Source organism: Photorhabdus hindustanensis, assembly GCF_002968995.1.
Taxonomy (GTDB): Bacteria; Pseudomonadota; Gammaproteobacteria; order Enterobacterales; family Enterobacteriaceae; genus Photorhabdus; species Photorhabdus akhurstii.
In genome coordinates, this window is sequence record NZ_PUWT01000025.1 from 1 (window position 1) to 47,436 (window position 47,436).

Consider the following 47,436-nt stretch of genomic DNA (forward strand, 5'->3'; position numbering starts at 1 on the left):
GGTATATGAACGAATGGTAGCCAGTGGTGTATCTCAGGAGATTATTAATGAGTTTACCCGAATATCACCAATAGCCTGGAGCCACATGCTGCTTACTGGTCGCTACAACTTCAGGAAAAGTAACGGGGAACTTGATGTTGACGCCATATCGTTGATGCTGGAGGCACACGTGAAACAACATTTCTGGCACGATAACAGATAAGTGATCCCGTACTCGTCATTTTCGGGGGTTCTTCCACTGGACCCCGTATTGACGGGATAAAAACCTGAAATTAACCTATCCTCTGTCCTCTGTCTTATCTTTCCCGTAATCGACGAATAACACAGCTAAGGTCCAGCTCTTGATCCTGTAGTAGAACCATTAGGTGATACATCAGATCTGCTGCTTCATTCGTTAGCTCTTCTCTGTTATTAACTACCGCTGCCAAAGCAGTTTCTACTCCTTCTTCACCCACTTTCTGAGCGATTCGTTTCGTACCGCTGGCATATAATTTTGCGGTGTATGAGTGGTCAGGGTCGGCTGTTTTGCGACTTGCCAGCAATTTTTCAAGCTGATAAAGAAATCCCCATTCAGTTTGTGCCGGAGCAAAGCAACTGCATGTACCAAAGTGGCAGGTAGGGCCGATTGGGTCTGCAAGTGCCAACAGAGCATCATTGTCACAATCAGGATAGATATTGACTAAATTAAGAAAATGGCCGGAGCTTTCACCTTTGGTCCATAGACGTTGTTTACTGCGGGAAAAGAAAGTGATTTTGCCTGAACTGATAGTGGTATTCAGTGCTTCTTTATTCATGTAACCCATCATTAGGACATCGCCGGATATAGCATGTTGCACAATAACCGGCATCATATAAGCGACTTTTTCCCAATCCAGTTTTTCGATTTGTTGTGCGGTCAGCAAGTTCTTATCTCCACGCCTTGTTGTGAAAGGTACTGTTTTAATTCACCAATATTAATAATGTGTTTATGAAATACAGATGCTGCTAGTGCTCCATCGACATTTGCCTGTTTAAAGGCATCAAGAAAGTGTTTTGGCGCGCCTGCGCCGCCAGAGGCAATAAGAGGGACATGACAAACCTCGCGCACCTGTTTTAGTTGAGCCAGATCATAGCCATTGCGAACACCATCCTGGTTCATCATATTGAGTACGATTTCACCTGCACCACGGCGTTGCGCTTCTTTTACCCAATCGAGGGTTTGCCATTGAGTAGCCTTTGTGCGTTTTTCGTCACCGGTAAACTGATAAACTTGATAGCCGCCGGTTTTTTCATCAAACCAGGTATCAATCCCTACGACGATGCATTGAACGCCATAACGATCGGCTAAACGGGTAATTAAGGTTGGATCGGCCAGGGCAGGGGAGTTGATGGAGATTTTATCTGCCCCAAATGAGAGGATTTGCCCTGCGTCTTCGACGGTTTTAATCCCACCGGCAACGCAAAAAGGAATATCGATCACTTCCGCAACTTTGGCGACCCAACTTTTATCAACTACCCGTCCATCAGATGAGGCGGTGATATCGTAGAAAACCAGTTCATCTGCCCCTTCCTCCGCATAACGTTGAGCGAGTGGCACAATATCGCCGATAGTTTCGTGATTGCGAAATTGAACACCTTTAACCACTTGTCCATCACGAACATCAAGACAAGGAATTATGCGTTTTGCCAGCATTGAATTGCCTCCGTCAGGGTAAATTTCTCATCAAGTAATGCACGACCAATAATAACCCCGGCTACACCGCTGGCAGGCAGAGAAGCGATATCATTTAATGTGCCGATGCCACCCGAAGCCTGAAACGCGATTTGTGGATAGTATTGGCAAATTGCCCGATATAAGTCGACATTCGAGCCAGTTAGCGTGCCATCGCGAGAAATATCGGTACACAGTACATATTTCAACCCACAAGGCAGATATTGTTCAATAACTTGTTCCAGAGTGATAGCAGAATTCTCCCGCCAGCCATTGATGGCAACCTGTTTCATGCCTGTATCATTGATACGGACATCCAGCGCCAGTACAATATTTTCCGCACCATAACGTTTAAACCATTGGGTAACTAGTGCCGGTTGTTTTATGGCGATAGAGCCAATCACGATCCGGTTGGCACCTGCATCAAGTAATGTTTTCACATCTTCTTCTGTACGGATGCCGCCGCCAACTTGAACAGGTATAGAAACCGCTGCAAGTAATTTGCGCAGTAAAGGGATCTGGCGGGCGGATGGATCTTTAGCACCGGTTAGATCGACCAGATGGAGCAGTTTTGCTCCCTGTTGTTCATATTGTTGAAAATGAGACAGAGGATCGTGCTTATAATCCCGTTGTTGAGCATAGTCCCCCTGATGTAACCGTACTACTTTGCCATCAATCAAATCTAATGCCGGTATAATCATTGTGCTTACATCTCCAGAAAATTCTTTAATAGTCTGGCTCCGGCTGCACCGGAACGTTCAGGGTGAAACTGTACGCCAAAGAAATTATCTTTAGTGATTGCACTGCTGAAAGTGTTGCCATATTCGGTTTGCGCAATGGTGTAAGTATTCACTGGGATCGCGTAGCTATGGACAAAATAAAAATAGGTATTGTCTGCAATACCACGGAATAACGGGTGTCCCGCTTTTGGCAAAACTTGATTCCAGCCCATATGTGGCAATGGAAGCCCATGAGTAGCCATTTTTTGGACGGGGGAATCAATAATTTCGAGTAGGGTGACATTATCTCCTGCAACATTATCGCTTTCTTCGCTGGTGGCAGCGAATAGCTGCATGCCAAGGCAAATACCTAACACAGGTTGGCTAAGTACTTTAATTAACGGTATAAGCTCCCGTTGTGTTAATTGATCCATTGCGGCGCTGGCAGTGCCGACGCCAGGCAAAAGTAATTTATCTGCTGCCAGGATCGTCGCTGCTTCTTGGCTGATTTCAGGTTGATAGCCTAATTTTCGGATGGCATAAGCTACCGATGACAAGTTGGCGCAGCCAGTATTGAGAATGACGATTTTCATCACAGAACCCCTTTGGAACTAGGCAATGTATCGCCTTCTATCCGAATCGCCTGACGTAGTGTGCGGCCAAAGGCTTTAAACAGGCTTTCTGCTCGGTGATGATCGTTGCTGCCTTTCGTTTTCAGATGCAGCGTACAGGCCATTGCATAAGAGAGTGAACGAAAGAAGTGCTCAATCATTTCAGTACTCAGATCACCTACCCGCTGGTGTTTGAATTCAGCTTTATATTCCAGATGAGGGCGACCGGAGATATCGAGAACACAGCGGGCAAGGCATTCATCCATTGGCAACACAAAACCAAAGCGGCAGATGCCTCGTTTATCTCCCAAAGCCAGCTTCAATGCTTCCCCCAATGCCAGACCGGTATCCTCAACGGTATGGTGATCATCAATACAGAGATCGCCTTTAACCTGAACATGCATGCGGAAACCACCGTGGGTAGCAATCTGATCCAACATATGGTCAAAGAATCCGACACCGGTATTGATATTGCTGCCGCCTTCATGATCAAGCCAAATGTCAATATTGATGGATGTCTCTTTCGTGACACGTTGAATATGAGCGTGGCGATCTTTACGGGTCAGTTGTTCACTAATGGCGGACCAGCCAAAGTTTTTCGGATGATAACGTAATCCCTGAATGCCCATATTTTTTGCCAGTTGCAGATCGGTTTCCCGGTCGCCAATCACATAGCTGTTAGCGGTATCCATCAAGCTTTCTGCCAGATATTTTTCTACGAGTTTGATTTTTGGCTTACGGCAATGACAGTTCTCTTCTGGTTTGTGAGGGCAGATTAAAACTTCATCAAAATGGATGCCTTGAGAACTGAAAATCTGCATCATCAGGTTATGTGGCGGTTCAAACTGTTCTAATGGAAAACTGTCTGTGCCAAGACCATCCTGATTGGTGATCATAATTAGCCTGAACCCCGATTTTTGCAGGGCAAGTAGCGCAGGAATAACCTCGGTTTCCAGTGCCAGTTTATCCAGACGGTCAACCTGAAAGTCTGTTGGTGGTTCAGTGATCAGCGTACCATCCCGATCAATAAAAAGGAGTTTCTGGTTCATCAGTTTGTTGTCTCCTTTGGTTGTTCATTTATAGTGGAAAGGGCGCTGATGGCTTCAACCACTCGCTCACACTCTTTACGGCTGCCGATAGTGATCCGCAGGCAACCCTCTAAACCAGGCTGTTTGCGCTGGTCGCGCAGGATAATGCCTTGATGCCATAATGTTTTGAAAACAGTTTCTGCGTCATAGAATTTCACCAATATGTAATTGGTTTCACTGGGAAATACCTTTTCAACGATAGCCAATTTATTCAAGGCTTGTTGCAAATAATCGCGGTTCTTCCTGGTCTCAATGACGCGTTTTTGCATAACGGCGATGCCTTTTGCTGTCAGTGCTTGTGCTGCAATATCCGCAACGGGAGTAGAAAGCGGGTAAGGTGCAATCACTTTTAACAACAGAGTGATGATATCCACAGATGCGAGAGTAAATCCACAGCGCAGACCGGCTAAAGCAAAAGCTTTCGAGAGGGTTCGCAAAATGACTAAATTTGGATAGTTTTTTAGCCAGCTTGCGATACTATTTTCCGGGCAAAATTCAATATATGCTTCATCGATAGTGACAATTGCACGATTGGCGGTCAGTTCCAGAATTTTACGCAATGAACCAGGATTAATTGAGTTTCCTGTTGGATTATTAGGGCTACAGATATAGATCAATTTTACCCGGTCAAGGTTATTTTCGATCGCTTCGATATCCAGTTGCCAATTTTCCAGTGCGGCAATTTTCTTTTGTTCGACACCAAAAGTTTCAGCGCTGACACTGTACATACCATAAGTCGGAGGGCAAAACAGAACCGCGTCTTGTCCGGGTTCACAAAATACGCGGATGAGAAGTTCAATGGATTCATCAGCACCCCGACAGGCTAGCACTTGCTCAGGTTGTAATCCGACATAAGCGGCATAACGACGGATAACCGAGGCTGGCTGGCAGTCAGGATAACGGTTTAATGTTTGCTCAGTGCATTGGAAATCAGGCGCTAGTGGGTACTCGTTGGCATTCAACCAAACATCACCCTTGCCGCCAAGGCGACGGGCAGACATATAAGGTGTTAATTTGCGGATATTTTCTCGTGCCAACAGATTGGCATCAAAAATGTTATTCATATTCACTCCTTATCTGCAATATTCAGTGCAGCTACACGTAAAGTGACGGCGTTTTTATGGGCAGTCAATTGTTCTGCTTGCGCCAGTGTTTCAATGGTCTGAGATAGGTTCAGTAGTCCTTGTGGCGTCAGTTGTTGAATTGTCATGCGCTTTAGGAAATCTGCCAGACCAAGGCTGGAATAGGTTGAGGTGTAGCCATAAGTTGGTAATACGTGATTGGTTCCTGATGCATAATCTCCCGCAGATTCCGGCGACCAGTCACCGAGGAAAATGGAACCGGCGCTAGTGATTTTTTCAATCAGTTGTTCTGGCTGACGGGTTTGGATAATCAGGTGCTCTGGGCCATAGCGGTTGCTGATTTCTACGCACTGTTGCAGGCTTTTTGTCACAATAATCCGGCTGTGCGCTAGTGCTTTGGCGGCAATCTGGTTGCGAGGAAGCAGGGTAAGCTGTTTTTCGATTTCCGCTATCACTTTCCTGGCTAACGTTTCATCAGGTGTAACCAATATCACTTGTGAGTCAGGGCCATGTTCTGCTTGTGAGAGTAAATCGGCAGCCGCAAAAACGGGGTTTGCCCCCGCATCGGCGATAATAAGCAGTTCCGATGGGCCAGCAGGCATATCAATGGCGGCACCATCTACGCGCTGACTAACTTGTCTTTTGGCTTCGGTAACATAAGCGTTACCTGGACCAAAAATCTTATCTACTTTGGGTACGGATTCTGTTCCAAATGCCATAGCGGCAATGGCTTGAGCGCCACCAATCTGGAATATTTCCGTAATTCCACACAGTGTGGCCGCATAGAGAATTTCATTGGCAATCGGTGGTGGGGAACAAAGTACAACTCTATGGCAACCCGCTATTTGAGCAGGTGTTCCGAGCATCAAAACGGTAGAAAGTAATGGTGCAGATCCGCCGGGGATATAAAGCCCGACAGAATCAATAGGTCGTGTTACTTGTTGACAATAGACCCCAGGTTGGGTTTCTACTTCGATCTTTATAGGTTTTTGCGCTTCGTGGAAGACGCGGATATTATTCATTGCCCGTTGCATTGCCTGTTTAATGTCGTCATTCAGGCTGTTTTCCGCGGCGGCGATCTCTTCCGGCGAAATACGGATATTTTCAATAACCATTTTGTCGAAACGGCGGCTGAATTCACGCAGAGTGTGATCGCCATATTCTTTTACCGCATGCAGAATTTGTTCCACTGTACGGGAGATTTCTTCGGAAGCTGAAATAGCAGGGCGTGTCAGTAAAGCGCTTTGCTGTTCATCATGGCATTCCTGCCAATGGATCAGGGTATCGAAACGGCTAGTCATTTTCGTTTACTCCATCATCTTTTCAATTGGTAATACTAAAATGGAGCTGGCGCCAAGGGATTTAAGCTTCTCCATCGTTTCCCAAAACAGTGTTTCACTGCTTACCATGTGCATGGCAACGCGGTTCTGATCCCCCGCCAGCGGTAGAATCGTTGGTCGTTCTGCCCCTGGTAGCAGAGCAATCACTTCTTCCAGCTTTGCACTTGGTGCGTGCAACATGATGTATTTGGATTCACGGGCCTGAATCACCCCTTGAATGCGAGTCAACAGTTTTTCAATCAGTTGCTGTTTATCAGCGGGCATTTCACCATCACGTTGAATAAGACAAGCTTTGGAACGGTAGATAATTTCTACTTCCCGCAGGCCATTCGCTTCCAGTGTTGCGCCAGTTGAAACCAGATCGCAGATAGCGTCTGCTAACCCGGCGCGCGGGGCAACTTCAACTGAGCCATTTAGCAGACAGGATTTAAAGTGGACTTTTTTCTGATCGAGATAACGTTTTAACAGATGAGGATAAGAGGTTGCGATACGGGCATTTTGTAAACATTCGACGCCAGTATAATTGTAGTCTAGAGGTGCGGCTAATGAGAGGCGACAGGTGCCGAAATCAAGACGACGTAAAGTGAAATAACGTGGATCTTCTCCTTGAGCGCGACGGTTTAATAGCTCTTCTTCCAGCACGTTTTCACCGATAATACCCAGATCGACAACGCCATCCATAACCAGCCCTGGAATATCGTCATCACGTACTCGCAAGATATCAATTGGCATATTCTCTGCGAATGCAATTAGGCGCTGTTGTTGCAGATTAATTTTAATACCACAGCGAGCCAGTAATTCTCGTGAATCTTCGCTTAATCGGCCTGATTTCTGCATTGCGATACGTAAACGTGATTTATCTAACATTTTTATCCCCACTTAAAATTGTAAACATAAAAAAACCCCCGGAAGGATTCTTCCGAGGGTTTTCATCGCATTCATGCCACCGGAAGACCCGCTAAACGTCTTCCAGCACACAACCGCCTGAAAGACTAATCAGGATGATGATGGTGGTAATGGCTAAATTGAATGCGGATCATAATGGTTTCTCTTTATTTATTATTGCTATTGGTGACTGTTTGCTGCCAGTTGTTTTTATTCATTGACCAGCAGAGGTTAAATTTTTTGCTTGCCATTCAACCTATACGATTTGATGGCCTAAAAGCAATCTATTTTTTTAACAATAAATTTATATTGTAATAGTGTTTTGTTTTTACTCGAAATATTGCTCTCTATGAGAGAGATACAGTACCAATAATAACAGTGGCTTAATGTTCGAATTATTTGCATAATCAAAATAATATCAGGCATATAAGGAGTGGTGATGAAAAAAGTTTCCATTATCGGTCTGGGGTGGTTGGGGATGCCATTAGCCAAGGCATTGAGTCGCAGTGGTATGCAAGTTGTTGGCAGTAAAACGACGCCAGATGGTGTAGAGGCAGCACGTATGTCTGGTATCGAATGTTATTTGTTACAACTGGAACCTCAGATCAATTGTGCGCTTGATGATTTAGAGCAACTGATGGTAGCCGATGTGATGATCATCACTTTACCGGCAAGCCACACGGCGGGGGGCAGTTATAACTATGTTAAGGCAGTTCAGTTAATTGTCGATACCGCTCTTTCATACTCCGTGCCAAGGATTATTTTCACCAGTTCTACCTCTGTTTATGGTTTTGTTGCTGGCAATCTCAATGAAGATGCGCCTTTTTGCCCTGAAACGCCTTCCGCTCAGGCATTGGTTGAATTAGAGAATTGGTTGCACAAACTACCAAATATTTCCGTTGATATTTTACGTTTAGCCGGTTTGGTAGGCAGTGATCGTCATGCCGGGCGTTTTCTGGCGGGCAAAAAGGACGTTAAAGGGGGGAATCAGCCGGTCAATTTAGTTCATCAGGATGATGTGATTTCAGCCATTAACTTATTAATTCAGAGGAGTAATGGTGGGCATATTTATAATTTATGTGCGCCTGTTCACCCAACCAAAGCTGAATTTTACCCTAAGGCCAGTAATCAGCTTGATTTAGTTCCACCTGAGTTTTCCAGAGAAGAAACTCAGGTGCGCAGCAGAATTGTTGATGGCAGCCGTATTTGCCAGGAGTTAGGATTTAAGTATCAATATCCCGATCCTAGATGGATGCCAATGAGCTGATTTTTCTCAACTTAACTCAATCATGACAATTTCTTTGAACGCTGGTCTTTCTGCCATTAATTGATACCAGCGTTCAATATTTGGCAGAGATGGACGTTTGATTGGGATGTTAAGCCAAGGATAAATCATGGGGCCTAATGCAATATCAGCCATGCCAAATTTATCACCAGAAAGATATTTCTGTGCTGCCAGGGTGTTATTGAGCACTTTCATCAGTTTTTCGATTTCAGTCAGGGTTTGTTCTATTTGTTTTTGATCCCGCTCTGCTTCAGGTGTGCGAATAAAACCTATCACGAGTTGTTTGATATGAGGAAACAGATGTGAACCAACCCAATCCATCCATTTATCGGCATTAGCTCTTTCCTGTAAATCTTGCGGATAAAGCACATCTTTGCCAAATTTCGCTGCAAGATAACGAACGATTGCATTAGATTCCCACAGGACAAAATTATCTTCTTGCAAACAGGGGATTTGCCCATTCGGATTCATTTTCAGATATTGCGGGTCGTCCAGTTTGCCAAATTTACCACCAATATCTACCTGATTATACGGCACATCGAGTTCTTTCAGACACCAGAGCACTTTTTTTTACATTGGAAGAGTTTTTACGGCCCCAAATGGTCAGCATGGGCTTCTCCTTGAATTAGAATAATAATAAAGTCGGTTATTTGCTACCAATATGCTTTATTGGATTACATGAAAACCAATGATCAGCACAATCTTTACACTGTTTATGTTGGTTTCTTATCGTACAACATTTTATATTAATAAGAATTTGACATTTTTTCTTATTAAATAAAGGGGAACGATGATGAAGAAAAGTTTGGCGATGACGATGAAATGTGTTATTGCGGTGCTGACAGTAGCATCAATGGTAGGTGCCAGTGTTTATGCATCGGATGAACCTGTCGTTCCACCAGTGGACGCTAGAGCTTATGTGTTAATGGATTATGACAGCGGTAAAATCCTGGCGGCGGGTAATCCTGATGAGCGGCTCGATCCAGCCAGTCTGACAAAAATTATGACCAGTTATGTTGTCGGTCAGGCGATAAAAGCGGGAAAAATCACGCCGGAAGATATCGTTACTGTGGGAAAGGATGCTTGGGCGACGGGTAATCCCATATTGAAAGGTTCTTCTCTCATGTTTCTTAAACCCGGTGATAGGGTAAAAGTGATCGATTTGAATCGCGGCGTTGTCATTCAGTCTGGCAATGATGCCAGCATTGCTTTAGCTGATTATGTGGCGGGTAGTCAGGATGTATTTGTTAGTCTGATGAATAATTATGCAAAAGCACTTGGGTTGACTAACACCCATTTTCGCACGGTTCATGGATTGGATGCTGAGGGCCAATTCAGCACTGCGCGTGATATGGCGATATTGAGTCAGGCTATGATCCGTGATGTGCCTGATGAGTATGCCCTGCATAAAGAGAAAACATTCACCTTTAATAAAATCCAACAGCCTAACCGTAACCGATTGTTGTCGAATAAGAATATGAATGTTGATGGTGTGAAAACAGGATATACCAGCGGCGCTGGTTATAACCTGGTTGCTTCAGCGACAGAAGGACCTATGCGGTTGATTTCTGTTGTGCTAGGTGCGCCAAGTGATCGGGTTCGTTTCGCCGAAAGTGAAAAATTACTTGCATGGGGACTCCGTTTTTATGAAACAGTGACGCCCATTAAAGCTAACGAACCGTTTGTTTCAGAAAAGGTTTGGTATGGAGATCGTTCAGATGTTGCTCTTGGCGTGGAAAAAGATGCGGCAATCACCATTCCTCGTGGGCAGCTAAAAAACCTGAAAGCCAGTTACACGTTAAATCAGACGCCATTGACAGCGCCTTTGGCGAAAAATCAGTTTGTCGGTGTGATTAATTTCCAATTAGGGGATAAGGTGATTGAACAACGTCCTTTGGTAGTTAAAGAGGCGGTGGAGGAAGGTGGCTTTTTTAGTCGCATTTGGGATTTGATTGTGATGAAGGTGAGTGGTTGGTTTAAGGCGCTTTTTGGTTGATTGACGTCAATGTGTGGTTTATGCGGCGGGTTGGATGGAGTTATATTCTTCCTTGCTTAGGGCGCGGCATTTTGCCGCGCACGTTTTACACTTATTTTTTTTCATCCAGAGAGCAACGTTTGTTGTTTTTTACAGCAGATCCGTTGTGCCGGCCTTTGAATAACAAGACACCATCAGGTTTATCTTGCCAGTAAGCCCATAATTCAACCTCAGTTTTAACATGATGACCAATATTTTCGTAGCGAATATGTGTAGGTGATAAACCTCGATAATTGCGGGTTGATGTTCCTTCATATCGGAGTTCATAGCTATTAGCGAATCCTGTTAAATCGCCACTTCTGAATAGAATACAGGTTGCTACGTCATGAAACTCTACCCATCCATTAAGCGGTTTATTTTCACCTTCAGTTTCTATTTCAAAGACAATGACATTTTTGCCAGTTTCAGTTTTACCAAATACCATCAGTTTTCCATCTTCAATGGGGCGCAATAAGGATATTGAATTTTTTTCTGGATCTATAATCAAACCACCATATTCAACCCCATTGACATTGGCTGTGTAGTTGGGAAAACGACTAACATTGCCTCCGCCGAAAATAACAAGAGGTTCCTGATGATTTGAAACATCAAGTTCACCAGCAAAAGGCCGGACAGCATCACCGTCAGAAAAAATCTTTTCACTTTCTCCAGTGCCAATAGCACCGTATATTTCTATTTTACTGTTCCAGGCAACTTCATCTTTTGCTATGGGAACAACAATGAGATTCTCAGAAACTAAGATCGGTGGAGATTGGTAAGTAATCCCCTCAAAGATAACATCATAAACATCAAAAAATTCAACACTGCCCTCAACAAATTTGACGGCTCTATGCCATGCTCCATCGTAGAAATAATCTGTTGCATAACCTGAGGATGGCTTTTTAATACGTTGGCTTTCTTCTGACATTTTATCACCTATTATGAAGAGAAATGAGTGAGAGAAAAATAGATATTCAAGCATTAAAAATAGTAGTAAGCATTATTGATATTTGTCAAGAAAATGGGTTTTGATTGGGTTTTTATTATTCTATAGGTAATATTAGATAGGAAATTAATTTGTAGAAAATTAAAATATCCATGTTCAGAAATAGATTTAATATAATTGTTTTAATATGTTGTTATTGGGTGTGTTAAATATATGATCAATAAATTTATTAGGGTTAATTTTAGGTCTATTATTGTTTATTTGAAATGATTTTTAAATTCATTGAATATAGATTAATGACACCGAAATAGCATTATTGAAATAAGATATTATTTATTAATTATCGTGAATTCAAAACGGTGTTGTGAGAACAGGCAGAACCTTGTGATTAAGGACCTGCCTGGAGAAGGGAATCTCTGGTAGAAAATACTGTTAGCTTTTACTCAACATCAGCTTTGTTCTACCAGAGAAATACTACACTCAATTTCTATTGTAGCAATAAGGAATTAGGTGCAGCTATTTAGCAATTTATGACTTTATATTAAGAAGCCAACAATGTTGCGTTGTAGATATAATTGTAACCACCAGGAGAAACCGCTGATGAAGAAGTTATATTTACACGTTTGTTATTACTGCAAGCGTTCAGAAGAAGATGATACAGTGCAGCACCTCTGTAGTCCTGCGCATTCCACCATAACAGATAGTTAAATTTGCCGTTAGGGAATTGCATAGTTACAGTCACTTGTAATTGGTTTTGATCAGGTGCAGCCTGAACTGAAGTTACTGTACCAACAGCGAAATAGTAATTAGGAGTTGGAGAAGTGTTTTCAGGTTTATTTTCTGTTACCGCTTCATTAGAAGAAGGATTTGCATAGTTCATCGTGTTAACCTTTTAATTTAATGTAATTGAAAAATAGAATTTTTTTACCAAAATGTGCAGAACAGTAATTTGTCCGCCGAAGAAATATAAGATAATTGGTAATTGTAATCTATACTAAAAGTTTATCTGTGTTATATAATTATTGATGCTGTTAAAATGTTGCCAATAATATATTTCCTCTAAATGGTTATAATAATCAAAGGTATCACTCTAATCAAAAAATAATATTGATATTTATTTCGTGCCGTTGAAATGGAAAAATTAATAATCTGTTCCAATAGGCATTATTTATGCAGGATGTTCTTATAATAGAGTGTGGGTAAGAAATAAGCTGTAGGCATTGAAACGAACAGTCAGTATGTAGTGAATGGTTTAAATTTCTGTTTTCTAGTTAATATTCAGATAAAACATTATGAAATTATTATTATCCTATAATATTTCGCATGGATATATATAACTACAATTTTTGAAATTAATTAATTTGAATCTATTTTAATGTTAATAGTGCCTGGGCATATGATATTTTATTAATAATTATATATTGCGAATGTTATTGATGTAATTACATATGTTGTTAATTGTTCACAGTGTACAATAATGGGATATTGTTATGCCTTGTTTTTTTAAGATTGAGTAGGGGCTGTGTTCTATCCTAAAGGTGGTTTTTATAAGAAATGTTTTCGAACGAAATTAAATTTTTATAATAATATATTGATGTTGTCTGTTTGAAATAGATAACTGGTTAATTAATTATAATTTTTTGGAGTTTTATTTTATATTATTTTTATGCATTTATATTTTTATATTAAATACAACCAGGCAGGCAGAGCGTTAATATTACGCTCTGCCTCAAATAGGGTAAAATGTGCTGTTGTAAAAGTCAGCTTCATTATACCACAGAAATGTTGTGCCAAACTCCTATCACAAAAGTACTGTATGTTGCGATTAATGAAACCGCTTCAATCAGATTGCGTTTCTATTAGGAATCTATTATTTGGCTCAAGCATTTCACAGGCGATTATTTTACATAGAGATTTCTACGCAATTAATATAATCGCAACCGAGAGGACCAACTTTTCCTACGGTTCCTATTTTCACATCTTTCTTCGCGCAAAGTGCTTCCATTAGGACTTTATAAATCGCCATGCCTCTATTATCTAGCAGATTCCATTTTAAAAGCATTTCTTCAGATGTGCCATCAAGCATTAATACAGTCACCATGACTTGCATAACTTTGTCTGGCATAACTTTCATTGCAATGACTTTACAGCTACGTAACATTACGTCGTCTACCATATCTTTGTCTTTGATTAAAGAAGGATGCATGTCGTTAATCATAATATAAACTCCAAAATATAAATTAATTAATAAATGACTTATATTGTCTCTGAATAATTAACGGAAAACCGTTTGTTTGAGAAATATAAGGTGGTTGGTACTTCTACTATAAAAGCAATCTACATAAGAAATTTTTTTCGCACTAAAAATATAGGACAGTTAACATTTTTAATTGGCATATAACATTTTCTCTAACACATATAACTATAGGTGCCATTTATAGGTTGTCAAATAAATTTGAAAAAATAATGTAATTAATTGATAAATAGAGTTATATTGCTAAAAATAGAAAATAAATTGTCAACGGGAGAAATATAAAATAATTGGGATTTTCTATGTTTCATATAATTAGATTAAATTAAAATGTTATTGGTAATTTATTTATTTTGAATGATTAGCTTGGTAATTAAAAATTTAAATTATATTTTTGATTGTTGTAAATAAATATGGTTAATTTATTTGTTTGAAATTTATATAAATATTAATGTAAATGAGATGTTGTGTGTGTTTTTTATAAAAAAAAACTTTTCTTTATGAAGTATTGGTCTATTCTATAAAAAACTCAATAGTAAATAAAATAGCCATGCAAATAACTATTTCAATATTAAGACTAAATTTTTTTGGGGTAATTTTCTATTTATCAATAGAAGAATGTTATTAGAAATAGAATAATTAGAATTCATTATTCTATTGAATATAGATGTAGATTGCTTATTTTGGATAGAGAGTTAATACAGGCATTTAGTGCTTTAGCATTAATACATTTAAGATAATTATGGGGAGGCAGTGATAAACTGACATGACAATATAGTGTTGAACCGTTGTTGGAAAAATAATTATCGTTTTCTAATGGGCGTATAGGCTCATTGTTCTATGATGAAAAGGTGGTTATATGTCATATCTTGATCCGTTGGCGCTTTCTATCCGTTTTGGAAATCGCAATAATTTAGGTGCTGACAAGCGATGGACGGATAAACCTAATCCTCTCCGTATGCTTAATCAGGAGCAATTTACTTACATTTATGAGGATAGTCTGCACTTTCTTTATGGTCGATATAGATTCAACCCAAGTAATGGACACGATAGTATTTTGACCGATATGCAAGTGTCAAAAATCAAGACCGGGAAATATATTGATCAATATGGTCATGATGAACAGTATGAGGTTCTTGGTCTCCTTGGTGGCATGGGAATATTTCCTTTACATTCAATATTTGGTACGTTCAGAACAGAAGAAATCGATCTGATTAGTTACTATTTTTATATTGCAGCTGTATTGACGGAAAATTATTCCGTTCATAATCGTTATTTTTACCAAGGTTATCCAATGGGGCCGAATAACGATGAGGGGTTAGATTATCTTCTTATGTGGAACGCGGTTGATGTCATTCCACCACCATATAAACCGGGTTTACCACGATATTTCCCTCTGATTAACGGCTATATTCTCTTCCCTTCAGCAACCGAGGCTGTAGTTATCTCTAATATTCCTACCGATGCCAGGTTTATCCGTCTGGAAGAGACAGGCTATAGGTTTCCTTTTACCGGGGAGATTGCGACCAAGACGCCTTATATCCTGACAGATAAGTTGCGGCAACAATGGGACGAAGAAGAGGAGCAGGGGGCGCCAATAGATGAACGTGGATATTTTAACGAGGACGATCTGTGGCAATATGATGAACAGCAAGGGGATTGGGTGAAGTGGAGGGAAGCTTAAATTTTTCCACCGGTTAGTTCATGTCATTATTCGGTTGCTGTTCGTTTAAAGAGAACAGCAACCAAGTCATGTTTATCTATGCAAACAGTGAATAGAGGACTGCGGAAATAGCCACCAATCCCATAAAGATGACAAATAGGTTACTTAGCTTGCCGCCATATTTGCGCATTGCAGGCACTTTGCGGATTGCATACATTGGCATAATGAACAGCAGCATTGCGATAACAGGACCGCCCAATCTTTCGATCATTTCCAAAATACTTGGGTTCAGAGTCGCAACAATCCAAGTCGTGACTAACATGAAAATTGACGTGATACGATTCAGCTTTTTAGGCTCAATAGTTTTGCCTTGGTCACGCAATGTCTTAACAACCATACCATTAAAACCTTCACGCGCTCCCAGATAATGACCAAGGAAAGATTTGGTAATGGCGATGAATGCAATAAATGGAGCAATGTAGGCAATCACTGGTGTATTAAAGTGGTTAGCCAGATAAGAGAGGATAGAAATATTTTGTGCTTTGGCTTCCGCTAGATTTTCTGGAGACAGGCTCAATACGCAACTAAATACGAAGAACATCACGGTGACAACCATCATGATATGGGCGTAAGCCAAAATGCGGGAGCATTTTTTCTCAGCATTCTCACCGTACTCTTCACGTTTTGCCACGGCAAACGCCGAGATAATTGGCGAGTGGTTGAAGGAGAATACCATTACCGGGATTGCCAACCATAGCGTAATAAGCAGCCCATGACTTGCACCTGATGCAGAGACGCTGATATTTTCAAAGATTGCGGTGTTCCAGTTAGGGATCAGATAGAACGCCAGCAGCATCAAAACAGCAACAAATGGGAATACCAGCACACTCATCGCCTTAACAATAGCCTGTTCACCGAAACGAACGATGGTCATTATACCAATAATTAGGATCAGAGCCAGCAGGGCGCGAGGAGGTGATGGCAAATGTAATTGGTGAACAATAAAGCTGTCTACGGTGTTGGTAATAGCAACGCTGTAAACCAACAGAATCGGGTAGATAGCGAAGAAGTAGAGCAGGGTGATAAGTTTACCTGCCAGGTTGCCAAAGTGCTCTTCTACGACTTCGGTAATATCTTCACCTGGGTTTTTACCCGATAGAACGAAACGACACATCCCGCGATGGGCGAAAAAAGTCATTGGGAAAGCCAGTAGTGCCATCACCAGAAGAGGCAGCAGGCCGCCAATACCAGCGTTGATAGGTAAGAATAATACACCGGCGCCAATCGCGGTGCCGTATAAGCCAAGCATCCATACTGTATCTGATTTACGCCAGGTTTTATAATCGCTTGGGCTGGTCGCCTGCGATGCGATTGTACCTGTTTGAGTCATATCCATAGTTATCTCCGAGAATAACGCGGTAAATTAAAAAACGAAATTACAATGCCGCAAGTATGCAATAAATGCAAATACATGTGGCCTAACTCTTTCTTTATAAAAAATAAATTCTTTAAATATCTTTGGTGTTTATTTAAACGTTTTTATTACCACATTAACATCTTGGTCGAAAATTGGACTTTGAATTAACAAGCCAAAATTTTCGCTTTACTTTCTTTTTTGAAAGAAAGTCTGGAAATTTTAAGACCAGACTTTTGATAGCGGCAAGATAGCGATTTTTAGTGAATAGTACCGTGATCATAGTCTCAAATGCGGAATATATCTCGAAAAGTCATCATGTTGCGAGATTTAGTGTAATTGTTGCCTAAATATTGCGAATTTTAACGAGGTCAAATTATAACCTCAATTTTCCTATTACTCAACTCTCATTATTATCTTATGTTTTTGTTATTCTCCATCCATTTGTTTATATATTAATGAATAAAAATGGCAAATAGAAGGTATGGTTAATAAATTGATAAATATCAATTTGTTACCGAATTTTAAAAATAGCTATCTCTGATGTCATGTTTGTATTTTTGTGAAAGATATATATAAAACTAGGATAATGGATTAATGGCATCAATAATATGCATGAAAGATGTACTCGCTATCCTTTGATCAAGTTTTAATAATCTCCTTCGTTATATATCTATTTACATAGTGATTTATACAGATTTATTGATTTATATGAAAATCGTTGGACTGAATTTAAGCGCAAATAAATGTTAAAATAGGGTACAGAATATTACCCCGCTGGTTAACTCATGTTCATTTTGGCATGTAAAGTTTAGCCAATGATTTCTAATAAAAAGACCTTGATTGGAATAGGGTTTGTTTATCCCAAGTCACTAAGTTGCATTTATGTTACTAGCTTTTTATCCAGCCTTTACGGATAGGAAAAGCGCAGCAACGTTGGTACAGGCTGTTCAATCTTTTTTGTAAACTTTCACCAGACAGGCTCCATATTATTTGCGCAAAAGCGCATCCCATTAGGCTGACGATAAATGCCCCGACCATATCCATCGGCCAATGAACGCCTAAATAGATTCTGGCCCATGCGATAGCCAGTGCAATTGCCATCATACATAAGCCTGGCCAAATTCTATACCAGAATAGAAAGGATAAAGCGAAAGTGAAGACAGCTGTTCCGTGGTGACTTGGGAATGAGGTTGTTGGTGCGTGAGGCAGAAAGTTATAACCAAAACCTTCTGCGAAAGGGCGGTCGTGAGGGCAGAGTAAACCGATACAGTATGAGGTTAGCATGGCAAAACAGAAGGCAATGGTGGTTTTACTGACGATAACCCGATGATAAGGGAGAGTACGCTCTGAACCCCAGCACCAGAAACTAACCAATGTTAGAGGAAAAATAAGAACCAGATATTTTGCAATGAACACCGCTATTGCAATCATGGCTGGTGATGATTCAGGTGTAGCATTGAAAAAAGTAAACAGATCATGATTTATTTGTTCTAACAAATCGGGCCTCACATATAGTCACTTATGTACATCACGATAGTCGGACGCAAGAGAGTAAAGTTGGCCGACTTGTGAGTAAAGCGTAATTGTTGGTGTTATTTATGTTTGGTTTATATTTCCGTCAAGGAAACATCTGGCGGTTATCATGACAAAAACTAAGTAACTTATTGATATATGTGGTGATAACCTCTGGATTATTGAAGTAATAGTACAAGTGGTTGATAGTTTGAGCATCTGTAGAATCGGTTATATGTTTATGAGAGGCATGTTCTTCAAGCGATAAAAAAACCCGATAGTCTTAAACCAAAATGGATGACTATCGGGTTCCTCAATATTGGGATATCAAAGAAAAGCAGTGGCATTAACTCAGACTACGACTTGGCAAGAAAGTTCTTCGTGATAAGAAAAAAAATCAGATTTTTTTTCAGTTTGATGAAAATAACATTTTTTGCACAAATCAACCGAGTCCACTACGGCTAATAATCAACGGCGATTTTTACCACAACAAAGCAGAGCGGGAAGTCCGATTATTGTAGCAGTTGGTGTTCCTTCACGTATGCTTCGAAGTTTGTGTAGCCGCCAATATGTTGCTCGTCAACGAAAATCTGTGGCACAGTTTTTACGGGTTTGCCAACTGTTTTTTCTAGATCGGCTTTAGTAATACCTTCTGCGTGAATATCAACATAACGGAAGTTAAAGTCATCACGTTGCTCTTTTAGTCGTTCCACCAGCTCTTTCGCGCGGACACAGTATGGGCAGCCAGGATGACCGAAAATCACAGTAAACATATAAACTCCTCTTGGTTATATTAAAATAATGCGGTTTGATGTGTTGTTCATGCTTATTTGATCGCTACTATGCCTGTATAGATCTGTAAAAAAAAGTAGAAATTGCCTTTTGTTTTAATTCAACATACCAATTTTGGTAACAGAGTTTCCGGTAGTATAATGCAGCATCAGATTGTTAAAGAGGATGTGATGAAAAGTCGTCAAGGCAGTATGAGTTCATTGGCAGATATGCCAAAACAGGTTATCCTGCTAGAAATTGTCGGCATTGGCTGCTTGCTCCTGGCATATTTGACTATTAATGATATTGTCGTCTTAACAGATTTACTAATGACGCCAGAAGCACATGTTGTTATGATTTTCACCGGCGTGGGTTGTTTGGTCCCCGCTGCGGTTAATATCATTTGGCGTGCAGTGTGTGGTCTCTCTTTTCTGGGAATTGATCATAAAAAAGAGAGTAAAAATAAGGCAGAAGGTAGTGATAACGGTAGATAAAAATAATTTATCAGTTATTGGTGATAGCGCGATAAAGAATTATTTCGTAAGCTATAGCGCTTTTTCATTTTCCGTTGTATGGGGTTGTTAGATGAGTTCACTTGTCATTCCTGACTTATCGGTATTGCGTGAGTGGTTGGATCAGCTCAAAATTTCTTACTTTGAGTGCGATTCATGCCAAGCGCTGCATCTACCTCATATGCAGAATATTGATGGTTTATTTGATGCTAAAATTGATTTGTTAGACAATGTAATCTTGTTTTCTGCATTGGCAGAAGTTAAACCAACCGCCATTATTCCTCTGATGGCTAATCTAAGCCAGATTAATGCCAGTTCCCTGACAATCAAAGCTTTTCTTGATATTCAGGATGAAAATTTACCGAAATTGGTGGTGTGTCAATCTTTCCTTATTTCAGCCGGGCTGACTTTTTCCCAGTTTTCTCATTTCTTGCAACAAAGCGAAGAGCAGATTGCAGGTGTGATTTTTGAAATTCACAGTAATAACTTGCTGTATATTAATCGTGATATCGAAATTGAGGGTGACATTGAAGAGGAAGAAGAAGCACAAGCTTCTGCTAAAGCGCCGACTTTTACTTTGCACTAATATTTCCAACACGGTTATCCTACAATGCAATGTACGCATTATTCTGCGGGGCATTGTCACTCTTGTCAGTGGCTTGAAAAACCCTATTCTCAGCAGTTAGAAGATAAACAGCAGAATCTAAAACAGTTATTATCTCAAGCCCTTGTGAATCAATGGTTGCCTCCAATCGCCAGCCAATCAGACTCCTTTCGTAACAAAGCCAAAATGGTCGTCAGTGGCAGTGTAGAACGCCCATTACTAGGTATATTGCATCGTGATGGCACGGCGGTTGATCTGTGTAATTGTCCCCTCTATCCAGCGCATTTTCAGCCTGTATTCGATGTTGTTAAATCGTTCATTGCTTATGCCGGGTTGACGCCGTATAACGTTGCTCGTAAGCGGGGTGAACTAAAATATTTGTTGCTGACAGAAAGCCGTCATAGCGGTGAAATGATGTTGCGTTTTGTACTGCGTTCTGAAACGAAGATTGCTCAATTGGAGCGTGCCTTACCTCGGTTGCGTGAGCAATTGCCGCAGCTTACGGTGATCTCTGCTAATATTCAGCCGATCCATATGGCGATCTTAGAGGGAGAAAAAGAGCTCCTATTTACTGAGCAAAAAGCGCTTAAGGAACAGTTCAATGGCATTCCTCTTTACATCCGTCCCCATAGCTTTTTCCAGACTAACCCGAAAATGGCTTCTGAATTGTATGCAACAGCAGGGCGTTGGGTTCGTGAATTGAAAATCAGTAGCATGTGGGATCTATTTTGTGGTGTTGGCGGTTTTGGTCTGCATTGCGCAGATAAAAACACCTGTTTAACCGGAATCGAAATCAGCCCCGAAGCCATTGATTGCGCCCGTGATTCGGCAAAAATACTGGGTTTGGAAAATATCGAGTTTCAAGCTTTGGACTCGACAAATTTCGCCGTGGTGAAAGAGCAAATTCCGCAATTGGTTTTGGTAAACCCACCTCGTCGGGGAATTGGTAAAGCGTTGTGCGATTATCTCAGTAAAATGGCGCCGGATTATATTCTTTACTCAAGCTGTAACGCTCAGACAATGGCGAAAGATATTGCGGCACTAGCCAACTATCGTGTAGAAAAGACACAGTTGTTTGATATGTTCCCCCATACCGAGCATTACGAAGTTTTAACGTTATTGAAATTAAATCGCGATTAAATAATCAAAGAATATGTGGGGAATGGGGGTTCTATAAGAACCGCCCTATCCCGTTTAGTTATGGCGCTCAAAAGCGAGTGCTCGGCGTTCAATTATCCGCATCAGCAAAGTCAGGATGCCGTTAACACATAGATAAATTATCCCTGCGGCGATAAAAGCCATCACATCATAATTACGGCCAAATAGAAGCTGACTGTATCCCATGACTTCCAGCAAAGTAATCGTACTTGCGAGAGAGGTACTCTTGAAAATCAATACAACTTCGTTGGAATAGGAAGATAACGCCCGTTTAAAAGCATAGGGCAGCAGTATTCGCATAGATTGTGCTTTAGACATGCCCAACGCTTGACAGGATTGCCACTGACCGGCAGGAATTGCCTTCACTGCGCCATAGAATAGCAGAGTAGAATATGCCGCACTGTTAAGCGCCAGCGTTACCATTGCGCACAACCAAGGCTCAGACAGTAACTGCCAAAGCCACGGGTACGCTTTTATGGTTGGAAATTGTCCGGGGCCGTAATAAATCAGAAAGAACTGCACCAGCAAAGGCGTACCGGTGAACAGAGTAATGTAGGTTTTTACCAGTTGTGTCAGTACCGGCAATTTCATGGTCAGAACCATAGTGAACAGAACGGACATCATGAAAGCAACAAAAAGCGCTGTAACGGTCAGACTCAGACTGGTTGTCAACCCTGGCAAAATTTGTTGAATATACTCAAGCATCAGGAAACACTCCGATCAAAGCGGGTGGTATGCATCTCAATTTTCTTTAGAATAAATTGACTGAGTAGAGTAATAGCCAGATAGATCAGCGCCACAATCATATACCAGGTAAAAGGCTCCTGAGTGCGTGTGGCAATACTTTTGGTTTGTTGCATCAGATCATTCACACTGATAAGCGATACCAGCGCGGTATCTTTCAACAAAACTAACCACTGGTTGCCTAGCCCTGGTAGAGCATGTCGCCACATTTGGGGCATGATCAGGCGGAAAAATATTTCAGCGCGACCAAGACCTAGTGCTTGACCTGCTTCCCATTGACCGGTAGGAATGGCTTTTATCGCACCACGGAGTGTCTGGGATGCATAGGCAGAGTAGAGCAGGGACAGTGCAATGACGCCACAAAGGAATGGGCTGACATAAAAGTCTTGAATATCTATCTGAATCCTGGGATGCCAGAAGATAAGATAAACATCAAAGCCATCAGCCAGTATCATGAGAAGTTGTGACGCGCCGAAGTAGACGAATAGCACGACCAAAATTTCCGGCAATCCTCTGAACAGAGTGACCCAACAAGTGCCAAGTATGGCAAAGGGTTTCCAACGGGCTGATTCCCAGGCAGCAAATAGCATGGCTAAAATCAGGCCAAGCACTAATGCGGATACGGCAAGGCCGACGGTGATGCCGGCGGCGCTTGTTAGAGATTGGAATTCATTCATGGAGATTTAGCTACTTATTTAAACCATTTTTTATAGATGATGTCATAAGTGCCATCTCGTTTAATGTCAGCGAGAGCTTTATTCAGCTTATCTTGTAGCTCTTTGTTACCCTTACGAACAGCAATACCTAAACCGATACCAAAGTAATTTTTGTCGGTGACTTTGTTACCGATGGTATTTAAATTTTCATTCTTTTTCAGCCACTCGTTAACAACGGCAGTATCACCGAAAACGGCGTCCAGACGGCCGTTTTTTAGATCTAGAATCGCATTTTGATAGCTGTCATAAGGAACGGTTTTAATCTCTTTTCGTTGTTCCATCAGATACTTCTGGTGAGTTGTCCCATTCTGTATACCCACAAGTTTGCCTTTCAGCTCTGCGACGCTGGAGACTTTACCTTTAACGGAAATAAAAACCGCTGAGTTGTCGTAATAAGTGTTAGTAAAATCAACCTGCTTTTGGCGTTCAGGAGTGATGTCAATACCGGCGGCTAAAGCATCGAAGCGACGAAATTTCAGACTGGGGATCAGGCTGTCAAAGGATTGGTTAGTGAAGGTACATGTTGCATTAATTTTCTCACAGAGAGCATTGGCCAGATCGACATCAAAACCCTGAATTTTATTATTTTCATCGATGAACTCAAACGGAGGATAAGTGGCTTCTGTAGCAAAACGAATGGTCTCTTTTTCCGTGGCGGTTGCAGATAAAGTTACTGTGCCTAAGAGGGCTGCAAAAAGTAGTTTTTTCATCGCTATATCCTATTAATAGTTAGTGTGATAGATAATTAGCAAAGGCTTTGGTTTGTGGTTGGGTAAAGTGGCTGGTGTCACCTTGTTCTACAATGCGGCCGTTTTCCATATATACGACACGGCTTGCGGCCTTGCGGGCGATTTCCACTTCATGGGTAACGATAATCTGTGTAATGCCCGTTGCAGATAATTCATGGATGATGTTAACAACTTGTGCTGTGATTTCTGGGTCCAGTGCTGCGGTTGGTTCATCAAATAATAAAACTTGGGGTTCCATCATTAATGCCCGTGCGATAGCAACCCGTTGCTGTTGTCCTCCAGATAAATGTTGTGGGAAGCGGCCGGCAAAATCATCTAAGCGCAAACGGGAAAGGAGCTTATTCGCTTTTTCCTGTGCCTGTTGCTTGGATAAACTTAATACGCGACAAGGTGCTTCGATCAGGTTATCCATAACAGTAAGATGCGGCCATAAGTGATATTGCTGAAAGACCATACCTACATTCTGGCGTAGAGAACGAATCTCCTTTGTTCCTGGCGTTTGCTCGAAATTGAATTGATGATTAGCAATATGTAACTGGCCGGATCGTGGTATTTCCAGCAGGTTTAATACTCGCAACAACGTACTTTTACCCGCGCCACTTGGCCCTAGCAAAACCATCGTTTCCCCTGGAGAACACTCAAGATTAATATCAAACAGTGCTTGATGGGCACCGTAATAACAATCAATGTTTTTTAATTGAATACTCATGCTTTAATTCTGAATAGTCAGTGGTTTAGTCCGATGCTAAACCCACTAGCATAATTATGCAACATCTTATGCACAGAATATTATTAATTTATATTTCAATTACATGCCTGATTAACGCGTTCTATTTTCTCCTTGTGCGATTTTACAACAAAAGCTTATTTATTCTATTACCGTACTGAGGAAAGATGAAGCGTCCGAACCGTTATTTATGACATCAAGTATTAATTGTGGCTCAAATTCTGGTTAAGTAAAGAATGCCATCAGTAAGGGCGCTAGCAAACTCAGCACAAAACCGTGGACTATCGCTGCCGGGACGATACTGACTCCACCACACCGTTGTAATATCGGCAAGGTGAAATCCATAGAAGTCGCACCGCTTAACCCTAGTACGCTTGAGCGATATCGGTCGATAAAAACAGGAATTAGCATAATTACTGCTAGCTCACGCGCCAGGTCATTAAAGAATGCGGCACTGCCGATTACCGGCCCGTAAGCATCAGAAAGTAAGATACCAGACAGGGAATACCAGCCGTAGCCGGAAGCCAATGCTAAACCTGTTTTCACTGGCAGCCCAAGGATAAGTGCCGCAATCGCACCGCCGGCAAGTGCACTGGTCGCGACAATAATTGCAATAATCATACCTCGGCGGTTCAGCAATATTTGTTTCAGGTTCATACCGCTGTTACGTAATTGAATACCGACAAATAATAGTAAAACGACTAAGGCAATTTCACTAGCATGATTGGAGAAGCGTAGCCATGACCAGCCAGTGAGTCCAAATAGGAAACCTAAAATCAGCACGCCACATAATTTCAGTGATTCAAAAATCATATGCAAACGGGAAGGGGGTTTTTCTTGTTTATGTGGACTAATAACCCAAGGATCGCATTTTTCAAGAAGGAATAGTGCTAGCATATTAGCTGTAAAAATACATAAAAAAAAATGTCATCGCGTATTGAAAGATAGAGAAGAGGTTACGGCCTAAATCGTCCAACAAAGCCAGGCTGGTTCCCATTAAAAACAGAATGACATAGACCATCGCGTTAAGAAGGCGATGAATAGAATTTAATAATGCTTTATTATTCAAATGGATAAGATAGCCTAGCGTTAACGGCAAAAGAATGATCAGCAGCCCAGAGTACATAATTAACATCCTGTAAAACAGTTAATGTCTTTTTATCCAAATCTAGCATAAAAATCGGTTGTAAAGACTTTCAAAAATGGTTGTAAAGACTATGAAAATAAAAGATAACAATTTTTTTACATTAAGAGAATAGTCAGGATAGAGAGAAGTATGCTGTTGCTCAAAGAATTTTTTATTCTTAAGGTGAGTGTGTTATTAATGAATCGCAACGGGTATAAAATGTAAAAAGAACGGCATCTATCTGGAATGAGTAGAAATCCTCGGTTTTCAAAGTAAAGTATTGCAAGAAAATCAGTTTTTACCATTTCTCTGAATCCAATGCTTAATATGGTGATATTTAAATGAATTTTATTCGTCCGAAACGTCGATGGGTTGTATTGTTAACTATTGTGGCTGTTATCACATTGGTTCTGGGGCATTTTCTGAGTGGGCCAAAAACAATTAAATATCAGACAGTCCCTGTCATTAAAGGCGATTTGGAAAAAAATGTACTGGCAACAGGGAAACTGGATGCGGTCAGGAAAGTGGATGTTGGCGCGCAGGTAAGTGGTCAGTTGCAGAATTTGTATGTTGAAGTGGGCGATAAGGTGACAGAAGGCCAGTTACTGGCTTTGATTGATCCTAAGCCTGCGCAAAACCAGGTTAAAGAAGTTGAAGCCACGATTAGAGAATTGAATGCTGATCTGATAGAAGCCAGGGCACAATTGAAATTGGCGCGGCTTACATTACAGCGTCAAAACAATCTGGCAAAAGTGCAAGCGGTCTCGCTCCAGGAATTGGATCAGGCTAAAACAGACGTTGAAGTGAAAAGAGCGCAGGTAGAAACTTTATTGGCGCAAATCAGTAAAAATCAGGCTAGCCTTGATACTGCTGAGACGAATTTGCAATACACTCGGATTACAGCACCAATGGATGGTATCGTTGTCAATATTAAAACGCTTCAGGGGCAAACAGTCATTGCGGCACAGGAAGCCCCGACCATTCTGACACTGGCTGATTTGGGCACGATGTTGGTAAAAGCGGAAGTATCAGAGGCGGATATTATTTACCTGAAACCAGGTCAGAAAGCTTCTTTTACCGTATTAGGCGCACCGGATAAAAATTTTCCAGGGGTGTTGAAAGATATTTTGCCGACGCCAGAAAAGATTAATGATGCGATTTTCTTCTATGCCCGTTTTGAGGTGGCTAATCCTCAGCAACTTTTACGTTTGCAAATGACTGCACAGGTGAAAATTCAACTTGATTCCCATCGTGATGTGTTAATGATCCCGATCTCTGCTCTGGGTAAACAGATTACGCCAACCCATTATGAGGTGAATATCCTGAATGGAGATAAACAAGAGAAACGAGAAGTGACCATTGGCGTGCGCAATGATGTGAATGTACAAATTCTGTCTGGTCTGAAAGAGCATGAGCAGGTGATTACAGGTCTTAGTGATGCAGCAGGGGATGAGGCATGAATGCATTACTTGAGCTGAAAGGTATAGAACGCAGCTATCCCGCAGGTGAGCAACAGGTAAAAGTACTGGATGATGTTACCTTGTCTATTTACGCCGGTGAGATGGTTGCGATTATCGGCGCGTCAGGCTCGGGTAAATCGACACTGATGAATATTCTTGGTTGTCTTGATCAACCCAGTAACGGTGAATACCGGGTCGCGGGACAGAATGTTGCTGAACTAAATAATGATGAACTAGCAGCGCTGAGACGGGAACATTTTGGCTTTATTTTTCAACGTTATCATTTACTGACTCATTTAACCGCTGAACAGAATGTGGAAATTCCCGCTATTTACGCGGGAGCCGCTAAAGCCGCACGTCGTCAGAGAGCAATAGAGTTGCTTGGTCGTTTAGGGCTTGAAGAGCGAATTGACTATCAGCCAGGGCAGCTCTCAGGCGGACAGCAGCAGAGGGTCAGTATCGCCAGGGCGTTGATGAATGGCGGTCAGGTCATTTTGGCTGATGAACCAACCGGAGCGTTGGATAGCCATTCTGGCGAAGAGGTGATGGCGATCCTCAAACAACTGTGTGAACAAGGGCATACCGTCATTATTGTCACTCATGATTCAAAAATTGCGGCGCAGGCACAGAGGATTATTGAGATCAAAGATGGCCATATTATGAGTGACTCCGGCACACAAGTGAGTAGAAAAGTCACTAAAGCCCCGTCATTAACATCAAAAATATCGTCGATACGCCAGACCTTTGGGCGGTTTAATGAAGCTTTATTCATGGCATGGCGGGCGATGGTTGCCAACAAGATGCGAACTTTACTGACCATGTTGGGGATTATCATTGGTATTGCTTCTGTCGTGACTATTTTGGTTATCGGAGATGCGGCTAGGGCATCGGTGTTATCCGATATTAAAGAGATCGCGACCAACACTATTGATATTTATCCGGGAGAAGATTTTGGCCTTGATGATCCGGTCAATATGCAAGCGCTGAAAATAGAGGATTCAGATGCGATTAAAGCGCAGCCCTATATTTTGGCTGTTTCACCAGAAATTGAGGGACAAATGCGCCTTCGTAAAGGGAACATTGATGTTGCTTCGAGAGTGACTGGCGTTGGTGATGAGTTTTTTCAAGTTTATGCTCTGCGCTTTTCCCAGGGAATGGGGTTCTCATTGGATATGATACGCCGTCAGGGGCAAGTTGTGGTTATTGATGACAATACTCAGCGTAAGCTGTTTCCTCACCAGAAAAATGTGATTGGGGAGGTGATCCTGGTGGGTAATATGCCGGCCACAATTGTGGGAGTGATATCTGATAAGAGAGCTACATTTGGCAGTGGCAAATCATTACATGTCTGGTTGCCTCATAGCACAATGACCAGCCGTCTGATGAACCGAAATTATCTGGATTCAATTACTGTCAGAATAAAGGATGGTTATAACTCTAAGGATATAGAAAAGAAGATTGTTCAGTTGCTCACTTTGCGCCACGGCAAAAAGGATGTTTTCACCTATAACGTGGACATGATGGTAAAAGCGGCGGAAAAAACGGCCCATACTTTACAACTGTTTTTGACGATGGTGGCGGTAATTTCACTGATAGTTGGCGGTATTGGCGTGATGAATATTATGTTAGTTTCGGTGACTGAACGTACAAGAGAGATCGGTATCCGTATGGCAGTAGGCGCCAGAACCAGTGATGTGATGCAGCAGTTTCTGATAGAGGCTATTTTGGTTTGTCTGGTTGGCGGTGTTTTGGGCATTGTACTCTCTTATACGATTGCATTAATTGCTCAACTGGCGCTGCCTGGTTGGCATTTTGTCTTCCAGCCGATAGCCTTACTCAGCGCTTTCGCCTGTTCTACCGCAATTGGCGTGATATTTGGGTTTCTACCTGCCCGTAATGCTGCTCGACTTGATCCGATAGAAGCGTTGGCAAGAGAATAAGCGGAAATGAAATAGTGTTACGCCGCAGGCAATGACCGGCGGCGTGTGAATAATACCTGGTTGTGACCCACAGGCCAGGCTATTTAGCCTTTGGGTTCGTTTTCAAGGGGAACAATAATACTGGCATGATTTCCCTTTGGGCCTTGGTGAACGCTGAAATTCACCTTCTGGCCCGCTTTCAGCGTCCGGTAACCGTCCATCTGAATGGTTGAGTAATGAGCGAATATATCTTCTCCGCCGCTTGCCGGGCAAATAAACCCAAAGCCCTTAGCATTATTGAACCACTTAACAGTGCCTGTCTCCATACTTCTACATCCCTCGTTTAATCATTTCGGTTGAGATGAGCCATTAATATAACAGTTGTAAACAATCACATATAATTAGCTACATTATCTATGTTTGTTCACAAAACATACTGTAGTAAAAATCAAATTCTCGTCAAGCACAGAACAAATGTCTGGTTGTTTTGAATGACTAAAGTTTGATATAGATAACGATATGAGTTTCGTTCATTCACTTTTATGCCGAGTTTTCATAGGGGAATAGTCTGTGGTAAAAGGAGTTGCCCGGAGAATGATAAGATAAACGGCAACATAATTTATTTGCTGGTAGTAGTTGGTATTAGAGATTAATCCTGTTGGGAAAATAATGAACGAGTATCATAACAGTTTGAAAACTAAGGAATCTGTTAAGAGTGAACGACAGCAAAAATTGCAGCCGCCGTCAATGTATCAGGTCATTCTTAACAATGATGATTACACTCCGATGGAGTTTGTAGTTGACGTATTACGAAAGTTCTTTTCTTATGATATTGAACAGGCAACGCAGTTAATGTTGGATGTCCACTATCAAGGGAAAGCTGTTTGTGGGGTTTATACTGCTGAGGTGGCAGAAACTAAAGCGGCTCAGGTAAATATGTATGCCAGGGAGCACGGGCATCCATTACTTTGTACGCTGGAAAAAATCTGACCAGGTATACTGATTTTAGGGGGAGGTGCCTATGCTCAACCAAGAGCTTGAACTTAGTCTTAATATTGCCTTTGCTAAAGCACGGGATAACAGACACGAGTTTATGACTGTGGAGCACCTATTGCTGGCGTTGTTAAGCAATTCATCAGCGCGTGAAGCATTGGAAGCCTGCAAGGTCAATCTGGCTCAATTGCGTAAGGAGCTGGAGAATTTTATTTCACAAACGACACCGTTGTTACCTGAAAGTGATGAGCGGGAGACTCAGCCGACGTTGAGTTTTCAACGTGTTCTTCAGCGCGCGGTATTTCATGTTCAATCTTCTGGACGTTCAGAAGTTTCTGGCGCTAATGTGCTGGTGGCTATCTTTAGCGAACAGGAGTCTCAAGCTGCCTATTTGTTGCGTAAACATGATGTTAGTCGTCTGGATGTGGTTAATTTCATTTCTCACGGAACGCAAAAAGAGGACACTGAATCGGATCATCAGGAGACAGGCTCGCAATCTGCTGAAGAGCACTCTACAGGTGAGGATCGATTGGAAAATTTCACAACTAATCTGAATCAACTCGCTCAAAGAGGGCAGATTGATCCATTGATTGGCCGTCAGGATGAGTTGGAAAGAACAATCCAGGTGTTGTGTCGTCGTCGGAAAAACAACCCATTGTTAGTCGGGGAGTCAGGGGTCGGTAAGACCGCCATTGCAGAAGGGTTGGCATGGAGGATTGTGCAAAAAGATGTACCGGAAGTGATGGCTGATTGTACGATTTATTCGCTGGATATTGGTTCATTGCTGGCGGGAACTAAATATCGTGGTGATTTTGAGAAGCGCTTCAAAGCATTGTTAAAAACCCTTGAGCAGGATAAGAAAAGTATTCTATTTATAGATGAAATTCATACCATTATCGGTGCAGGCGCCGCGTCAGGGGGGCAGGTCGATGCGGCTAATCTGATTAAGCCATTGTTATCTAGTGGACGTATCAGAGTGATTGGTTCTACGACCTATCATGAATTCAGTAATATTTTTGAAAAAGATCGGGCGTTAGCGCGTCGTTTTCAGAAGATTGATATTGTTGAGCCTTCACCCGAAGAGACGGTACAGATTATTAAAGGGTTGCGGCCAAAATATGAGGCGCACCATGATGTACGTTATACCACGAAAGCGATCCGCGCTGCGGTTGATTTATCAGTGAAATACATTACTGATCGCCACTTGCCGGATAAGGCGATCGATGTAATTGATGAGGCTGGGGCGCGTACCCGTCTGGTGCCGGTTAGTCGCCGTAAAAAAACGATTAATGTGTCGGATATTGAATTCGTCGTTGCCCGGATTGCCCGTATCCCTGAAAAAACTGTTTCTGCCAGTGATAAAGATGTCCTAAGAACACTGGATGAGCGGCTGAAAATGTTGGTATTTGGTCAGGATACCGCGATTGCGGCATTGACCGAGGCCATTAAGATGAGTCGTGCAGGGTTGGGGCAGGATAATAAACCGGTGGGTTCTTTCCTGCTTGCAGGTCCGACAGGCGTGGGGAAAACGGAAGTCACCGTACAGCTTGCTAAAGTGCTGAATATCAAATTATTGCGTTTTGATATGTCAGAATATATGGAGCGCCATACAGTAAGCCGTTTAATTGGGGCGCCACCGGGATATGTTGGTTTTGATCAAGGAGGATTGCTTACAGATGCTGTGATTAAACATCCTCATTCAGTATTACTGCTTGATGAGATTGAAAAAGCGCATCCAGATGTATTTAACCTGTTATTGCAAGTCATGGATAACGGTACTTTGACTGATAACAACGGCCGTAAAGCGGATTTTCGTAACGTCATTTTAGTCATGACAACAAATGCGGGAGTACGTGAAACACAGCGCAAGTCCATTGGATTTAAGCAGCAGGATAACAGTTCTGATGCGATGGAAGAGATTAAGAAAGTGTTTACACCGGAATTCCGTAACCGTCTTGATGGCATCATCTGGTTTAATACGCTTTCTATCGAGGTTATTCAACAGGTAGTTGATAAGTTCATTGTCGCCCTGCAAGCACAATTGGATGACAAAGGCGTTTCGCTGGAGGTCAGTGCGGATGCTCGTCAATGGTTATGTGACAAAGGCTATGATAAAGCAATGGGTGCTCGACCAATGGCGCGGGTTATTCAGGATAGCTTGAAAAAACCGTTGGCAAATGAACTTTTGTTCGGCTCATTAGTTCACGGTGGCTCAGTAAGTATTGGCCTGGATAAGGTAAAACGCGTACTGACCTACGATTTCAGCAGTGCTTATAAGCAGAAGCCGGAAGATGTAGTGCACTAATAAAGAGCGACACCACAGGTGAATACAACGTTGTTAGATACAAAGTTGCTACCTGTGGTGTAATACCTGATAAACGGTAATGAATCAGCGGCTACGGAAGACGATACGGCCTTTGCTCAGGTCATATGGGGTCAGCTCAACTGTAACCTTGTCGCCTGTCAGGATGCGGATGTAGTTTTTACGCATTTTACCTGAGATGTGAGCAGTGACTACGTGCCCGTTTTCTAACTCAACGCGGAACATAGTGTTTGGTAGTGTGTCTAGCACGGTACCTTGCATTTCAATATTGTCTTCTTTGGCCATCTAATCCTCTAAGTTTAATAACCATCGTTTTTAACGGGCAAGATAATGCCGAAAAACCCTCATTATGTAAAGGAATGTTGTATTTTAACCCGCTATTTTGCAAATGGTGCATGGTGATATTTACGTTATAATCAACATGAATCGGTCAAATGTTGATTATAACTCCAGTACTTGTTGTGACCAACAACCGAGTCTTAATGACCGATTTCTGAATTGATAAAGATGCTGAATAAATTCTTCCCTGGAGATCTCTTTTGCACCTAGTGACGCAGTATGATGGTTAAGCACTTGGCAATCCAGTAGTTCACCACCGTGTCGCAGAAAATGGTGATAGAAAGCAATGAGCGCACATTTGGATGCATTTTCCATTCTGCTAAACATAGACTCACCACAGAATAGTGTGCCAACGCTAACACCATACAAGCCACCAACAATCCGCTCATTGTGCCAGACTTCTATTGAGTGCGCTTGTCCTGTTTGATGCAATTTCTGATAACCTTGTTGAATATCCCGGCCTATCCATGTTCCTTCCTGCCGTTGAGCGCAGAAATAAACCACCTGTTCAAAGGCATGATTCACCGTAATACGGTATGGATGATTGCGCAAAAACCGGCGTAATGTTCGGCCGATATGCAATTCACCGGGAATGATTACCGCACGCGGATCGGGAGACCACCAAAGTGGCACTTCGCTGGGTAAAAACCAAGGAAAAATGCCTTGATGGTAAGCTGCATTTAATCGTTTAGCGGATAAATCGCCTCCTACCGCCAGTAGACCATTAGGCTCCGTTAATGCTTCTTTCGGATGAGGGAAATCATATGAATCATCATTCAGTTGAATTATTGGCATCGTGTGTTACTGCTCCGGTTCAAGACGAATCTGATGTTGCCGTTGATGAAATTGATAATAGCGACCTTGCTGAGTCAGCAATTCATCATGTTGCCCTTGTTCAATAATGGTGCCGCCATCCATGACGTAAATACGATCCATATGATCAAGTCCGTACAGACGGTGGGTGACAATAATTAATGACTTATGCTGACAATGCTGGCGCAGTAGAGACAGAATTTGCTGTTCAGTGTCCGCATCGAGCCCTTCAGTAGGTTCATCCAGCAACATCAGTGGCGCCGAGTGCAATAACGCTCTGGCAATTCCCAAGCGGCGCTGTTCACCACCTGACAACTGACGACCACCTTCGCCCATCCAGCAGTTTAGCCCCTCGTCGGTTTCCAGTAGATTGTTTAAACCTACCTGTTTCAGCACAGTTTCCAGTTCATTATCGGCTGCATTTGGTTTTGCCAGTAATAAATTCTGACGCAAAGTATGACTGAACACATGCACTCGTTGTGGAACAACCGATATCATACTGCGCAGAGTTGATTCGTCATAAGCAGTAATGGGATGTTGATTCAGACAGATTGTGCCTGAATCAACATCCCAGGCCCGGGTCAGTAATTGTAGTAAGGTAGATTTACCACAACCGGTTTTGCCTAACAGCGCGATATGTTCTCCCGCTTTCAAGCAGAGAGAAATGTTTTTCAGGACGGCTATTGGCTGATCAGGATAGGTGAAACTGATATTTTTGATATCAATGCTGGCTTGTGCCGAACTTTCCGGCCCTGATGCAGGAAATGTGATTTCCGGTTCTTGTTGCATCAATTGAGAAACATGGGTTGCAGAGGTAATGACTTGCCCTAGATGTTGGAATGCAACCGTGACAGGCCCCAGGCTTTCAAACGCGGCAAGAGAACAGAAGACAAACAGTGCGATTAATGCCCTTGGCTGGTTGTTGCCTCCCACGCCGTTAGCTGCCAGCCATAAGATCAATGTGACAGTCATACCGGTGGCGAAAATCATGATTGCCTGTGACAAACCGGTCAGATTGGCTTGCTGTTGTTGACGTCTTAACCAACGTGACTCAATATCATCCATTGACTTGCGGAAACGACCAACAGCGCCAAATACCATCAATTCAGCTTGCCCTTGTAGCGCCGCTGTGAGTTGGGTGCGGTATTGACCACGCAGAATAGTCAGATCGCGGCCGACGGATTTACCTGCGTTATAAAATACCAATGGCAGCAGGATCAACAGCGTCAGCATAATACCGCCAAGAGTATAGGCTAATGTAAGATCCAGAAAACCAAGACCGAAAGTGAGAACTATAATAACGATAAAAGCTGATAATATCGGTGAAATCACCCGTAAATAGAGATGATCCAATGTTTCAACATCAGCGACTAACCGGTTTAATAATTCACCCTGACGAAAACGAGCCATTCCTCCCGGTGAAAGTGGCAAAATTTTCTGAAAGGCAAAAACCCGTAAATGTGCCAATACCCGAAAAGTGGCGTCATGGCTAACCAACCGTTCAGCATAGCGCCCGGCAGTTCGAAGAATGGCAGAGCCACGGACACCTGCGGCCGGTAGCATATAGTTGAATGTATAACCGGCAAAGCCTGCTAGTGCTGCGCCTGCAAGGAACCAGCCAGAGAGGGTCAGTAAACTGATACTGGCGAGCAGCGTAACAATGGCCAGAACCATACCTAAACTGATAAGAAACCAATGACGGCGATAGAGCGCTAGAAAAGGAAGCAATACCCGCATAACTACAGCTCCTCACTTCGATGGGATAACAGACGGGTGAATACCCCCTGAGATTGACTTAGCGTCGGGTAATCTCCCTGTTCAATGATTAACCCCTTTTCCATGACCCAAATCTGATCATATTCCAGCGTTTCTTCCAATTGGTGGGTAACTAACAAGGTCGTCTGATGATGAGATGCCTGATTGAGTGTTTCCATAACCCGTTGTTCGCTATGCGCATCCAGGCTGGCGGCAGGCTCATCCAATAATAGTAACTGGCAGGGTTTCAATAGGGCACGGGCAACCGCGATACGTTGGGCCTGACCAACGGATAATCGTGCTGCATTATCACCGATGATAGTATTCAGCCCATCGGGTAAATCATGAATGAATTCGGTGACGTATGCTTGTTCCATAACCTGATGGATTTGTTGTTGATTGGCATTAGGTTGGTTCAGACGAATATTATCAAGCAAAGTCTGTTCGGGCAGATGTGGATTTTGTCCAACCCAACTCAGTTGGTTACGCCATCTTTGTAGATCCAACTCACGCAGCTCAGCGCCATTAATTTGTATTGAGCCACGATAGGGCAGGAACCCTAACAGTAAATTCAACAGGGAGCTTTTACCTGCTCCGCTTGGACCAACTAATGCCACCCGCTGATTTTTCTCTATAGTAAAATTCAACGGGCCAGCAAGCCGGTTGCCATCATGGGCCAGAATTTCCAGATTATTAGCAATGATGGTCAATGAATCTTGAGGGTTTAGCGTTTTATCACCACCGGTAGGTTCATGTTCGCCATCACTGCTCAATAAAGTCACTAATGCTTCTGCGGCACCGACCGCCTGTGCTTTGGCGTGATAATAAGTGCCCAGATCACGCAATGGCTGGAAAAATTCTGGAGCGAGGGTTAACACCAGAAAACCGGCAAACAGGGTCACGCCCATCCCGTAGCTGCCAAAATTAAGTTCCCCCAGATAGGAGAAACCGAAATAGACAGCGACAATAGCAATAGAAATGGCAGCAAAGAATTCCAGCACTGCGGAAGAAAGGAACGCTAATCTCAGCACTTCCATCGTCCTGCAACGGAAGTTTTCGGTGGATTCGCTGATTTGTTGTGCTTCTGCTTTACCGCGATAAAACAGGCGCAATGTTTCTAGACCGCGTAGCCGATCCAAGAAATTACCGCTTAACCGGCCTAGTGCGACAAAATTACGCCGATTAGCGTCTGCGGCGCCTAAACCAACCAGTGCCATAAACAGGGGAATCAGCGGAGCCGTCGCGAATAAAATTAGCCCGGCAGCCCAGTTAACAGGGAATAGGGTGATCAGGATAAGAATAGGGGTCATGACGGCAAGAGACATCTGCGGCAGATAGCGGGAGTAATAATCCTGCATATCTTCTATTTGCTCAAGAATGATAGTGGCCCAACTACCGGCCGGTTTGCCTTTAACCCACGCCGGGCCAAGTTGCTCAAGTTTATCCAATACCATAGCGCGGATTTTTTGACGCACGACTTTGCCACAGATAAAACCTATCCGTTCCCGAATAGCACTAATGATGGCCCGTAGAGCAAAGATGGCTGCTAACAACCAAAATTCATTCGAGATGTGCTCGCGCGGAAGGTTATCCATGATTAAAGCTTGCAGAATTGAGGCAAGTAACCAGGCTTGAGTGATAATCAGCAATCCACTGATTAAGCCGAGTAACATGGACAGGCGGAGCCAGCGTTGGGCCGGGGCACTTTGCTGTTTCAGCCAGCGAACCAATTCGTACTGTCTTGTTTTGTCCATAGAAAAAAATTCTAATCTAGCGGGTGAGGGTAATGGTGTACCAAAAGGCTGGACATATCCTATGTGTCAGCATCCTGCTGATATGTTACATGTTAAAAGGCGCTACCGAAATAGCGCCTTGAAAGAAAAAGAATTTATTTAGCGGCTAGCCCATCAAGGAAACGTTCTGCGTCAAGGGCTGCCATACAACCTGTACCGGCGGACGTAATTGCCTGACGGTAGGTATGGTCCATAACATCACCTGCGGCAAATACACCGGGAATTGAAGTCTGAGTGGCGTTACCCTGCAAACCGGATTGAACTTTGATGTAACCATTATCCAGATCTAACTGGCCTTCAAAGATAGCGGTATTGGGAGTATGACCGATAGCAATGAATGTGCCGGTAACTGCTAATTCTTCTGTAGCGTCACTTTTGGTATCGCGTAGGCGAACACCGGTAACGCCCATATCATCACCGAGTACTTCATCCAGAATACGATCGGTGTGCAGGATGATATTGCCATTTTTTACTTTATCCATTAGGCGACCGATTAGGATCTTCTCTGAACGGAAAGTATCACGGCGATGAATTAGGTGAACTTCTGCTGCAATATTTGCCAGATATAAGGCTTCTTCTACGGCGGTGTTACCGCCGCCGACAACGGCGACTTTCTGGTTACGGTAAAAGAAACCATCACAGGTTGCACAGGCTGAAATACCACGTCCTTTGAATGCCTCTTCAGAAGGTAAACCTAAATAACGGGCAGAAGCACCTGTTGCGATAATCAGTGCGTCACAGGTATATTCTTGTTCATCACCATAAAGGCGTAAAGGCCGGTTTTGCAGATCAACTTTTTGAATATGGTCAGAAATGATTTCGGTTTGGAATTTTTCAGCATGTTGGTGCATGCGTTCCATTAACCCTGGGCCGGTCAGACCGTCAGGATCGCCAGGCCAGTTTTCGACCTCGGTGGTGGTAGTCAACTGACCGCCTCTTTCAACCCCGGTAATAAGAACCGGATTTAAATTTGCTCGGGCAGCGTAAACCGCGGCAGTATAGCCTGCTGGACCGGAGCCAAGAATAATGAGTTTGTGGTGTTTGGCGGCGCTCATGAATACCTCATTTCCATTTATCACCTAATCGAATATCGAGAGATTGTAGGAGAAATAGGAGGGTAAAAAAAGCTAAAAGACTCATGTTACTAACGATTTTACCGATAGATATTAACTAATAATGACTTTAACCTGAGAAAAGTGTTCTTTTAGTGCTGTTTGTATTTCATTTGTTCGTTTTCAATTAATGGTAGACTATCGAAACGATTAACTGAAAATTTGTTCCACAGGTTGTTCTGATTTTTGCTCATTTACTTTGACAATCGGCTGTGCATTTGCGAAAACATCACTGTAAGAGATAATTATCCACCTCGCTAAATTCGTTTCTATAAAAATCGACATGCGGATAATCCTCTTTTGTGTAGCATTAAAAAAATGGCCTGTGAGTTGCTTTACGCTGATAGAGCGAGGCTTTAACTTTAAGACATCTTTTCCAACTCAAACTCAGAGAGATAGGGGAAAATGTTATGGGTGTAGGAAAATAAAGAGAGATCAACAAGATGATAGATAATAAAAAACGTCCGGGAAAAGATCTTGATCGCATAGATCGTAATATCCTAAATGAGCTACAAAAAGATGGGCGAATTTCTAACGTAGAACTGTCCAAACGGGTAGGTTTGTCTCCAACCCCGTGCCTGGAGCGTGTTCGTCGTCTGGAACGTCAAGGGTTTATTACTGGATACACGGCATTGCTGAATCCTCACTATTTGGATGCATCTTTGCTGGTATTTGTTGAAATTACTTTAAACCGTGGTGCTCCAGATGTTTTTGAACAATTCAATGCTGCGGTACAAAAATTGGAAGAGATTCAGGAATGTCACTTGGTTTCCGGTGATTTCGACTATCTGTTAAAAACCCGCGTACCAGACATGTCAGCTTACCGTAAGTTGCTGGGCGAAACTTTATTGCGTTTGCCAGGTGTTAATGACACCCGCACATATGTTGTAATGGAAGAAGTTAAGCAAAGCAACCGTCTGGTCATTAAGACGCGCTAAAATCTTACCAAAAATGTACAGGTGCAAAACTGGAAAAACTTAGGTACACTCCTGTTTATGCATACAGTTTCAACGCTGAGCTATCTCGGCGTTGTTCCGTTAAATCAATTGTTCCATTAAATCAACAGGAAACCTGGAGAGCCTTTCTTGAGCCAGGAATATACAGAAGATAAAAATATTAAGTTAAAGAGACTGAGTAGTGGGCGCAGGCTGTTAGAAGCTGTGTTGCTTGTTATTGTCATCCTGGCGGCTTATCTGATGGTCGCGCTTGTCAGTTTTAATCCTTCTGATCCCAGTTGGTCTCAGACTGCATGGCATGAGCCGGTGCATAATTTGGGTGGAGGAGTTGGCGCATGGCTGGCCGATACGCTGTTTTCTGCATTTGGTATTCTAGCTTATGCCATTCCCCCGGTGATGATATTAGGTTGCTGGACTGCTTTTAGGCAACATGATGACCGGGAGTATGTCGATTTCTTTGCGCTGGCTTTGCGCGTTATTGGCGCATTGGCAATTGTCTTAACTTCATGTGGATTAGCGGCACTGAATGTTGACGATCTCCATTACTTTGCTTCCGGCGGTATTATTGGCAGTCTGTTTAGCAGCGCAATGTTGCCTTGGTTTAATGAATTAGGCGCGACTTTAGTCTTGCTGTGTATTTGGGCGATTGGGTTTACGCTATTTACTGGCTGGTCATGGTTAACTATTGCTGAAAAAACAGGTGCAGTGATTCTGGGGGCAATAGGATTTATTACCAACCGCAGCCGTAATGAACAAGAATATACGCCATACGATGAAACAACTATTGCGCGGGAAGATCTCGCCTATGATAAAACAGAACCTGAATTCACAGCGGCTGATATTGATCATGATGATGTGCTATTTACAGCACCTTCAGCCGCAGAGTTAGCAAAAACTGAACTGGATGAACCAGAATCAGTGAAAACAGAAATCGAACAAGAGCAGCCAACGGATATTCCTACCATTAATATGGCTGATATTGATGTTGAACCTAAAATTCTGGTCAATACATCTGATGATGATATTGTACAGCCTCAGCCATTAGTGGGAGAGAGTGAAAAGAATAATAATGACGAACCTGTTCGTTATACATTTGAAATTCCTGTTGAGTACCATTTTGAACCTATATCTGAATCTAACCGTCAAGGGACGCCAACATTTGAATCCGTCGAAAGTAGCCAAAACAGCAGTGATACTTTCACTTTTATGCCTGAAACAGAGCCAAAAAATACAGAGCAAAAAAATGTTATGGCAGCAACCGCCGCAACGGTTATAACGGGTAACTCTCAGGTTAAACAAGGAATCGGGCCAGAACTGCCTCGTCCTAATCCTGTCCGTATTCCAACCCGCCGTGAACTGTATGGCATTAAAGTTCCTTCACAACGTCTTGCAGAGCAACAGCGTGAAGAGGAGGCCAAACAGCAAGTAGATGGATCGGATGGCGATATTGAGGCTGATAAACAGCAAGAAGCGTTGTTGCGTCAGCAGTTTCTTGAACAACAGCGCGAGCGTTATCGTATTACGACGGATACAGAAAAACAGGTCTCAATTCAGCCTCAAATAAGACAGAATTTATTTGAGCCGGAAAATCGGCCTTCGGTGGAAGAACAGGCTCAAACAGCGACAGAGATTGTTAAACAGACAGTTGAGCAGTCGCAACATAAGCGTTATCAAGAGCAAAGTCGCCAAGAGAAAAAAGAGTTCTCGGCTCTGGAGAGTTTATCGATTTTAAATAACTTCTCGCCGGTTGAAGATTTAGTTGAAAAGGAGCCAACAGAGCCGCTGTTTATGCCTTCTGTTCAATCCGCGCCGAAAAATCAATCAGAACGGCCCTTAGAAATTGCTTTTGCGTCAGCGCCTGTACACAATACTGCGCAGCAACCGCAGCAACCGCAGCAACCGCAGCAACCGCAGCAACCGCAGCAACCGCAGCAACCGCAGCAAAATAGCTTATTTCATCCGTTTTTGGTTCGTAACGATCAACCATTGCCAAAACCAACGACACCAATGCCTTCGCTCGAACTGTTAACCAGTCCTTTAGCAGAAGAAGAACCCGTTGATATGTTTGCCCTTGAGCAAACATCACGTTTGATTGAAGCGCGTCTGAGTGATTATCGAGTTAAAGCTGATGTCGTGGGTTTCTCACCCGGTCCGGTGATTACCCGGTTTGAACTGGATTTAGCTCCGGGTGTTAAAGCAGCACGTATTTCCAATTTATCAAGAGACTTAGCACGTTCTCTATCCGCGGTCGCTGTGCGTATTGTTGAAGTGATTCCGGGTAAACCTTATGTTGGTTTGGAATTGCCGAATAAAAAACGTCAGACGGTCTATTTGCGTGAGGTATTGGATTGTGAAAGATTCCGCGATAATCCATCACCGCTAACCATTGTGTTGGGTAAAGATATTGGCGGTCAGCCGGTTGTCGCTGATTTAGGTAAAATGCCGCACTTGCTGGTGGCGGGTACAACCGGTTCGGGTAAATCTGTTGGCGTCAACGCTATGATCCTCAGCATTCTCTATAAAGCGAAACCAGAGGATGTACGCTTTATTATGATTGACCCGAAAATGTTGGAGCTATCGGTTTATGAAGGCATTCCGCATCTGTTAACCGAAGTTGTTACTGATATGAAAGATGCCGCTAATGCACTGCGCTGGTGCGTTAGTGAGATGGAGCGTCGTTATAAACTGATGTCCGCATTAGGGGTGCGTAATCTGGCGGGTTATAACGAAAAGGTTAAACAGGCAGAGGAGATGGGACGCCCAATCCCTCACCCATTCTGGAAGCCCGGTGACAGCATGGATATTACTCACCCGGTGCTGAAAAAAGAGCCATACATCGTTGTCATGGTCGATGAATTTGCTGACTTAATGATGACCGTCGGTAAAAAAGTTGAAGAGCTGATTGCCCGATTAGCACAGAAAGCGCGTGCTGCCGGTATCCATCTGGTTCTGGCGACTCAACGTCCATCGGTCGATATTATTACCGGTCTGATTAAAGCGAATATTCCGACGCGTATTGCCTTTACGGTTTCCAGCAAAATTGATTCCCGCACCATCCTTGATCAAGGCGGCGCTGAATCCCTGTTGGGCATGGGGGATATGCTTTATTTGGCGCCAAACTCCTCGATTCCGGTGCGTGTTCACGGTGCATTTGTTCGGGATCAGGAAGTTCATGAAGTGGTGAATGATTGGAAAGCTCGTGGTCGTCCAGAGTATGTTGACAGCATTCTCAGTGGTGGTGATGATGCAGAAGGCGGCTTAGGCTTTGACAGTGATGAAGAGCTAGATGCTCTGTTTGATCAGGCAGTTCAATTTGTGACGGAAAAACGGCGAGTTTCGATTTCTGGTGTCCAGCGTCAATTCCGCATTGGTTATAACCGAGCGGCGCGTATTGTGGAACAGATGGAGGCGCAACACATTGTCAGTGCTCCAGGTCATAATGGTAATCGTGAAGTATTGGCCCCACCGCCACATGAGAGCTGATAGTGAATATTGAAGACCCTGATAGTAAATCACTTGAAGTAATAACGTTGAGAAAAAAGAAGTAATAACGCTGAGAAAGGTATCTCTTACATGAAAAAGCTGATATTGATTGGTTGTTTAATGGCTGGCATGAGTATCAATGCGGCATGGGCAAATGCTAGCCAGAATTTGCAGGAGCGTTTGGGTAAAGTAAATAGTTTTCATGCCAGCTTTACTCAGACAGTCACCAGTGATGATGGGGCAACAATTCAGGAAGGTGAAGGACAATTGTGGGTTAAGCGTCCAAACCTATTTAACTGGCATATGACATCACCTGATGAAAGCGTCTTGGTATCGGATGGTAAAACATTGTGGTTTTATAATCCGTTTGTTGAACAGGTAACGGCTAATTGGTTGAAAGATGCCACAGGTAACACGCCGTTTATGTTAATTACTCGTAACGATGTTAAAGATTGGTCTCAATATAAAATTAGCCAGCAAGGAAATGATTTTGAACTGACGCCGAATAATGTCGCTGGCAATCTGAAACGCTTCTCGATCACCGTCACGACGGATGGCGCTATCCAAAAATTTTCTGCCATAGAACAGGATGGACAAAAGAGTGCTTATCAATTAAAAGGGCAGCAAAATACCCATGTGGATGCGGCAAAGTTCAGTTTTACGTTACCGAAAGGCGTTACGCTGGATGATCAGCGCCAGTGAGGTTTAAGTGAATAACCTGTCACTCGATTTTTCACAAAATGAATTCCAGCCATTGGCCGCGCGTATGCGGCCAATGGCATTAGAGCAATATATCGGCCAGCAGCATTTACTGGCAGAAGGAAAACCACTTCCAAGGGCTATCCGGGCTGGACAACTTCACTCCATGATTTTATGGGGGCCGCCGGGGACAGGCAAAACAACATTAGCTGAAATTATTGGGCATTATGCTCAGGCTGATGTTGAACGGATATCTGCGGTCACTTCTGGCATCAAAGAGATACGTGAATCGATTGAAAAGGCGCGTCAGAACCGGAATGCAGGGCGTAGAACTATCCTGTTTGTTGATGAAGTACATCGTTTTAACAAAAGCCAACAGGATGCTTTTCTGCCACACATTGAAGATGGCACGATCACCTTTATCGGTGCGACAACAGAAAACCCCTCTTTTGAACTGAATTCCGCATTACTTTCACGGGCACGGGTCTATTTGCTGAAATCATTGACAACAGAAGAGATTGAGCAAGTACTTGATCAGACAATGAATGATAAAGAGCGCGGTTATCATGGACAGAATATCATTTTGCCTGAAAATACCCGTCACATGATTGCGGAGCTGGTTTCCGGCGATGCCCGTCGTTCATTGAATTTGCTGGAAATGATGGCGGATATGGCAGAAACCAATGCTCAGGGAGAGAGGGTTTTGACACCGGCGCTATTGAAAGAGGTCAGTGGAGAGCGAAGTGCTCGTTTTGATAATAAAGGTGATCGTTATTACGATTTGATTTCAGCACTGCATAAATCCGTTCGTGGTTCTGCACCTGACGCTGCGCTTTACTGGTATGCCCGGATCATTACCGCTGGTGGTGATCCGTTATATGTTGCCCGCCGTTTATTGGCTATTGCTTCCGAAGATGTTGGTAATGCCGATCCTCGGGGAATGCAGGTAGCCATTGCTGCGTGGGATTGTTTTACGCGCGTTGGGCCGGCAGAAGGTGAAAGAGCGATTGCCCAAGCTATTGTTTATCTTGCTTGCGCACCGAAAAGTAACGCGGTTTATACTGCGTTTAAGGCAGCGATGGCTGATGCGAAGGAAAAACCTGATTATGATGTTCCCGTCCATTTGCGCAATGCGCCGACAACATTGATGAAAGGGATGGGGCTTGGCGAAGAATATCGTTATGCTCATGACGAACCTAATGCTTACGCGGCGGGTGAAGTTTATTTTCCACCTGAGATGCGGGAAACCCGCTATTATCATCCGGCTAACCGAGGATTAGAAAGTAAAATAGGCGATAAACTCGCCTGGCTTGCTGAACAGGATCAAAATAGCCCGATAAAACGCTATCGCTAACGTTATTGTTGCGGTAAGGTTGACGGGTAAAAATACCTTATGGCCCATCAACTTGTGTGGGCTTATTCATATCATCTAACTTAATAACGACAAGCACAGGACTAGCATGCTCGATCCAAACATACTGCGTAATGAGCTAGGCGCAGTCGCCGAAAAACTGGCTCGCAGGGGCTATACCCTTGACGTGGATACGCTGCGCAAACAAGAAGAGCGCCGTAAAGTTTTACAAGTTGAAACTGAAACCCTGCAAGCAGAACGTAATTCTCGATCGAAAGCTATTGGTGCGGCAAAAGCCCGTGGTGAAGATATTGATCCGCTACGTCAGGAAGTGAACCAGTTAGGTGAAAAGTTGGATACAGCGAAAGCCGAACTGGAAAAACTTCAAGCTGAAATCCGTGATTTGGCTTTAAGTATCCCTAACGTTCCAGATGACTCTGTACCGGTAGGTAAAGATGAGAGCGATAATTTGGAAGTGAGCCGTTGGGGTGAGCCACGTAAATATGATTTTGAGATTCAAGATCATGTTTCATTAGGTGAGTTGACCAATGGTCTGGACTTTGCCGCTGCGGTTAAACTAACGGGTTCGCGTTTTGTGGTGATGAAAGGGCAAATTGCTCGTCTGCATCGGGCCTTAGCGCAATTTATGCTAAACCTTCACACAGAACAGCATGGCTATTTGGAAACTTATGTTCCCTATCTGGTTAACCATGAAACTTTATATGGTACGGGCCAATTGCCGAAATTTGGTGAAGACCTTTTCCATACCAAGCCGTTGGAAGAAGAGGCGGAAAGTCATTATGCGTTGATTCCGACCGCTGAAGTTCCGATAACCAACTTGGTTCGTGGTGACATTCTGGATGAAAGTGAACTACCACTGAAAATGACTGCTCATACTCCTTGTTTTCGTTCAGAAGCGGGGTCTTATGGTCGTGACACCCGTGGCCTGATCCGGATGCACCAGTTTGATAAAGTTGAACTGGTTCAGATTGTTCATCCTGATGAATCAATGAATGCACTGGAATCGTTGACAGGTCACGCAGAGAAAGTACTGCAATTACTGAATCTGCCCTATCGTAAAGTCTTATTGTGTACCGGTGATATGGGTTTTAGCGCATGTAAAACTTATGATTTGGAAGTGTGGTTACCGGCTCAGAACACATATCGCGAAATCTCCTCCTGCTCTAACATGTGGGATTTCCAGGCGCGTCGTATGCAAGCACGTTTCCGCGGTAAAGAGGATAAGAAAACTCAATTACTTCATACTCTGAATGGCTCTGGTTTGGCAGTTGGCCGTACTCTGGTTGCCATTATGGAAAACTATCAGCAAGCCGATGGCCGCATTGAAATACCCGAAGTATTGCGTCCATATATGGGTGGTTTGGAGTATATTGGTTAATTATTGTATTAATGAAAAGCGCCAAATTTGGCGCTTTTTGCTGTCTATTTGATTAATTACAAATTTACTGAAAATATAATTACCGAATTCAGTAAATAATAGATGTATCTTTACCTTTTAATTAACTAAAGTCGATGATTTCTCTTTACCGATAAAAATGCTACGGTAAGAGGAGTAATAGCTGGCGAAATATATGGGTATAGAGACTAAAAGGCCCAAGCCTAAAGTCACGATAGAAAGCACCATCATTAACCCAAAGATACTAAAGAATAATAAACCGGGCAATAAATTCTTCTTCACTGCCTCCAGGCTCATTGATACGGCAGCGCCAAATTTCAAATCATGAAGAACGATTAACGCTGGTGCAAACCAGGTTAAAGCAGCAGCAATAATGCTGAAGATGAACAGAATAAAGAAACTAAGAAATAATGGGGACAAATCACCCAGGAATATGTCAACAGGAATTTCACCATATTGACTAGCTAAGAAGATATTAATCACTGCACTACCGCCGGCAATAAACATTGCTATGATACCAAGGATCATAATACCAAACGATAAAGCACCAACGCCAAGTAGTGACGCAAAGTTTTTCTGAAATCCGCTGAATAACAGCCCGAATTCAAATTCTTCGGTAGTTCTCTGTTTTTCACACAGAGCAATAATGCCTCCGGCCAGTACTGAACCTAAAATCCCTGCAAATATCCCAAGGAAAGGAATAAGCTGTAAACCAGATATGATAATGAAATAAATGATACTAAGTAGTATCCACATACCCAATTTACGTTTGACGAGACTCCATGCTTGACTAATCCATTCCATACCTTCTGTGCTACTGAGGGATTGACCACCAGGGATAAATACCTCCTGATTGTTGGATATAGAGTTGGAATTAAAATTTAGATTTTTATTATCCATGTATTTTCCAATTTCATTATTAACTTGTAATTTATTAAATCGCTTTTTCTGTCTGAGTTTTCAAAGTTACAGTCAGCCGTAAAAAGCTGGCAAGTATAATATATTAAATTTATTAATCAACAAGTACTAAATAGGAGTAATTACCTAATGGGTGTGGTGAATTTACAAGCAATGTGTTGTTGTGTGTTTTAACTTGTTCAAGTGGTTTTATACTTACCTAAATAACTAAGCTATCTATGTAATATATTGCGGTTTCTATCATGGAAATTAATTCTTGGATTCACATAATAAGTGCAACATCGTTAATCCGGAAGTAAACATGTTCGTATTCCTTTAAATAATTCATTCGGTGTTTTCCCTCCCCGTGTTTTTCGGGGGCGATTATTTAATCGGTTTACTACAAAATTTATTTCCTGATCAGAGACTTTATTAAAATCAGTTCCCTTTGGAAAGTATTGTCTGATGAGTCCATTGATATTCTCATTTATCCCTCTTTCCCAAGGCGAGTAAGGG

The 47,436-nt window shown here is 42.6% G+C and carries 43 protein-coding genes, 2 pseudogenes and 1 other annotated feature; of the genes and pseudogenes, 16 read left to right on the top strand and 29 right to left on the bottom strand.

Annotation, left to right across the window (positions count from 1 at the left end; genetic code table 11):
• The coding region (locus C6H66_RS25920) for a hypothetical protein (protein ID WP_181150183.1) at positions 1-202 on the top strand (202 nt) is incomplete at its 5' end.
• A 94-nt stretch (positions 203-296) separates the two neighbouring features.
• Here the strand turns inward: C6H66_RS25920 and hisIE are convergent.
• The 9 genes from hisIE to hisL all read right to left on the bottom strand — a co-directional run bounded on the left by hisIE (position 297) and on the right by hisL (position 7,570).
• On the bottom strand, positions 297-902 hold the full coding sequence (gene hisIE / locus C6H66_RS10540; RefSeq protein WP_105395569.1) for a bifunctional phosphoribosyl-AMP cyclohydrolase/phosphoribosyl-ATP diphosphatase HisIE: 606 nt from the start codon (positions 900-902) through the stop codon (positions 297-299).
• Positions 896-1,672: an imidazole glycerol phosphate synthase subunit HisF gene (gene hisF, locus C6H66_RS10545; protein WP_105395570.1), complete on the bottom strand. Its 777-nt coding sequence runs from the start codon at positions 1,670-1,672 to the stop codon at positions 896-898. The genes hisIE and hisF overlap by 7 nt, the downstream gene beginning before the upstream one ends.
• Positions 1,654-2,391 carry a 1-(5-phosphoribosyl)-5-[(5-phosphoribosylamino)methylideneamino]imidazole-4-carboxamide isomerase gene (gene hisA / locus C6H66_RS10550; protein WP_105395571.1) on the bottom strand — a complete coding sequence of 246 codons (738 nt, stop codon included), beginning with the start codon at positions 2,389-2,391 and terminating at the stop codon, positions 1,654-1,656. The genes hisF and hisA overlap by 19 nt, the downstream gene beginning before the upstream one ends.
• 5 nt (positions 2,392-2,396) lie before the next feature.
• Positions 2,397-3,002, bottom strand: a complete 606-nt coding sequence (gene hisH / locus C6H66_RS10555) for an imidazole glycerol phosphate synthase subunit HisH (protein ID WP_105395572.1) — start codon at positions 3,000-3,002, stop codon at positions 2,397-2,399.
• Complete coding sequence (gene hisB, locus C6H66_RS10560) at positions 3,002-4,069, bottom strand: bifunctional histidinol-phosphatase/imidazoleglycerol-phosphate dehydratase HisB (protein WP_105395573.1); 1,068 nt, start codon at positions 4,067-4,069, stop codon at positions 3,002-3,004. The genes hisH and hisB overlap by 1 nt, the downstream gene beginning before the upstream one ends.
• On the bottom strand, positions 4,069-5,172 hold the full coding sequence (gene hisC, locus C6H66_RS10565) for a histidinol-phosphate transaminase (RefSeq protein ID WP_105395574.1): 1,104 nt from the start codon (positions 5,170-5,172) through the stop codon (positions 4,069-4,071). The genes hisB and hisC overlap by 1 nt, the downstream gene beginning before the upstream one ends.
• Positions 5,173-5,174: 2 nt before the next feature.
• Positions 5,175-6,491, bottom strand: a complete 1,317-nt coding sequence (hisD, locus tag C6H66_RS10570; RefSeq protein ID WP_105395575.1) for a histidinol dehydrogenase — start codon at positions 6,489-6,491, stop codon at positions 5,175-5,177.
• A 6-nt stretch (positions 6,492-6,497) separates the two neighbouring features.
• Positions 6,498-7,397 carry an ATP phosphoribosyltransferase gene (gene hisG, locus C6H66_RS10575; protein WP_046395504.1) on the bottom strand — a complete coding sequence of 300 codons (900 nt, stop codon included), beginning with the start codon at positions 7,395-7,397 and terminating at the stop codon, positions 6,498-6,500.
• A gap of 26 nt (positions 7,398-7,423) precedes the next feature.
• Positions 7,424-7,547, bottom strand: a sequence feature (His leader region).
• On the bottom strand, positions 7,523-7,570 hold the full coding sequence (hisL, locus tag C6H66_RS27615; protein ID WP_109791964.1) for a his operon leader peptide: 48 nt from the start codon (positions 7,568-7,570) through the stop codon (positions 7,523-7,525). (Overlaps the previous feature by 25 nt.)
• 284 nt (positions 7,571-7,854) lie before the next feature.
• On the opposite strand from hisL, the gene C6H66_RS10580 reads away from it, so the two are divergent.
• On the top strand, positions 7,855-8,682 hold the full coding sequence (locus tag C6H66_RS10580; protein ID WP_105395576.1) for an SDR family oxidoreductase: 828 nt from the start codon (positions 7,855-7,857) through the stop codon (positions 8,680-8,682).
• 6 nt (positions 8,683-8,688) lie between these two features.
• On the opposite strand, the pseudogene C6H66_RS10585 reads toward C6H66_RS10580, so the two are convergent.
• A pseudogene (locus tag C6H66_RS10585) lies at positions 8,689-9,310 on the bottom strand (glutathione S-transferase family protein).
• 180 nt (positions 9,311-9,490) lie between these two features.
• Between C6H66_RS10585 and C6H66_RS10590 the strand changes: the two are divergent.
• Positions 9,491-10,696 carry a serine hydrolase gene (locus C6H66_RS10590; RefSeq protein ID WP_181150184.1) on the top strand — a complete coding sequence of 402 codons (1,206 nt, stop codon included), beginning with the start codon at positions 9,491-9,493 and terminating at the stop codon, positions 10,694-10,696.
• A 91-nt stretch (positions 10,697-10,787) separates the two neighbouring features.
• On the opposite strand, the gene C6H66_RS10595 is transcribed toward C6H66_RS10590, so the two are convergent.
• The 3 genes from C6H66_RS10595 to C6H66_RS10605 form a co-directional block, all read right to left on the bottom strand.
• The gene (locus C6H66_RS10595) at positions 10,788-11,642 is read right to left on the bottom strand and encodes a hypothetical protein (protein ID WP_105395578.1); all 855 of its coding nucleotides are present in this window, start codon (positions 11,640-11,642) and stop codon (positions 10,788-10,790) included.
• Positions 11,643-12,201: 559 nt separating this feature from the next.
• The gene (locus C6H66_RS10600; protein ID WP_046395500.1) at positions 12,202-12,540 is read right to left on the bottom strand and encodes a hypothetical protein; all 339 of its coding nucleotides are present in this window, start codon (positions 12,538-12,540) and stop codon (positions 12,202-12,204) included.
• A gap of 1,023 nt (positions 12,541-13,563) precedes the next feature.
• On the bottom strand, positions 13,564-13,878 hold the full coding sequence (locus C6H66_RS10605; RefSeq protein ID WP_036780034.1) for a hypothetical protein: 315 nt from the start codon (positions 13,876-13,878) through the stop codon (positions 13,564-13,566).
• Positions 13,879-14,770: 892 nt separating this feature from the next.
• On the opposite strand from C6H66_RS10605, the gene C6H66_RS10610 reads away from it, so the two are divergent.
• Positions 14,771-15,595 carry a hypothetical protein gene (locus C6H66_RS10610; RefSeq protein ID WP_046395499.1) on the top strand — a complete coding sequence of 275 codons (825 nt, stop codon included), beginning with the start codon at positions 14,771-14,773 and terminating at the stop codon, positions 15,593-15,595.
• Between the two features lie 76 nt (positions 15,596-15,671).
• Here the strand turns inward: C6H66_RS10610 and C6H66_RS10615 are convergent, their stop codons facing one another.
• The 3 genes from C6H66_RS10615 to C6H66_RS10625 all read right to left on the bottom strand — a co-directional run bounded on the left by C6H66_RS10615 (position 15,672) and on the right by C6H66_RS10625 (position 19,276).
• Positions 15,672-16,970 carry an HAAAP family serine/threonine permease gene (locus C6H66_RS10615; protein WP_105395579.1) on the bottom strand — a complete coding sequence of 433 codons (1,299 nt, stop codon included), beginning with the start codon at positions 16,968-16,970 and terminating at the stop codon, positions 15,672-15,674.
• Positions 16,971-17,879: 909 nt separating this feature from the next.
• Complete coding sequence (ybjG, locus tag C6H66_RS10620; RefSeq protein ID WP_105395593.1) at positions 17,880-18,488, bottom strand: undecaprenyl-diphosphate phosphatase; 609 nt, start codon at positions 18,486-18,488, stop codon at positions 17,880-17,882.
• Between the two features lie 527 nt (positions 18,489-19,015).
• The gene (locus C6H66_RS10625; RefSeq protein ID WP_105395580.1) at positions 19,016-19,276 is read right to left on the bottom strand and encodes a GrxA family glutaredoxin; all 261 of its coding nucleotides are present in this window, start codon (positions 19,274-19,276) and stop codon (positions 19,016-19,018) included.
• A gap of 159 nt (positions 19,277-19,435) precedes the next feature.
• Here C6H66_RS10625 and C6H66_RS10630 point away from each other — a divergent pair, with 159 nt between their 5' ends.
• From C6H66_RS10630 to rlmC, 3 genes are all read left to right on the top strand, one after another.
• Complete coding sequence (locus C6H66_RS10630; RefSeq protein WP_236548213.1) at positions 19,436-19,768, top strand: YbjC family protein; 333 nt, start codon at positions 19,436-19,438, stop codon at positions 19,766-19,768.
• Between the two features lie 91 nt (positions 19,769-19,859).
• Positions 19,860-20,372 (top strand): type III secretion system chaperone family protein, encoded by a 513-nt coding sequence (locus tag C6H66_RS10635; protein WP_046395495.1) that lies wholly within the window; start codon positions 19,860-19,862, stop codon positions 20,370-20,372.
• A gap of 24 nt (positions 20,373-20,396) precedes the next feature.
• The gene (gene rlmC, locus C6H66_RS10640; protein WP_105395581.1) at positions 20,397-21,530 is read left to right on the top strand and encodes a 23S rRNA (uracil(747)-C(5))-methyltransferase RlmC; all 1,134 of its coding nucleotides are present in this window, start codon (positions 20,397-20,399) and stop codon (positions 21,528-21,530) included.
• Between the two features lie 54 nt (positions 21,531-21,584).
• Here rlmC and artM read toward each other — a convergent pair whose 3' ends face one another.
• From artM to C6H66_RS10665, 5 genes and pseudogenes are all read right to left on the bottom strand, one after another.
• Positions 21,585-22,253, bottom strand: coding sequence for an arginine ABC transporter permease ArtM (artM, locus tag C6H66_RS10645; RefSeq protein ID WP_105395582.1), 669 nt, complete (start codon positions 22,251-22,253; stop codon positions 21,585-21,587).
• Positions 22,253-22,969, bottom strand: a complete 717-nt coding sequence (artQ, locus tag C6H66_RS10650) for an arginine ABC transporter permease ArtQ (protein WP_046395492.1) — start codon at positions 22,967-22,969, stop codon at positions 22,253-22,255. Before artQ ends, artM begins: the two co-directional genes overlap by 1 nt.
• A gap of 14 nt (positions 22,970-22,983) precedes the next feature.
• Positions 22,984-23,718, bottom strand: a complete 735-nt coding sequence (gene artJ, locus C6H66_RS10655) for an arginine ABC transporter substrate-binding protein (RefSeq protein ID WP_105395583.1) — start codon at positions 23,716-23,718, stop codon at positions 22,984-22,986.
• A 19-nt stretch (positions 23,719-23,737) separates the two neighbouring features.
• On the bottom strand, positions 23,738-24,466 hold the full coding sequence (gene artP / locus C6H66_RS10660) for an arginine ABC transporter ATP-binding protein ArtP (RefSeq protein ID WP_105395584.1): 729 nt from the start codon (positions 24,464-24,466) through the stop codon (positions 23,738-23,740).
• Positions 24,467-24,709: 243 nt separating this feature from the next.
• Positions 24,710-25,610 (bottom strand): annotated as a pseudogene (locus tag C6H66_RS10665) (LysO family transporter).
• Between the two features lie 341 nt (positions 25,611-25,951).
• On the opposite strand from C6H66_RS10665, the gene macA reads away from it, so the two are divergent.
• On the top strand, positions 25,952-27,070 hold the full coding sequence (gene macA / locus C6H66_RS10670) for a macrolide transporter subunit MacA (protein WP_046395488.1): 1,119 nt from the start codon (positions 25,952-25,954) through the stop codon (positions 27,068-27,070).
• Positions 27,067-29,010, top strand: a complete 1,944-nt coding sequence (gene macB, locus C6H66_RS10675) for a macrolide ABC transporter ATP-binding protein/permease MacB (protein ID WP_046395487.1) — start codon at positions 27,067-27,069, stop codon at positions 29,008-29,010. The genes macA and macB overlap by 4 nt, the downstream gene beginning before the upstream one ends.
• A gap of 83 nt (positions 29,011-29,093) precedes the next feature.
• Here macB and cspD read toward each other — a convergent pair whose 3' ends face one another.
• Positions 29,094-29,315 carry a cold shock-like protein CspD gene (gene cspD / locus C6H66_RS10680; protein ID WP_036814644.1) on the bottom strand — a complete coding sequence of 74 codons (222 nt, stop codon included), beginning with the start codon at positions 29,313-29,315 and terminating at the stop codon, positions 29,094-29,096.
• A 343-nt stretch (positions 29,316-29,658) separates the two neighbouring features.
• On the opposite strand from cspD, the gene clpS reads away from it, so the two are divergent.
• Positions 29,659-29,979: an ATP-dependent Clp protease adapter ClpS gene (gene clpS / locus C6H66_RS10685; RefSeq protein WP_046395486.1), complete on the top strand. Its 321-nt coding sequence runs from the start codon at positions 29,659-29,661 to the stop codon at positions 29,977-29,979.
• Positions 29,980-30,010: 31 nt separating this feature from the next.
• On the top strand, positions 30,011-32,287 hold the full coding sequence (gene clpA / locus C6H66_RS10690; RefSeq protein ID WP_105395585.1) for an ATP-dependent Clp protease ATP-binding subunit ClpA: 2,277 nt from the start codon (positions 30,011-30,013) through the stop codon (positions 32,285-32,287).
• A gap of 84 nt (positions 32,288-32,371) precedes the next feature.
• On the opposite strand, the gene infA is transcribed toward clpA, so the two are convergent.
• The 5 genes from infA to trxB form a co-directional block, all read right to left on the bottom strand.
• Positions 32,372-32,590 (bottom strand): translation initiation factor IF-1, encoded by a 219-nt coding sequence (infA, locus tag C6H66_RS10695; RefSeq protein WP_002211347.1) that lies wholly within the window; start codon positions 32,588-32,590, stop codon positions 32,372-32,374.
• Between the two features lie 156 nt (positions 32,591-32,746).
• Positions 32,747-33,439, bottom strand: coding sequence for a leucyl/phenylalanyl-tRNA--protein transferase (aat, locus tag C6H66_RS10700; RefSeq protein WP_105395586.1), 693 nt, complete (start codon positions 33,437-33,439; stop codon positions 32,747-32,749).
• A gap of 6 nt (positions 33,440-33,445) precedes the next feature.
• Positions 33,446-35,194, bottom strand: a complete 1,749-nt coding sequence (gene cydC / locus C6H66_RS10705) for a heme ABC transporter ATP-binding protein/permease CydC (RefSeq protein WP_105395587.1) — start codon at positions 35,192-35,194, stop codon at positions 33,446-33,448.
• Between the two features lie 2 nt (positions 35,195-35,196).
• Positions 35,197-36,966 carry a heme ABC transporter permease/ATP-binding protein CydD gene (gene cydD, locus C6H66_RS10710; RefSeq protein WP_046395482.1) on the bottom strand — a complete coding sequence of 590 codons (1,770 nt, stop codon included), beginning with the start codon at positions 36,964-36,966 and terminating at the stop codon, positions 35,197-35,199.
• Between the two features lie 134 nt (positions 36,967-37,100).
• Positions 37,101-38,060, bottom strand: coding sequence for a thioredoxin-disulfide reductase (gene trxB, locus C6H66_RS10715; protein ID WP_065390883.1), 960 nt, complete (start codon positions 38,058-38,060; stop codon positions 37,101-37,103).
• A gap of 500 nt (positions 38,061-38,560) precedes the next feature.
• Here trxB and lrp point away from each other — a divergent pair, with 500 nt between their 5' ends.
• The 5 genes from lrp to serS all read left to right on the top strand — a co-directional run bounded on the left by lrp (position 38,561) and on the right by serS (position 46,005).
• Entirely contained in the window at positions 38,561-39,055 is a 495-nt protein-coding gene (gene lrp, locus C6H66_RS10720; protein WP_011145896.1) for a leucine-responsive transcriptional regulator Lrp, read from the top strand.
• A 147-nt stretch (positions 39,056-39,202) separates the two neighbouring features.
• On the top strand, positions 39,203-42,556 hold the full coding sequence (locus tag C6H66_RS10725; RefSeq protein ID WP_105395588.1) for a DNA translocase FtsK 4TM domain-containing protein: 3,354 nt from the start codon (positions 39,203-39,205) through the stop codon (positions 42,554-42,556).
• Positions 42,557-42,646: 90 nt separating this feature from the next.
• The gene (gene lolA / locus C6H66_RS10730; RefSeq protein ID WP_105395589.1) at positions 42,647-43,258 is read left to right on the top strand and encodes an outer membrane lipoprotein periplasmic chaperone LolA; all 612 of its coding nucleotides are present in this window, start codon (positions 42,647-42,649) and stop codon (positions 43,256-43,258) included.
• Positions 43,259-43,265: 7 nt separating this feature from the next.
• Positions 43,266-44,609 (top strand): replication-associated recombination protein A, encoded by a 1,344-nt coding sequence (locus tag C6H66_RS10735; RefSeq protein WP_105395590.1) that lies wholly within the window; start codon positions 43,266-43,268, stop codon positions 44,607-44,609.
• A gap of 106 nt (positions 44,610-44,715) precedes the next feature.
• Complete coding sequence (gene serS, locus C6H66_RS10740; protein ID WP_105395591.1) at positions 44,716-46,005, top strand: serine--tRNA ligase; 1,290 nt, start codon at positions 44,716-44,718, stop codon at positions 46,003-46,005.
• A 117-nt stretch (positions 46,006-46,122) separates the two neighbouring features.
• Here serS and C6H66_RS10745 read toward each other — a convergent pair whose 3' ends face one another.
• Both C6H66_RS10745 and C6H66_RS10750 read right to left on the bottom strand, forming a co-directional pair.
• Positions 46,123-46,923: a BPSS1780 family membrane protein gene (locus C6H66_RS10745; RefSeq protein WP_105395592.1), complete on the bottom strand. Its 801-nt coding sequence runs from the start codon at positions 46,921-46,923 to the stop codon at positions 46,123-46,125.
• 302 nt (positions 46,924-47,225) lie between these two features.
• The coding region (locus C6H66_RS10750; RefSeq protein ID WP_146111042.1) for an IS30 family transposase at positions 47,226-47,436 on the bottom strand (211 nt) is incomplete at its 5' end.

Bases quoted from the DNA above. Each gene is read 5' to 3' on its own strand.
- hisF (WP_105395570.1), bottom strand. From the start codon at position 1,672: ATGCTGGCAAAACGCATAATTCCTTGTCTTGATGTTCGTGATGGACAA.
- hisA (WP_105395571.1), bottom strand. From the start codon at position 2,391: ATGATTATACCGGCATTAGATTTGATTGATGGCAAAGTAGTACGGTTA.
- hisH (WP_105395572.1), bottom strand. From the start codon at position 3,002: ATGAAAATCGTCATTCTCAATACTGGCTGCGCCAACTTGTCATCGGTA.
- hisB (WP_105395573.1), bottom strand. From the start codon at position 4,069: ATGAACCAGAAACTCCTTTTTATTGATCGGGATGGTACGCTGATCACT.
- hisC (WP_105395574.1), bottom strand. From the start codon at position 5,172: ATGAATAACATTTTTGATGCCAATCTGTTGGCACGAGAAAATATCCGC.
- hisD (WP_105395575.1), bottom strand. From the start codon at position 6,491: ATGACTAGCCGTTTCGATACCCTGATCCATTGGCAGGAATGCCATGAT.
- hisG (WP_046395504.1), bottom strand. From the start codon at position 7,397: ATGTTAGATAAATCACGTTTACGTATCGCAATGCAGAAATCAGGCCGA.
- C6H66_RS10580 (WP_105395576.1), top strand. From the start codon at position 7,855: ATGAAAAAAGTTTCCATTATCGGTCTGGGGTGGTTGGGGATGCCATTA.
- C6H66_RS10590 (WP_181150184.1), top strand. From the start codon at position 9,491: ATGATGAAGAAAAGTTTGGCGATGACGATGAAATGTGTTATTGCGGTG.
- C6H66_RS10595 (WP_105395578.1), bottom strand. From the start codon at position 11,642: ATGTCAGAAGAAAGCCAACGTATTAAAAAGCCATCCTCAGGTTATGCA.
- C6H66_RS10600 (WP_046395500.1), bottom strand. From the start codon at position 12,540: ATGAACTATGCAAATCCTTCTTCTAATGAAGCGGTAACAGAAAATAAA.
- C6H66_RS10605 (WP_036780034.1), bottom strand. From the start codon at position 13,878: ATGATTAACGACATGCATCCTTCTTTAATCAAAGACAAAGATATGGTA.
- C6H66_RS10610 (WP_046395499.1), top strand. From the start codon at position 14,771: ATGTCATATCTTGATCCGTTGGCGCTTTCTATCCGTTTTGGAAATCGC.
- C6H66_RS10615 (WP_105395579.1), bottom strand. From the start codon at position 16,970: ATGGATATGACTCAAACAGGTACAATCGCATCGCAGGCGACCAGCCCA.
- C6H66_RS10625 (WP_105395580.1), bottom strand. From the start codon at position 19,276: ATGTTTACTGTGATTTTCGGTCATCCTGGCTGCCCATACTGTGTCCGC.
- C6H66_RS10630 (WP_236548213.1), top strand. From the start codon at position 19,436: ATGCAGCATCAGATTGTTAAAGAGGATGTGATGAAAAGTCGTCAAGGC.
- C6H66_RS10635 (WP_046395495.1), top strand. From the start codon at position 19,860: ATGAGTTCACTTGTCATTCCTGACTTATCGGTATTGCGTGAGTGGTTG.
- rlmC (WP_105395581.1), top strand. From the start codon at position 20,397: ATGCAATGTACGCATTATTCTGCGGGGCATTGTCACTCTTGTCAGTGG.
- artM (WP_105395582.1), bottom strand. From the start codon at position 22,253: ATGCTTGAGTATATTCAACAAATTTTGCCAGGGTTGACAACCAGTCTG.
- artQ (WP_046395492.1), bottom strand. From the start codon at position 22,969: ATGAATGAATTCCAATCTCTAACAAGCGCCGCCGGCATCACCGTCGGC.
- artJ (WP_105395583.1), bottom strand. From the start codon at position 23,718: ATGAAAAAACTACTTTTTGCAGCCCTCTTAGGCACAGTAACTTTATCT.
- artP (WP_105395584.1), bottom strand. From the start codon at position 24,466: ATGAGTATTCAATTAAAAAACATTGATTGTTATTACGGTGCCCATCAA.
- macA (WP_046395488.1), top strand. From the start codon at position 25,952: ATGAATTTTATTCGTCCGAAACGTCGATGGGTTGTATTGTTAACTATT.
- macB (WP_046395487.1), top strand. From the start codon at position 27,067: ATGAATGCATTACTTGAGCTGAAAGGTATAGAACGCAGCTATCCCGCA.
- cspD (WP_036814644.1), bottom strand. From the start codon at position 29,315: ATGGAGACAGGCACTGTTAAGTGGTTCAATAATGCTAAGGGCTTTGGG.
- clpS (WP_046395486.1), top strand. From the start codon at position 29,659: ATGAACGAGTATCATAACAGTTTGAAAACTAAGGAATCTGTTAAGAGT.
- clpA (WP_105395585.1), top strand. From the start codon at position 30,011: ATGCTCAACCAAGAGCTTGAACTTAGTCTTAATATTGCCTTTGCTAAA.
- infA (WP_002211347.1), bottom strand. From the start codon at position 32,590: ATGGCCAAAGAAGACAATATTGAAATGCAAGGTACCGTGCTAGACACA.
- aat (WP_105395586.1), bottom strand. From the start codon at position 33,439: ATGCCAATAATTCAACTGAATGATGATTCATATGATTTCCCTCATCCG.
- cydC (WP_105395587.1), bottom strand. From the start codon at position 35,194: ATGCGGGTATTGCTTCCTTTTCTAGCGCTCTATCGCCGTCATTGGTTT.
- cydD (WP_046395482.1), bottom strand. From the start codon at position 36,966: ATGGACAAAACAAGACAGTACGAATTGGTTCGCTGGCTGAAACAGCAA.
- trxB (WP_065390883.1), bottom strand. From the start codon at position 38,060: ATGAGCGCCGCCAAACACCACAAACTCATTATTCTTGGCTCCGGTCCA.
- lrp (WP_011145896.1), top strand. From the start codon at position 38,561: ATGATAGATAATAAAAAACGTCCGGGAAAAGATCTTGATCGCATAGAT.
- lolA (WP_105395589.1), top strand. From the start codon at position 42,647: ATGAAAAAGCTGATATTGATTGGTTGTTTAATGGCTGGCATGAGTATC.
- serS (WP_105395591.1), top strand. From the start codon at position 44,716: ATGCTCGATCCAAACATACTGCGTAATGAGCTAGGCGCAGTCGCCGAA.
- C6H66_RS10745 (WP_105395592.1), bottom strand. From the start codon at position 46,923: ATGGATAATAAAAATCTAAATTTTAATTCCAACTCTATATCCAACAAT.